Raw genomic sequence first — 51,145 nt, forward strand, 5'->3', positions numbered from 1 at the left:
GTGCTGCCGTTTTAGAAAATGAAGCAATGAAGTCTGCTAGGAATGCGGAATTAGGTCAATATACTATTGATATAGCTTCAAGTATATCCGAACGTGACGCTTCACTTCAAAAAATGCAAGGAGAGGCTCTAGCGGGATGGGCTAAACGGAGTGCAGAAATAAAGGACATGCAAGCAGCTGCTCGTTTAGATGAAGGAACTTCCCCGTCACTTGGAACATTTGACTTTGTTGCTCCACAACTAAAGGATTTACAGGCTAGTGGAGCTGATACGGCTGGTAACACGAAAAAAATTGCTGATAGCGTAAATATGACACAGGAAGACATCAGTTATCTAAAAGACATCGCAGAGCGTGAAGCAATCAACCGTTATACTACTGCAGAAATCAAAGTAGATATGAAAAACGAGAATCACATTAATAACGATATGGACATTGACGGTGTTATTGACCGCTTTGGTGAACGTGTGGAAGAAGTAGCTGAGGTATTAGCAGAAGGGGGTTATGAAGATATATAACTTCTTTATTGATGGACTGCAATTACCAGTAGCGCCATCACAGATGTCAACCCAAATAAACAACAGCAATGAAACTATTACTCTCATGAATGAAGGAGAAGTAAATATATTAAAAAAGCCAGGACTAACGGATATTGAATTTGAGGTGTTATTACCTAATGTTCGATATCCGTTTGCTGTATATCCAAATGGATTTAAACCTGCAGCACACTATTTAAATAAACTTGAGCAATTAAAGGTCAATCAAAAGAGTTTTCAATTTATCGTGAATCGAATGATGCCAAATGGAAAGCTGTTATTTGATACAAATATGACTGTTTCCTTAGAGGATTATGAAATTGAAGAAGATGCAGAGGAAGGCTTTGATATTCGTGTAACCATAAACCTAAAGCAATTCAAATCATTTGGTACAAAAAAAGTTAAGGTTAAGCCAAATACGAAAAAGGCAACTGTGAAGAAAACTCGGAGTACTTCTGGAAAGAAAAAATATAGAACCCACAAAGTTGTACGGGGCGATACTCTATGGGCGATTGCTAAACGGTACTTGGGAAGTGGGACAAGATATCCAGAAATCGCCAAACTCAATAAAATAAAAAACCCTAATCTTATCTATCCTGGGCAAGTTTTCAAGATTCCATAGGTAGAGGTGATAAAGTGTGGCTAAGTCAAAATTATATATCATAACCCGTGGATTTATTTATGAGTGCGCTGTGGAAGAATCAATAGTGTGGGAAACTCACCGTAAAGGAAGCCCGGGCAAGCTTACATTTAATGTTATAAAAGACAATGTAATAAGCTTTCACGAGGGCGATGCTGTTCGATTCGAATATGATGGAAAAAAAGTATTTTATGGCTTTGTTTTTACTAAAAAGCGTAAGGATAAAAGAATTATCAGCGTGACAGCTTATGATCAACTTCGTTATTTTAAAAATAAAGATACGTACACGTATGCTAATAAAACTGCCTCTCAACTGCTTAAAATGATTGCTCGGGACTTTAACCTTAAAACCGGTACTGTTGAAGATACAAAACATGTTATTAGATCGCGTGTCGAGGACAATCAAGAACTATTTGCGATAATGGACTATCCTTTGTCAGAAACAATCCTGAATACTGGTAATATGTATATACTTTATGATGATTACGGGTCGCTCAATCTTCGAAATGTATCGCGTTTAAAAACAGATATTCTAATCGATGAAGATACAGGTGAGACTTTCGAGTATACATCTTCGATTGATGATAAGACTTATAACAAAATTAAGTTAATCCGAGAAAACAAAGAAACCGGCAAGCGAGAGATTTTTATTACGCAAGATGGTATTAACATCAACAATTGGGGTGTTCTTCAGTACACAGACAAACTGGACCAAGGTGTTAACGGGAAGGCTAAGGCAGATGCTCTATTAAAACTGTACAATAGGAAAACCCGTAAGCTTCACATGAATAAAATATTTGGGGATGTTCGTGTAAGAGGAGGATCATCTGTTGGAGTGCAAATGAATCTAGGTGATTTGAATGTTGCTAACTTTATGATGGTTGAAACTGTAAAACACACATTCAAAGAATCGGATCATCGGATGGATTTAAAGTTAATTGGAGGTGATTTCATTGCGTGATATGACGGACATTCTAAATAATATTAGAAGAATCGCAGTAAATGCAGTGAATGCCCAAAAACTCGCAGATGTTGCACATGGCCGTGTTATTCAAACAGGTCCTTTAAAGATTCAAATTGACCAAAAGTTAATATTGAATGAAGAGCATCTTATTTTAACAAAAGCTGTTACAGATTATGTAACTGAAATGAGTATAGACGGCGGACCTAAACAAACTTATACAGTTTATAACGGTCTTAGACCAGGTGATCTAGTCACTATGATACGTTCTCATGGTGGCCAACAATACATCATCATCGATAAGGAGTGATGATATGATTCCTCAACAATTAGAAAATGATGGTTTAACACTGGATTTTGAGGAAGAAATGGAACCATCCAAAACATTTAAATTAGATTTAGATTTAAATCGCTGTGTAGGCTTCGTTGATGATTTAGAAGCTGTTAGACAAGCGATTTTTTTAATGACCTCTATTGAACGATATGAGCACATCATTTATAGCTGGGATGTTGGTATAGAACTGCAAGATTTATACGGGATGCCTACTGCTTATGTAGCATCTGAAATACCAAGGCGTTTACAAGAGTGCTTATTACAAGATGACAGAATAACAGCAGTAGACTCTTTTGAGGTTACGGCCGTTAAAAAGAAAGTCCATGTTAAATACGTTGCCCACACCATTTATGGAGATATTGAGATAGAAAGCGAGGTGGACTACTGATGGTGGAACCAATCGACTTAAATACAACATATGAAGATCTAATGGAGCGGAAACTTGCAGGAGTTGATGACTCACTCGATAAGCGAGAAACAGGTATTATCTATACTGCTACTGCTGCCAATAGCGCTGAAACGGCACAAATGCTTATTACGATAAAACATAACAATGATATGGTATTCGCCGATACTGCTCCAAGAGAAAATCTAATTCGAATAGCTTCAGAAAGAGGTTTAAAACCTTACACTGCATCAAAAGCCAAGCTGAAGGGTGTATTTAATATAGATGTCCCTATTGGCTCTCGTTTTAGCCTAGATGATTTGAATTATGTTGTTACTGAACGAATTGCTATTGGAGAGTTTATCCTGGAGTGCGAAACGGAAGGTAATATAGGTAACTTATACTTAGGTACCTTAATACCAATCGAGTATATTGATGGTTTAACCAGTGCAGAACTAACGGAGGTCCTTATTCCCGGTGAGGATGAGGAAGATACAGAGGACTTTCGTAGGCGCTATTTTAATAGTTTTAATTCAGTTGCCTTTGGTGGTAATCGTGCAGATTATAAAGCAAAAGTTGTTGCATTAGAAGGTGTTGGCGGTGTCCGTGTGTATCGTGCTAAGTACGGAGCAGGTACTGTTGGTTTAACAATCATAAACTCGCAATACGAAAAACCTACTCAAACCCTAATCGATTCTGTTCAACAAGCAGTAGATCCACTAACTGCTCAGGGTGAGGGAGTTGGAACAGCACCTCTTGATCATATCGTGACTGTTTCAGAGGTTAATGAAACAAATATAGATATCACATTAAATATCACCTATCAGAGCGGATGGACTTGGCCTGATATCGAAACTAATGTGTTAAGTACAATTGATAACTATTTTAAAGAGCTATCCGAATTATGGGCAGAGGCTCAAACATATGAGGAAGATCATGCAGGGTTAATTGTAAGAATATCTCAGATTGAAACTAGACTTTTAGGTGTTCCTGGTGTCATTGATATCGCTAACACCCTACTGAATGGTGGGACTTCAAATATTGAACTAGATAAAGAAGCTATTCCGAAACGTGGTGTTGTAGTTGGCTAGAGACGTTGATATATTAAGCTATTTACCTCCAGTACTTCATCAAGTAAAAGAAGTAGTTGAAATTGCTAACGTGGAGAAAAATCCGCTGGAAGCAACTTGGGAAGCTATTGAACAGAGTTTAAATAATCGATTTATCCTTACAGCTGATGAAGAAGGACTTGCAAGACAAGAAAAAATGTTGAAAATTAACGTACCGGCAACTGATACGATTGAAACTCGTAGATTTAGACTTCTTACTCGTTATCAAGAGCAGGCTCCTTATTCCAATTCTGTGCTTAAGCAGCTACTAGATAGTTTGTTGGGGGAGAATGGTTATGTGATGACTCGTGACATAGCTGGTAAAAAACTAAAAGTAAAAATAGAACTTACCGTTAAAGGCCAGTTTGATGCAGTAGTCATAATGCTAGAGCGTATTACACCGCAGAATATGATTTTAACCGTTGAATTACGCTATAACCAACATAGTTTATTAAGTCAGTTTACTCATGCTCAATTAGCCGCCTTTACACATAAGCAATTACGAGAGGATGTGTTAACTTAATGCCTAACCAGACAACTAATTACGGTTTAACGAAGCCTATACCGGATGAATTTTATGATGTTGAAGCACAAAACGATAACATGGACAAAATTGATCTTGAGTTAAATCGTACTCAAGATGAAATATGGAATAAGGTTGTTGAAGCAGTTACCCTTCAGCGCGGGACGAATGTTGTTAATACTGAAAGAGACACGCTGGTTTCTAGTTTGGCATTTGATGGAGATGAAGCTATTAACCTAGTTCCATTGTTTGATAGTGGACTGTGGAAGTTACATGCTAATGCAGCAGTTAGTACACCGAATAAGATTATACACAATAACACTTCAGGTGCAGATGAGTTTTCTGAAATATGGATTAAGGTAAAACCTAATTTTACCTATACTTTTAGATTAAATCACACTGGATTAATAAAAGTTCATTACTACAATTCTAGTAGAGTTATTTTAGAAACAGTTGTGAATTCTAGTGTTCAGGAAGTAACCTTTACAACTTCTCCTGAAACTGCTGAAATCAAGATTAACCTTCATAATTTAACAATGGGTGAAGCCATCTTTGAAGACATTATGATAAACGAAGGAACAGTCGCGCAACCATTCGTAGCCAATATTCAACCAATCCGTTTTCCAACCATTCAAGTGAAAGATGAAACAGATAAAGTATTATCTCAGCTATCTATTCAAGACCACTTCTTTGAAGGTGATAAATTAGAAGTACGTGATAGCGAATTAGTTAAAATTGCCAGTAAAAAAGAAGTCATTTTAGATAGCTCACAAACGGTCTCTTGGACAAACAATAAAAGTGGCTATAAGCACATTAAGATAAACAGCGTATTACATGGTGTTATGCTAGGTGAATCTGATGATTTTGCAAGGGTTGTAAAATATGATGGTAAAATAATCAATATTGTAGACCCTCTTAGTGACAAAGACCAACTAACAACGGATAGAAACAACGGAGACATATGGATTTCAGTTTCTAACGCTGATTCTGGTTGGGGAGACGGTTACACACCAACAGTAGAAGAAATTAAAGCGTATTTCTTAGGATATAAAATGCGCGACAGTCTAAATGCTAACAATCAATATAACGGTACTGGAGAAAAGGGCTGGATAGCCATTTATGATTATGTAAATGGAGTTAGACCTAATATGATAACAACACTTCCAACAACATTAGATGCAAGATTTACTCCCTACCGACTTATATACCAATTAGCAAAACCTGAAATACAACAAGTTCAATCATTCGGAGAATTGAAGTTAAATAAAGGCGTAAATCACCTTGAAGTATTAGAAGGCATGGTGGCTAGGGAAACTATAAAGGTCTACCTATCTAGTGATTTCACATATTACATTACAAATCAAAAAGGCCGAGATGAACAATTCCATTATCCTGTAAGCAAAATACTACGGATATACAAAAACGGTAATGACGATACGCATAATTGGTTGTTTAATTCATTACTAGCTTACGGAAATGAAAAAGCTTTTATTACACCTGATAAATACGACCCTAACGCGCATTACACTGTAGATTACCTTTTCATGCCTTATCTATCTAATCCAATACAAAGTATAGTCACAACCTATCCAAATAACCTTGGTTCTGTTGTTGATGAATTAATTGCTAAAATAAAAGAACGAAGTCTAGATTTTGATAATCTTTATTTACAGAAGGCTAATCGAAAACAAGAAGATTGGATTAAACCGACGCTACTAAATGGGTTTAGTCACATGTATGACGGTCTTAGATTTATGAAAGACGAATTTGGTTTCGTCCATATTCAGGGAATTGCTACTGGGGGTCCAACAACAGAAGGTGCAGTGATTTTTATCCTTCCAATAGGATATCGTCCAAAAAACTATGCTTATATTTCAGGGCTGCAATCTAGTAGCGGGTGGAAACATTTAGGGATTGACATAGGAAGTGCTGGAGAGGTTCGATTACATGACGGAAGAACTAGTACAAATTTTATTAAGATAAACGGTATATTCAGGGCGGAGGGGTAAAACTATGAAAATTGTAGTCTACAAAAAACGTGAAGATGAAACGTTAGATTTTACGGACGGTATTGTTGTTGATCCTAACGCAATTCCTGAAGGTTACACTGAAGTAAAAGAACAAGGAGCATACAATGAAGATGGAAAACGCCTTACACAAGTAGAACTGGAAGAAATTCGAAATGCTGAGCCACCTAAATCAGAAGTAGATCTACTCGCAGAACAACTTATTAATGAAAAGTTTAAGAACATGCAGCTGCAAAAAGATATAGATATGTTAGGCAGCGAAATGGCTAAAACAAAATTCGATTTGATGAAAATACAGAAAGTTGGTGTATGAAAGTGGAATTTTGGGATCTGGCTTACAAGCGTAATTGGGTTACAAAGGAAGAACTGAAATTTGCCGTTATTACTGAAGAAAATCCATACGGAGAAATTACTCCTGCAGAATATGAAGTGATTACTGGAGATTCATTTATAGCTTAATTTATTCAGCGCTAGTAATAGCGTATTTTTTTATGCCTTAATTAGGGAGGTCAAAAATGACTATACAAGAACTTGCTAGCTTAATGGCAGTGATTTCGTTTCTTGGCGGAATCGCTATTTTTTTGTTTAAAAGTATTGTTATTAAACCGTTACAAACCTCGATTGATTTACTCAACGATACTTTAAAAAGTTTTAAGATTAGGACCGACAAAGAACTTGAATTGCTTGATTCAAAAGTTAATTCTCTAGAGAAAAAAACAACCAGACATGATGAGCAAATAAAAACACTTTTTTCGAAGGGAGGTGAGCACAAATGAAAATCAACTGGAAAGTAAGATTCAAAAACCCAGTATTCTATACACAATTAATTCTATCAATCCTGGTACCTATTATTGGGTATATGGGAATTAGATTTGAGGATTTAACAACTTGGGTGGTATTAGGTGATGTACTTGTACAAGCCTTATCAAACCCTTACGTAGTAGCGCTTGTCCTAGTCAGTGTTTGGAATGCACTCAATGATCCAACAACTAAAGGATTAAGTGATAGTATTCAAGCACGAAATTATAAAAAACCGAGAGGAGATGTTGAGTAATGGGAGTAACATTTATTTACCCAACAGTAAAAAGAATAACAAGTCATTTTAGTAAGAGTAGACCGCATCCGATAACTGGTGTGGTCTCTTTTCATTCTGGAACAGACTTCGCACAACCTGGACGTCAGGAAATTAAAGCAGCTGCAGCTGGAAGGGTTGTAAAGTCTTATGTAAGCACCTCATATGGTGAATGCATTATCATACGTCATAATATTAAAGGGCAAACTTGGGAAACACTCTATGCACATATGCTTAGTGGCTCTCGTAGAGTACATGTTGGTGATATTGTTAAGCAGGGAGAAGTTATTGGACTTATGGGAAGTACCGGTGATTCTACAGGCCAACATCTACACTTTGAAATTCATAGGGGTACCTGGAACAGTCAAAGAAGCAACGCGGTCAACCCTGTTGATTACTTGAACAAGGATCTGTATCCTGTATCTGCTTCCGGTAATGTATATGTCGTAAAAGCTGGGGACACACTTTCAAAAATTGCTAAGAATCACGGCACAACGGTTGATGTACTTGTTAAACTAAATAAAATTAAGGACAAAAATTTGATTTTTGTTGGCCAAAAAATTAAGTTGCCAGGTAGCAAAGGTGAAACTCTTTATCTACCAAAAACGGAGTCAAGATGGAGAGTTTATCCAACTAATAAAGCACCAGTTAAAGGTAATGAAAAAGGCTTCTTGAATCCTAAGAAGTTTGGTGGACTGCAATATCAAGTGCTTGATAAACCTCAAGCTCATGTAGTAACTATTCAGACTCAAGACTTTGGTAAGGTTAATATCTATGTGCATCCTTCCACAGGTGCTACAATTAAATAAACTAAAATAAGCATAGACAACTTATTCTAGTATAGAATTCATGGGGGTCTGGTGGACCACTTAGAAGGAGTTCGGAAAAGCTCTGGATATAAAATAAGACCAAAAAAAATCCCTCTTGTGGAAGCAGGAGGGATTTTTAAAATAAGGACCTAAAAACTATATACAAAGTATTTTCTACATGCTATCATAGGAACGTACGTTCCAATTGGAAACGTTTTTACAAAAAAGCAGGAAAATAGTCATCTTTTGTAGAATATGTAATTTATCTACAAAAGGGGGATAAATATGGATTTAAATAATATAATTCAAAAACTGCGGGAATTTCAAGAACCAGATGGAAGGTTATCTGTTTTATTTGTATCAAAGAATGGCACAAGATATAGTTCGTTCGAACCAAGTGTTTCTAATGATGTACAGAAGGAAGTCATTAAATTATTTATTGAAAATATAGACCATAAAATACAAGCTAACCTTAACTCGGTTACATTCAATCCAAGTGGGCATGAGAATGATGAATATTCAGTATGTGATACAGATTATGTTGGAAATTATTCTGAAGTTATCAACTTGTTTGATGAAACAGTTACCGAAGAAATGGATCCGAACAAAGTTAGTTTCTTAGTATTTAAACTAAGAATAAATAATAATGGTGAAGATCCGAAGTTTATTTATTTCTTTAGAAAAAACCACAAGTTAAAAAGTATTCGCAAAGGTTTCTGGATTAGAAAAGTTGCTGATACATTTAATATACTAGAAGATAATAAATTGATAGCAATAGACGGGGGAATCGATGCTATCTCCTTAGATAATCAACTTATATTTTTTAGTCATATTGCGGCTGAACGTATATTCAACCTAAGAGAGAAGTTTAAAGAAAACGCTCAATTAGTACTAAGAGAAGTACAAGGTGGTACGAAGATCGAAAACTTCGATCAATTTAAGGAGGATTGTTTAGGTGATGCAAGAATCATTAGAAGACTCACTAAAATACAATCTAATCCAGAAATTATAAGGTTGTTTCACGAGCATTTCGACAACGCACCTGAGGTTGTGGAATTGTTTGATTTAAATATTAAATTCAATGATGAAAAATCAAAAATTATTTATGACGACAAAGAACAATTAACTGATATAACAATGTTAATGAGAGATGCATATTATAGAACAGTCCTGGCAAATAGAAAAGGGATAGATGATTTTAATATCTAATTTAAGGTAAAGGAGGTAAAACTAGAAAATGATAACAAAAACTTACAAGGTGCTATTATTTGTCTCATCATTTTTACCTCTATATGTAATATTAATTGTGAAATTTTATGACTTTGAACAAAGCATTAAAGAGAATTTATTAGAACACTATGTAACATTTGGATTCTTTATGGTGTTAATTTTGATTTCACTATTAACATTTTTGTACTTTTGCTTCTGTGAATTGAACTCTGAAGAAACTTTCCACGGATTGGAGAATAAAAATAGTGAAATTTTAAGTTACTTTATTACCTACGTAGTACCACTTACTACCTTAGAAGAAGGAAATTTAAATTCAATTATAATAAATGCCTTATTATTTTTAGTTATTGGTATTTTCTATGTTAATAGTAATTTGTTTTATCTAAATGTTTTGTTTACTATATTCGGTTTTAATGTCTATCAAGATAGCGAAAACAAAATTATAATCTCAAGAAAGAGTGCAGATAAAATAACTAACAACACATATATTAATGTAAAAAAGGTAGGAAAGAAAATTTATATAGTTAATAAAAAGTAGCCCCATAACTATGGGGCTTACTCATTCCAAGGACGATCTTTAACTTCAAATCTTGCAGCCTTTTTCCCGTGTGAATAATCAGTCATTAACTGCTTTGTCATTTCCTTCAATTCTTCAGGTTTAAATTCCACCATTTCTTTATTAATTTCATACTTTCCCTTTTTGATACGTTTAATTTCAATATGATGCTTGGTTAATAATTCAGTTTTAATTTTAAAATAGTCCTGGTGCATTCGTTCGATTATCGAATCAATCATATCTTCGTAAAGATTCCTCAATTGAAATTCACTGAACTTCTCTTTATCCTGTTTAAAAACTGCTATAGCCATAGGTATGGCGATGTACTTTTTGATTAGTTCTTCCATCCGTTACACTTCCATTTTCAAAATATCGCTTTAACATAGGATCTTTTCTGTCGAGGTATTCAAACGCATCTTGTTCAGAAGGTGTGGCCCCGGGGTAAACAATTCTTCTTCCATCAAAATATGGCTGAAATTCTTCTTTTTCTTTTTCCATTTTAATTCACTCCTTAATTATCTTAGTATAATAATTCGATAATTTGAAGCTGTAACCCTGCATAGAAAAGGAGTTTTCAACTTATTTTGAAATTAGTGATTTTGTTGGTGTTCTATAGTTGTTTTCAGGAAAAGTTTCCTTATAAGAAGGTTTTTCTGTTATTATGTTCCCTCTCAACCAAATCATCTAAACTACATCCGATTATATCTGCTATTTCTGCAGCCTTTAAAAGGGTAATTTTTCTACGCCCATGAATGTACCTGGAAATATTATTTTCATCTTCCCCTAGAGCTTTTGCTACTTGCCTATTAGTAAAGCCGTTCTCTTTAATGGCTTCCCCGATTCTTAATTTCATTATGATCACCTTTTTATTATTTCGATATTTACCTGGTAAAATCCTTTATTCAAAAAAAGTTATACCATTTTGGCATAGTATAAGATGTGGCACCATACAATCTAATATGCAAACCAAAATACAACGACTGCAGCAAAGATTGTACTTTTAGAATGGGCGCAAATCTTTAAAATTAAGCTATTCTAGCCGTTTTACCAAGTTGCAATAGCCAAGGGACTATCTTTACAAGATACCAAGAATGGAGGTGCGTGAATGCTATTCGAGTTATTGTCTACAGCAAGCATGGCAGGAATTGCTGGAACAAGTTTTTATTTTAAAAACAAAAACGCTGCTAACGATCATGAAAAAATTATTAAGATTGCTGACTATGCAGGTCTTAAAACAAAGGAAGGGAGTATCCGAATTTATCGGAAAACAAAGCATAAGAACCACACGGAATACGTTTATAAAGTTCCTCTAGGGTTATCTTTTCAACAGTTTAAGGATGTAGAACAAAAATTTATTGATGGCCTAAATAATAAAAGTCGACCGGATCTTAATCTAGCAAACTTAAAAAATATTGACTGGAAGGGAGATGTCGTAAAGCAATTAAAAGATATTATTCAGAATCGAGTAAAGCTTGATAAAAAGATAGAAATGGAGTTTGATGGGATGCTAAAAATACGAGTCTATGAAAAAGGTTTAGAAAAGCTTTATTTATTTGATGAAAAAATGTTAGGAAAAGTAAGAGGATGGAAGGTACCAATAGGCTTCACTTATAAAGACTTTATTTTGCATGATTTTGAAGAGAGACCTCACATGATTGTAGCCGGAGCTACTGGCTTCGGAAAATCTGAATTTGTGAAACTATTAATCTCAGTTTTGGTAAGCAATAAACCAGATCAAGTACGCTTCCATTTAATCGATTTAAAAGGCGGGGCAGAATTAGGGCCTTTCCGGGACATGAAGCAGGCTATTAATTTTGGTAGAAATGTGAAGGAAGCAAAAGTAGTTCTAGAAGCCATTCAAGAAGATATGAATAACAAGCTCGAATACCTATTTGAAAAAGGATTCAAAGATATTAAAAGAGCAGGTCAAAAAGAAAGAGATTTTATTGTGATTGATGAAGCTGCAGATCTGGATGACGAATGTAAAGAATTAGTTACGGATATCTCGAGAAGAGGAAGGGCGGCTGGCTACAGACTCATATACACGACCCAGTACCCAACGAACGAGACGCTCCCGTCTCAAGTACGTGCCAACATTGGAGCTAGAGTATGTTTTCGACTAGAAACAGGTGCTCAGAGCAGAGCTGTATTAGATGAAAACGGAGCGGAAGATATTCCAGAGATTGAAGGTAGAGCCATCTTTAGAAGGGTGAGAAATTATATAGTCCAAACTCCATATATGGAAGAAGAAATGATAAATAAAATTATTAAACCTCACATCATCAAGAAGGAGGGTTTAGGTGCGACCAAAGACACTAGAACGCCAAGAGCAAATCCTTTTGAGTTTAAAGAATCTTGATTACCTCACTGTTAAGCAAATTCAAATCTTGCATGGGTTGGGCTTTAGGAATACCTATCGAATTCTAGATCAAATGGAGCCCTATCTAAACCACTTTTATGACGGACAGAAAATCTATTACCTTAGCAAAGAAGGTCGCGAAAAAATAAACTGCAGCACTATCCGAACTAAAATTATCACAGCAAAACATTACCTAATGCGCAATGATCTCTATATACAACTCAACCAACCAAAAGACTGGAAGAATGAAGTTAAGCTAATCAGTGGAGAAGGAACAAAGGCAGAAATTGTTGTTATTCCAGATGCCAGGTTCATCCGCAATGGGAAGTACCACATTATTGAAATAGACAATCAGCAAAAAATGAAAAAGAACAAAGTAAAAATTGATAAGTATAGGAGATTCATAGAAAGAAATTCATTCAAAGGTATGCCTAAGATCATATGGGTAACAACTACACCATACAGAAGAGACAGTTTACTAGAATTGTGCGAGGGGTTGGATGTTGATGTTTTCTTGGATACTGATATCAACTAATGAGCCTAAAGAGCACTTTGATGGAGAATTTATTGTTATTGATTGGAATTACTTCTTTAGTGGGGAATATGAGAAACCGGATGAATGCGAATAATTAGGAGGGGTTTATTTGAAACTGACTAACCTGAAAATGACAGATAGCGAAAAGGAATCAATGATTAGGATAACTGCAGAGAAAATTAAAGACCTAAAGTCTTATGGATCCATGGAAGAATTTGCCCATCTCGCTAACCTGTTGTATGTATATCAAAAGCTAACAGGAAAGAATTATGAGGAGGTAGAACATGCGGACAAAAACTTATGATTTTAAGGAGTTTATGCGAGGTGAACATGAAGTAGTCAAACCACCTACTTTATCGTTAATGCCTTTAGCAGCTGCTCCGTTTATTCCTGGAACTGTTTATGCAGCTGATGAATCGGTTAAAGCCAAAATGATGGATGCTTTTAATCCACTAATAGAATTAATACAAGGTCTAGCCTACCCAGTAGCCATGGTTGTTGTTTTAGGCGGTGCCATATTCGTTATGATAGGAAACAGTGATAAAGGCTTTAGTATGATGCAGAAGGCCGGAATGGGCTATTTACTAGTAATGATTGCTCCAATGGTTCTAGATGTGTTAGTCGATTCAATGGACGGTGTGGTTTAATGGAAATCAAAGCACCTATGGAATATGTAGGAGACTGGATTGGAGTAAAAATGAAAGAGGGGATGACTGATATAGCTCTAGAATATATTTCAGCCATCCCGATACTTGTCGGAGTATCAATAGGAGTATATGCACTCTGTAGTATGATTAGTAAAACTTTTGCGAAGCTAGGAGTTGCTGGAGTATTCGGCTATGGTTTTTTAATCGTACTATTTTGAATAAAAAGTAAATAAAAGCGCATCCTATTGAAAAAAGGAGGCACTCTTATGCTACTGATCGGAATCGTCTTAGGAATTTACATTGGTTATAAATTAAACGATTTAATTAGAAAGTTGAATATCGGAATTGAATTTAAGATACTAGGGTTGAAAGTTACAATCGGAAAACCTAAGAAAGCTCCTGTAGTTGATATTGCAAAGAAAAAGAAAAAAGTTACTTCAGTAAAATCAAAATGCGTTACTTGCAATGATGAGGATATGTTTATTGCTGGAACTAATAATTTAATTCCTTGTCCGAAATGTAAAAGGAATAGCGATAAATTTAAAAAGAATCTTGTTTAATTATATTTAAGTCCTCATTATTGGTTGCTTGTGGTGCTGGGAAAACAGAGATGCTATTCCCAGGAATTGAAGCTGCTCTAAAGCTTGGGAAACGAATTTGTATTGCTACTCCACGGGCGGATGTGGTCCGGGAACTTAAGCCTCGTATCCAAGCAGCGTTTCAGAAGGTCCCTGTTCAAGCATTATATGGTGGAAGTGACGATAAAACAGGCTCATCCCAGTTAATTATAGCAACGACCCACCAACTCCTACGATTCTACCAAACATTTGATATTGTAATTATCGATGAAATAGATGCCTTTCCCTTCCATAATGATGAGTCCCTGCCTTTTGCAGTAAATAGAGCTAAAAAAGAAAAAAGCACTACCATTTATCTAACTGCAACCCCAAGACAAAATCTTCGTCTACGAATAGCCTTGAAGAAACTCCCTCATACATTTGTACCTGTTCGCTATCATGGCAACCCATTACCTGTTCCCACACTGAAGATCTGTTACGCACTAAAGAAAAGTTTACGACAACAAAAAATTCCCAAAACCCTACTCGAATGGATTACCAATAGAAAGAACAGGCAGAGGCAGCTACTGATATTCGTACCATCCATTCATTTAGCTAAAGAAGTTCAATTAAATTTACAAAAGAGTCATCGAAACCAATTAGGTGACATTGTTTCGGTTCATTCCGAGGATGAACAGAGAGTGGAGAAGATAGAACAGTTCAGAAACAAGAAAATTGATGTCTTAGTAACTACCACCATTTTAGAGCGTGGCGTGACATTCCCATCTGTTGACGTAGTCGTATTAGATTCGGGGCACGATGTATTTGATGAAGCAGCACTAGTTCAGATTGCTGGCCGAGCAGGAAGGAGTGCAGATGACCCAACAGGAGAAGTGATTTTTCTTCATGATGGAAAAACCGATGCAATGGTTCAGGCGGTACATTCCATAAAAACAATGAATAAAAGGGGAGGTTTTTCATTATGAATTGTCTTTGGTGTCACGATGAATTGTTGTTGGAGGTGAATTGGAGCAATGTAATATTCCCTACAAAAGCACAGCTAATCTGCGGAACATGTGAGAAAGAGTTGGTTCCACTATCCGGAAAACGTTGTAAGAGGTGTAGTCGCGAATCACATTTAGATGTTTGTCAGGATTGTTTGTGGTGGGAGAACTATCATCACGGGGAGGACATAATGGAATATAATTACTCTGTTTTCCCATATACAACCCATATACAGGACATGATAGCCAAGTGGAAATATCGTGGGGATTATGAACTTGGACATGTATTTGAGCAATCGTTTAAGCAACACTTTCAGCAGAATTTTAAAAAGTTAAGAGCAGCTGTAGCAATCCCAATTCCTCTTAGTAGTGAGAGACTTCAAGAAAGATGCTTTAATCAAGCTAGCATGCTTGCCTCTTTTTTACCAATTCAAACCTTGGATATATTAACTCGTGTACACGGAGAAAAGCAGTCCAAAAAAACACGAATGGAAAGAATCTCCACTAAGAACCCTTTTATTCTTCACCAAACACTAAACAATCCAGTAATTCTTGTCGATGATATATATACAACGGGTACTACTTTACGTCATGCAGCTAGTCTATTAAAAAAAGCTGGCTGTCCTAATGTATACACGTACACATTAGTTCGTGGTTAGTTGATGTGATATGATAATGTAGTAAGGAGAAAATCAGATGGCAGAATTAGCAAATTGCTCCCAATGTGGAAAAGTATATGTGAAACAATTGAAAGATATTTGTCGTGATTGTTATAGAGAGGAAGAAGCAGCTTTTAAGAAAGTATATGAATTTCTAAAGCAACAAAAGAATAGAGAAGCTACCCTTACTGAAGTAGTGGAAGCAACAGGGGTTGAAGAAACCTTAATTACTAAATTTATTAAGGAAAAAAGACTGCGTACATCCATGTTCCCAAAACTAGGATTTCCTTGCGAAAGATGTGGGACTTTAATTGTTTCAGGGAAGTTATGTATGAATTGTTCTGAAGAACTGAAAAGTGACTTACAACAACATGAAGCACTGGAAAAGGTAGTGGAACGGAATAAAGACGTAAAAACAACTCAAGGTGTATATTATACACTTGATAAACATCGTAGATAATACTTTAAATTTGATAAAACTAACCGATAATAAATATAGAGATAAGTTCGGGCGTATGGTTGTTCGAAAAATGATGGGGTGATGTAATGAAGGTTAATGGACCGAATCAAACGAATTTTAATCCATATAAAAATCAAATACAAAAACAGATGGAAATGAAAAAAGTTGGTAAGCAACAAGACCAATTAGAAATTTCTTCCGAAGCAATGAAACTGCAAGAAAATACAAAAGTAAATGCAAAACGTGAAGCATATGTCCAAGAAATTAAGAATCGAGTAGAATCTGGACAATATGAAATTAATTATGAAAAAACTGCGCAAAAAATGATCGATTTTTGGTCGAAGCAATAAGAGGGGGACGGCATCAGTGTCCGTACAATCAATTATTGAAAAACTAGATAACCTAACAAAGATCCATCACCAACTAATCGTGCTTTCAGAAGAGAAAACAGCGGTAGTTAAAAAGGGTAATGTGGAACAATTACAAACTATTTTGGTGAAGGAACGAAAAATGGTTCAGCAATTAGAGCAAGCGGAAGAGAATCGTCAAAAAGAAGTAAATGCATGGTTTGCAAATCATGGGAATACTTCTGAAGATGCAACAGTTACCAACTTGTTGAATCAGCTAAATGATGACTCAGAAAAGAAGAAAATAGAGGAAAGTGCTGTCAAATTAACCGAATCGATTGTGAAATTAAAACAGCAAGAACAGTTAAATATGGCATTGATTCAGCAATCGATGCAATTTGTTCAACTTTCGATTGATCTAATGAGTCCATCATTAAAAAATATGAACTATGGTAAAGACAATCAACCACCAGCCGTGAATCGATCCGTATTCGATTCGAAAGCTTAAATGAAACTTTTAATGAAGGAGAAAGTCAATGAGTACATTCCATGGATTGGAAATGGCGAAACGTGCGCTATTTACACAACAATCAGCTTTATATACAACTGGTCATAATATTTCTAATGCAAATACAGAGGGGTATAGCAGACAACGTGTGAACTTTGAGACATTACCAGCCTACCCAAACGGTGCACGTAATCGTCCACAAATCCCAGGACAACTTGGACAAGGGGTCCAAGCTGGTTCTGTGGAACGTATTCGTGATAGTTTCCTAGATTTACAGTATCGAGCGGAGAATAGTAAATCAGGATATTGGGAAACCATGTCCAATTCCCTATATCGAATGGAAAGTTTATTAAATGAGCCATCTGAAAGTGGTTTATCTAATACAATGGACAAATTCTGGCAATCGCTACAGGATTTATCTGTTAACCCTGAAAATACTGGGGCAAGATCTGTCGTGGTACAGCGTGGACAAGCGGTAGCAGATACATTTAATTATTTAACTAGTAATCTAGAAAATATGCAGTCTGATCTTCGTAAACAAGTAGATGTTACCATCAAAGATGCTAACTCTATTATTCGTCAGATTGACCAAATCAATAATCAAATAAAAGAAACAGAGCCTCATGGCTACTTAGCAAATGATCTATATGATGATCGAGATCGTTTAATTGATGAATTATCTGGTATTGTAAATATAAAAGTTCATCGTAAAGAAAGTGCTGAAAGCTCTCCAGATAATGCTGCTGGTTTAACACAAATTGAACTTGTAGATGATAGTGGAAAGTCACTACCTAATGGGCCAGTCTACTTGGTAGATCCAACCTCTGATACAGGATCTACCTTCCAGCAGTTCTCTCTTGCTGAGGCAGATGAAGTCAATGAAATTAAATTAGGTAATGACCTTGTACAAGGGTTACCAACCGGTTCACTTAAATCATTAATTGATGCTCACGGTTACGATGGCTCTGATCCTAATGCCGTAAGTTATAAGAATGTACTAGAAGACATTCAGACACTTGCAACGGAGTTTACCACTGCATTTAATGATGTCCAAAAAGGTGGATTTGATTTAAATGGAGTTGCTGGTACAGACTTCTTTGTTAAAGATGCCGACGGGAATATAATTGTAGCGCAAGAGATAATGGATGATCCTGCTTTAGTAGCTGCTAGTGCTGTTGCGAATGAAACAGGAAATGGCCAAAATGCTTCAAAACTAGCGAATGTATTTAATGATAAAATTGGTGGTCCTTTAGGAGTAGATGCCTCTGTAAAGAGCTTCTATGAAGGTGTAATTGGGAGCCTAGGTGTTGCTGCACAAGAAGCTAATCGTATGTCAGCCAATACAGGTGCACTTAAATCACAGGTACAAGAACAGCGTATGTCTGTGAGCTCTGTGTCATTAGATGAAGAAATGACCAATATGGTTAAATTCCAGCATGCCTATAATGCTGCGGCAAGAAGTATGACGGCAATGGATGAAATATTAGACCGAATCATTAATAACTTAGGAATCGTAGGAAGGTAGGGGAAATAGATGCGCGTAACACAATCGATGTTATCGAATAATATGCTACGTAATTTGTCCAACAGTTACACGAATATGGGCACATATATGGATCAGCTTACAACAGGTAAGAAGATTAACCGACCTTCTGATGACCCGGTTATTGCTGTTAAAGGAATGGATTATCGTAGTCAGCTAAAAGAAGTAGAGCAATATCAACGAAACACAAATGAAGTTCATAACTGGATGGATAATTCAGATGATGCACTAGACCAAGCAACGAAAGCTCTACAACGCTTACGTGAACTAGCCGTACAAGCTAGTAACGACACGTATGATACTGGGGAACGCCACAATATCATGGAAGAAGTAGAACAACTTAAAACCCATTTAATAGATATTGGTAACACAAAAGTCAATGGAAAATACATCTTTAACGGAACGAAAACAGATGTAAAACCAATTGACGGAGGTTATCCTACCGACACTACAGATGTCCATATTGAAGTTTCTAATGGGATTAAAATCAAGGTAAACGTTAATGCTGATGAAGTATTTGGTGCAGAAGCATTCGGAAATGTGGATAGTTTTATCACCGCATTAGAAAGTGGCGATCAAGGTGAAATCGAAAAAAGTATCGCACTCTTAGATGAAAATATTAATAATGTATTAAATGCTCGTGCAGACCTTGGAGCAAGAATGAACCGTCTAGAACTAATTGAGCATCGTTTAGGTTCACAAGAAATCTCTGCAACGGAAATGATGTCAAATAACGAAGATATTGATTACGAAGAAGTAATCACACAATTAATCACACAGGAAAGTGTACACCGCGCAGCACTCTCTGCAGGCTCTAGAATCATACAACCAACATTACTAGATTTTCTACGGTAAACAAAACCCTAGCCCGAATAAGGGGTTAGGGTTTTACTGTTTTTAGCAGATAGGAAAGTATAACAATCTTTCCCGCCGGCATAAGAAAAAACTAACACAAAGAGTGTTCGTCGTACTTAAGATAATTCGAGGAAGTAATTCTCCTCGCAAAGCTGCATGAAGTCTATTCGAGAAGTCTCTCATGGAGTATCACAAGTAGTTGCTTCGCTAAAGGACGAGCGAATGCGAGTTTTTCTAAGAAGGAGGAATTAGCATGGAATTACCACAAATACGAATGCAATCACAGATGGCGAGGATAAGCATCACGACACAACCTGCAAGACAAGAAATACAACAACCTAAAGCGGATTTGTCCATTCAACAGCCACATGCGGAAGTATCAATGCGAACCACTCCTTCTAAACTAACCATTGATCAAACACAGGCATGGGAAGATATGAATCTTAGAAGTGTATCCAGATTAATAGAGAAATTCGCACAAGACGGAAAACAAGCTGTCGCCGAGGGTACGGGAAGAAGAGCATCCCAAGGAACAGAACTCATGAAAATTGAAAACAAAGGGAATCCTTTAGTTAGTCAAGCATTTCAAAATGCTCATGAACCACCACGTGCTCTAGGAATAAAATTTATTCCTTCTCTGAACGCCGTTAAGATAAACTATGAACCATCTAAATTAGATATAAACATCCAACCTAATAAACCGGTTATAGAATCTCGAGTAAATAAGCCTGAAATAAACTATATACCAGGTTCGGTTGATATAACGCTTGCTCAACGTGAAAGCTTAGAGATTGATTTTGTAAATATATTTCCAGAATAAGAAAGGGTGACAAGCATGAATATACAAACAAAATATTTAGGAGAAGTTGAGATTTCAACTCAACAAATTATCCAATTTTCATTTGGTTTACCTGGCTTTCTAGATGAAAAAGAATTTGTCTTATTAGATATCCCAGGTAACCCTGTATTTCAGTTTCTTCAATCTGTACAATCTAAGGACTTAGCTTTTGTGGTAACAAATCCGTATCATTTTTATAAAGACTACCGATTTGAATTAGATGAACCAACAATCGAAGCATTACAAATTGAAAGTGAAAAGGATGTAATTGTGTTAACCATCGTAACAGCAAAAGAACCATTCGATTCCAGTACAATCAATTTAAAAGCTCCCTTGATTATTAATCAGCATAAGTTGTTTGGGAAGCAATACATACTTAATTCAGATGAGTATGATAGTAAAGCGTTCATTCAACCTGCCTCTGTGGAAAAGGGAGTGTAGCAATGTTAGTGCTGACAAGAAAACTAAATGAGTCGATCCAGATTGGTGATGAGATAGAGATTAAAGTGTTGGCAATAGAAGGAGACCAAATCAAGCTAGGAATTGCTGCTCCGAAGTCAGTTGAGATTTATCGAAAAGAAATTTATTTGGATATTCAAAACCAGAATAATGAAGCAGCGAACTTGTCTGTCGATTTATTAAAGCTACTTCACCAAAAAAATGATTAGCAGGAAGAAATAAAGACTTAACTTTATGTTTCTTTTATCCGATATAAAAGAAAAAGCTTGTGAGGAGTTGCATGGGGATGCGAGTAGAATCTAGCTCAGTAATATCACAATCCTTGCAGAACAGTGACACTAGTACGATTACATCAGAGAATAAATCTGTGTTGCAAGAAACTCAGAATAATAAACAAGATCAAGAACCAACTGGTTATCAAATTAAAAGTGCTGTTGAACATTTAAATAATTTTATCGAACCACTTAAAACAAACCTTAAATTCGAATTGCATGAAGAGCTTAATGAATATTATGTAACTGTAGTCGATCCGAATACAAATGAGGTTGTAAAGGAAATTCCCTCTAAAAAGATACTAGATATGTATGCGGCAATGGGTGAATATATGGGGTTCTTAATTGATAAGAAGATATAAAAGAGGTGTAACAAAATGGTAATGCGTATTGGCGGTTTAGCTTCTGGTATAAATACGGATGAAATCATACAAAAATTAATGACTGCGGAAAGAATGCCATTAGACCGCATGGAGCAAGACCGAACACTATTAGAATGGCAACGTGATGGATACCGTGAAATCTATCAAAAGCTCTATGAGATGGACACCAATTTAATTTTAGATATGAAGATGAGTAGTACTTATAATTCGAAGACGGTGAGTTCATCGAATGAGAGTGCCGTAACGGCTACAGCAAGTGCAGGTACTCCTGAAGGGTCTTATTCTATAAAGGTTAATCAACTGGCATCTACTGCGATGAATATGAGTGGTCCAATAAGCTTTGATCCAACCGAAGCTTTAGATCCGAGTGCAAACATTTCTTATTATGTTTACCAAGAGGCTTCGGATGGGCAAGAAGCTGGAATGCGGGAATTTACGGTTGATGTTGAAGATGGCGATTCATTAAAAGATGTATTAAAAAAGATAACCGATCAAGGACATGTACGAGCATTTTACGATGAAACATCTAAAAGAGTAATCTTAGAAACAACCAAAACTGGTAATCATAACACTACAAATAGTTTTGAAGGCCGTGAAATAGGGTTTACTAGTGATTCATTCTTTGTTACCGAACTTAAGATGAAACATAGTAATGAAACTGGTGGAACGAATGCTAAGTTTAATTATAATGGCTCGACAGTTGAATTTGAATCAAAAGAAAATTCTTACACAATGAATGGCGTAAGTTTTGAATTCAAAAATACCACCCAAGAAAGTGTTAAACTAACCGTAGATACCAACGTAGACGCAGCGTTCGACAACATCATGAAATTCGTCGATAAGTATAATGAGATTGTTGATTTAGTTAACAAATCTCAGACCGAAGAAAGATATCGTGATTATAAGCCCTTAACTGAAAAGCAAAAAGAGGAAATGGAAGATAAACAAGTAGAACTTTGGGAAGAAAAAGCGAAGAGTGGTATCCTTCGAGGAGATTCTATCTTAACCAGTGGGCTATTTGATCTAAGACAAACTTGGTATTCTTCTGTTGATACAGGTGGAGAGGTCACCACGTTAACTCAAATAGGTATCTCGACAACTGCAGATTATATGAATGGCGGAAAGCTTAAAATAGACGAGGACAAACTGAAGGAAGCATTACGTGATAATCCTGATGAAGTTTATAAGCTCTTCTCTAATAATACAGAAGACAAAAGCGATCCGAGTCGTGGATTAATTAATAAACTAGAAGACTCTGTTGAGTCGATGATGAAACGTATTGAAGAACGCGCTGGTAAAACAACAAGTACACTAGATAACTATACATTAGGAAAACGAATTAAGGATTTAGATACGAGAATGTCAGACTTTGAGGATCGTCTTGTGCGTGTTGAAAGCCGATATTGGAGCCAATTCAATGCAATGGAACAGGCGATATCACGATTAAATGCACAATCAGCACAGCTCTTCTCACAGTTTGGCGGCGGAATGTAATCCAATAATTCTACAAAGGAGTTTTACCTTATGGCTTTAAATAAACCATATCAAGCATATCAAAATAATGCTGTTAATACTGCCTCTGGCGGTGAATTAACGCTAATGCTTTATAATGGATGTAATAAGTTTATTAAACAAGCAATTAGAGATATTGAAGAAAATAATATCGAAGGAAAAAATACGAATATCCAAAAGGCTCAAGCTATTATTCAAGAACTGATGCTTACATTGGATCAAGAAGTTGAAATCTCGAAGCAAATCATGCCTTTATATGATTTTATGTATCGACGTTTGATGGAAGCTAACTTGAAAAATGATATAGAGATTTTAACTGAAGTACAAGGTTTTGTGGTTGATTTTAGAGATACTTGGAAGCAAGTTATTCTAAAAACAAGACAAAAGCAATATGCACAAGGTGAACACGTATAATGAATCGTGTTCAACCGATACTAGAGATTACGGAAGAAATGGAAAAAATTCTTGAAGGTGACATAAGTAACAGTGATCGCCAAAGAGTAATAGACGAACTCAATACTTTACTCGTAAAAAGAGATAGCTTTATGAATCATTTATCAGAGCCATATTCAGATGAAGAATTGGCCCTAGGAAATAAGCTTCTTCCTATCAATCAAAAAATCCAACAAAAAATGAATCTACTTTTTTCTGAATTAAAATTAGAAATGAAGCAGATGAAAAAACAAAAGAATTCTAACCGAAAATATACTAATCCATATGAAAATGTCCAGACTGTTGATGGCATGTTCATGGATAAACGAAAATGATAAAAAAGGGATGTCCTAAAACGTTGGACATCCCTTTTGTTAAAATAATGTGAACGTAGTGTAAAGCTTATCATAGCAGGCAAACTCAGTGTTTTCTCTCCTTTTAGAGATATAAAATTAATATTTATCTGTGTTTAAGCAGGATTTTTAAGGGAAAAGATAGTATACTATATATAAAGATAGATAAAGGAGGACACTTTAATGAAATTCAACATTCGTGGTGTAAATCTAAAAGTTACGGAAGCGATCAGAGAGTACGTAGAAAAGAAGATTGGTAAACTCGAAAAATATTTTGAGAGTCCTATAACCTCAGATGTACATGTGAATTTAAGTGTCTATAATGATAAGCAGCGAATTGAAGTAACAATTCCAATGTCAGGTCTTTTATTACGAGGCGAAGTAGAACATACTGATTTATATGCAGCAATTGACCTAGTTGTAGATAAATTAGAAAGACAGATTAGAAAATATAAAACCAAGGTTAATCGTAAACCTCGTCAAAATAATGTCCCTAAATTTGTATCAACTAATTTAGCGGAACAATTAGACGAAGAAGTAGACGATATCGAGATTGTAAGAACTAAGCAATTTGATTTAAAGCCAATGGATTCAGAAGAAGCAGTATTACAAATGGATATGTTAGGCCATGCATTTTATGTGTTCCAAAATGCAGCTTCTGGTGATACTAACGTTGTTTACCGTCGTAAAGATGGAAAATATGGTTTAATCGAACCAAAATAGTAACTTGTGACGAACTAACAGGCGATCTCATAATTGGGATCGCCTTTGATTTTTCTGTATACTTATTGATGGTTTAGCATAACAATGTAGTTGGCATATAGATTTAAGTAGTGTTATTATTTAATATATAATAAGTGAAATATGTATAAGAAAAATGGATAGTGAACCTATTATCATGAGACTTTAGTAATAGCGAGTAGGAAATACGGGATTAATGATAATCCGCATTGTTTCACTATTGGAACAGAGGAGCGTAACGATGGCAGGTTTTCTAAAAAAATTATTTGATGGTAATAAGAAAGAATTAAATCGGATTCAAAGCATGGTGGACCAAATTGAATCATTGGAACCAGATATTGAAAGATTAACCGATACTCAATTAAAGGATAAAACAGAAGAGTTTAAATCACGCTTTTCTAATGGAGAGAGCTTGGATGATCTATTAGTTGAAGCGTATGCAGTTGTCCGTGAAGCTTCGAAAAGGGTATTGGATATGCGTCCATTCCCTGTGCAGTTAATGGGAGCAATTGTCCTTCATGGCGGTAATATTGCGGAGATGAAGACAGGGGAAGGTAAAACATTAGCCTCTACCATGCCAGCATATTTAAATGCGATTGCCGGTGAGGGAGTACATATTATCACGGTAAACGAATACTTAGCAGATCGTGACTCGAAGCAGATGGGTCAATTATTTGAATTCTTAGGTCTAACTGTTGGATTAAATACCAATGGAATGTCCAAAGAACAAAAACGTGAAGCATATCAAGCAGATATTACCTATGGAACTAATAACGAATTTGGTTTTGATTACTTACGTGACAACATGGTCCTGTACAAAGAACAAATGGTTCAGCGACCGTTGAACTTTGCAATCATTGATGAGGTCGATTCTATTCTAATTGATGAAGCTAGAACACCATTGATAATCTCTGGTTCTGCACAAAAATCAGCTTCATTATATACACAAGCCAATTCATTTGTAACAACCTTGAAGCGAGAAACAGATTACACGTACGACGAAAAAACAAAAGGTGTACAACTAACGGAAGAGGGAATCAATAAAGCCGAGAAGCACTTCAACATTGAGAACCTATTTGACCTAAATCATGTAACCTTAACACATCATATTGGGCAAGCGTTGCGTGCACATGTATCGATGCATCGTGATACAGACTATGTAGTAGAAGAAGGTGAAGTGGTTATTGTTGACCAATTTACTGGTCGTCTGATGAAAGGTCGTCGTTATAGTGATGGATTACACCAGGCAATTGAGGCTAAAGAAGGCCTAAAGATTCAAAATGAAAGCATGACACTTGCTTCGATTACATTCCAGAACTTATTCCGTATGTATAATAAACTTGCTGGGATGACGGGTACAGCGAAGACTGAGGAAGAAGAATTCCGCAGTATTTATAATATGGGCGTGGTTGTTATTCCAACCAATAAACCAATTGCTCGTGAAGACCATCCTGATAAAATTTACAGCACCATAAATGGTAAGTTTAAAGCTGTTGTAGAAGATATTAAGGAACGTAATAAAGTAGGCCAGCCTGTACTAGTCGGTACAGTGGCAGTAGAAACATCTGAATTAATCTCTCAGTATTTGAAAAAAGCTGGGGTTAAACATGATGTATTAAACGCTAAAAACCACTATCGTGAAGCAGAAATCATCGAACATGCTGGTCAAAAGGGTGCAGTAACCATTGCAACTAACATGGCTGGTCGTGGAACAGACATTAAGCTTGGAGAAGGTGTATTAGAGCTTGGTGGCTTAGCGGTAATTGGTACGGAACGCCATGAATCAAGACGTATTGATAATCAGTTACGTGGGCGTTCTGGTCGTCAGGGTGACCCAGGTATTTCCCAATTCTATCTATCCATGGAAGATGAGTTAATGCGACGCTTCGGCTCTGATAACTTAAAAGCCATGATGGATAAAATGGGAATGGATGATTCTCAGCCGATCGTAAACAAATTTGTCTCACGTGCTGTAGAATCTGCCCAAAAACGCGTAGAAGGAAATAACTACGATGCACGTAAGAATGTTCTAGCATATGATGATGTATTACGTGAACAACGTGAAATTATCTATAAACAACGCTTTGAAGTAATTGATGCGGAAGGTAATGAACTTCGCGCAATTATTGAGAACATGATTAACTCTTCCCTTCAACGTGTTATTAGCACTCATACACAAGATGATGATGAAACAAACTGGGATTTACAAGCTATTGTGGAGTATGTAAATGGTAACTTGTTAGAACAAGATTCATTGTCTGTGGATGACTTAGCTGGAAAAGAAACAGAAGAAATACAAGAGCTTGTCATGGACAAAGTTCGAGTGAAATACAATGAAAAAGAAGAAGAACTCTCAGAAGAACAAATGCGTGAATTTGAAAAAGTTATCTTACTGAGAACAGTGGATACAAAATGGATGGATCATATTGATCAGATGGACCAACTTCGTCAAGGTATCCATTTACGTGCGTATGGACAAAATGATCCATTACGTGAATATCAATTTGAAGGCTTTGCGATGTTTGAAGGCATGGTAGAAAATATCGAGGATGAAGTTGCTCGCTATATTATGAAAGCTCAAATTCGCGAAAATCTACAACGTCAAGAAGTAGTGAAGAATACACAGGCTGTTTCTGGCGGAGGCGAAGAGAAGAAAAAAGTTCGTAAGCCTTATGTGAAGAAGGAAACGGTTGGTAGAAACGACCCTTGTCCATGTGGAAGTGGCAAAAAGTATAAGAATTGTCACGGTAAGTAACATCAACTATACACTCCCAGCATGCTGGGAGTGTTTTCATGCCGGTGGCTTTATCATAGCATGTATACTTTATCGAAAACATCATGCATGATAATGTCGTACGCGTATAAAAGGCAGTACATGGATAGATAAGTCCATAATCATTATAATAACTTAGAGGTGACAAGATGGAATTTAGTGAAATTAGACATGAATTAGACAATATGAATACCCGCATTGCGGAATTTAGGGGGTCTCTTTGACTTAGATGCAAAGAAAGCTCGTATTCAGGAATTAGAGCATGATATGACAGCCCCAGGATTTTGGGATGATCAAAATGCTGCACAAACTGTTATTAATGAAGCGAATGGCTTAAAAGGGTTTGTAAATTCCTTTGAAGACATTTTTAGTCGACATGAAGATCTAGAAGTGACGTATGAGCTAGCTAAAGAGGAGAATGATGCAGAATTACTTGCTGATTTAGAAGAAGAGCTTGGCTCATTAAAGAAAGACATTAATGACTTTGAACTACAAATGTTATTAAGTGAACCATATGATGCAAATAATGCAATCTTAGAATTGCATCCGGGTGCAGGTGGTACAGAGTCACAAGACTGGGCTAGTATGTTATTACGTATGTATCAACGTTGGGCTGACCATCGTAATTTTTCTGTGGAAACACTAGATTATTTACCTGGAGAAGAAGCAGGGATAAAGAGTGTTACATTATTAATTAAAGGGCATAATGCCTATGGTTATCTAAAAGCTGAAAAAGGTGTACATCGTTTGGTTCGGATCTCTCCATTTGATTCCTCTGGCCGAAGACATACTTCCTTTGTCTCTTGTGATGTAACGCCAGAAATGTCAGATGATGTGGATATTGAGATTAGAACGGAAGATATTAAGGTTGATACGTATCGTGCGAGTGGTGCAGGTGGACAGCATGTCAATACAACAGACTCTGCAGTTAGAATCACACACACTCCGACGAATATTGTGGTTACATGCCAAAATGAACGTTCTCAGATTAAAAACAGAGAAGCAGCCATGAAGATGCTAAAATCAAAACTATATCAATTAGAAATTGAAAAACAACAACAAGAACTAGCAGCCCTCCGTGGAGAACAAAAAGAGATTGGTTGGGGTAGTCAAATTCGTTCGTATGTGTTCCACCCTTATTCAATGGTAAAAGACCATCGAACAAACGTAGAAGTAGGAAACACCCAAGCCGTTATGGATGGAGAAATTGATCCATTTATAGATGCATATTTACGATCACAGATTTAGTGAATGAACCCCCCAGTCAGTTGCGGCTGGGGGGTTTTTGGTTTTGGTCGCAGGGTTCATATATGGTAACAAGCCATTTGGTAATGGGAGCAAGGGATTCATACATGGTATCAAGCCATTTGGTAATGGGCGCAAGGGATTCATACATGGCTACAAGCCATTTGGTAATGGGCGCAAGAGATTCATACATGGTAACAAGCCATTTGGTAATGGGCTCAAGGGATTCATATATGGTCACAAGCTAATTGAATTTGGGCACAAGGAACTCAATCATGGTCACAAGATAACCGAAAATAGTCGCAAGGGCTACATACACGGTCACAAGTATCCCCGAAATGGGTGCAACCTTTTCGTAATTGGTCACATTGGTACATAAAGGTAAACACTTTAACTCACTATTTAAAGTGTCACCCTCAACTTGTTTAATTCTATCCAATATTGGGAAGAGCTATAGTATAATTACTAATTTTGTCAAAAAGTGCCATCAGGCTTGATAATACTTCATGTCTAGCCAAATTATGGCAATTCTGTGACTAGTATATTTTTATATAAGGGATATACTAAAGTTGACTAGTAATTCTAAATAAGGATTGGGGGATTTCTCAATGAAAAAATGGTTATTTGCTATTCTTTTTGGATCAGCATTAGTACTAGGTGCTTGTGGTGGTGACGATAATGGTGACGACAACGGAGCAACTGGTGATTCTGGTAAAGAAAGTGGCGAAACAACTACTGCTTCAGCAGAGGAGATCTACGAATCAAACTGTGCATCATGTCATGGTGCTGATTTATCTGGTGGTGCAGGTTCAAATCTTACTGCAGTTGGAGCAGAATATTCTGTTGATGAATTGAAAGACATCATTGCAAATGGTAAAGACGGTGGAATGCCAGCATTTAGTGGAAGATTATCTGATGATGAAATTCAAACTTTAGCAGAGTGGTTAGGCGAGAAAAAGTAATTTATTATTATGCAAAGACTTAAACTGTACGAAGCAGTTTAAGTCTTTTTATTTTGCACAAAAATAAGACTTTCTTCCTAAAATCCCTTTTTAAGCCCGTTTTTCTACAAACTTCGACATTATTTTCACCTTTGAAACATAAATGTAATATTTTTTTGTCAAAAAAAGTTGTTGAAAGATGTTATAATGAATTAGAAACTCGAACAAAATAAGTCTTTTTGACTAATTTATGTAAAGGTGATTAAACATGATTTTAATGAAGGACATATATAAAACATATGGAAATGGTGTCACAGCCTTAAATGGTATTAACGTAGAAATAGAACAAGGTGAATTTGTATATATTGTTGGACCAAGTGGTGCAGGGAAATCATCATTTATTAAGTTAATGTACCGTGAAATTAAACCAACACGTGGTTTATTGCGAATCAATAATAGAGATATTAGTGAAATCAAGGAAAAAGAAGTTCCTTTACTTCGTAGAAATATAGGGGTTATCTTCCAAGATTTCCGCCTATTGCCGAAGCTATCAGTCTATGAAAACGTGGCATTTGCTTTAGAAGTAATCGAGGAGTCACCTCGTAATATACGTAAACGTGTTATGGACGTACTTGATTTAGTAGGTCTTAAAAATAAATCACGATTCTTTCCAAATGAGCTATCTGGTGGTGAGCAGCAACGTGTTTCTATTGCACGGGCTATCGTCAATAGACCTAAGATTGTTATTGCGGATGAGCCAACTGGTAACTTAGATCCAGATACATCATGGGAGATTATGAAAGTATTTGAGGAAATCAATAACAGTGGGACAACCATTATTATGGCTACACACAGTAAAGAAATCGTAAACACAATCAAGAAGCGTGTAATTGCAATTGAGGATGGCTTAATTGTAAGGGACGAACAGCGAGGTGACTACGGTTATGAAAGCTAGAACAATTAAAAGACATTTTCGAGAAGGTTTTAAAAATATAGCACGGAATGGTTGGATGACCGTAGCTTCTGTCGGTGCAGTAACGATGACATTACTTTTAGTTGGTGCATTTCTTGGTCTGATTTTGAATTTAAATCATATGGCAGAGAAAATCGAAGACGATGTAGTGGTTAAAGTTCTCATTGACCTTGCAGCAAACGATGAAGATGTTATTGCACTAGGCAAGGATTTAGAAAAAGTTTCCGGTGTAGAAAATGTTATCTTCTCATCTAAGGACGAAGAGTTAAATAGTTTAATTGATAGCATGGGTGAAGGTGGAGAAGTTTGGGAGTTATATGAGCAAGAAAACCCATTAAACCACGCCTATATTATTAAAGCTACAGATCCACATGACACAGATCGAATTGCAACAGAAGTAGCTAAATTAAATGCCGTTGATTCCGTATCATATGGTCAAGAAGTTGCTCAAAACCTATTTAAATTTACAGATTACGCACGAACAGTTGGTATTATTTTGATTGCTGGTCTTGTATTGACAGCTATCTTCCTAATTTCCAACACAATTAAATTAACGATTATGGCCAGAAGTACTGAAATTGGGATTATGAAATTAGTTGGAGCAACAAATAGCTTTATACGTGGGCCATTCTTTATTGAAGGACTACTACTAGGCGTATTAGGTTCAATTATTCCAATGACAGTTGTGTTATCAGCTTATAAATTAATTGAATCTAGTATTGGTAGTATGAGTTCTATCGGATTTGTAGAAATTCTACCATTTAACCCATTTGCATGGCAGTTATCTGCAATCATTTTAGTTGTTGGTGCTGGTATTGGAATCTGGGGAAGTCTGATGAGTGTCCGTAAGTTCTTAAAAGTATAATACCCAAACAACTAGAAAACTAAACCAATTAATTATTGGTACTAAGAGCCCTACTTACTATTCTCATGATTTATGTTGAATTGGTGGGGTTTTAGTACTTATTACATAGTTGATAATGCTAGATTACGAGATTACTTGAAGGGCAGGGGAAAAAATGAAAAGAAAGTTTGGAATATCTTTATTAATAGCCCTCACGGCTTTTAGTACTGTTTCATTTGATTGGAACTTTGTTTCTGCTCAAACAGAGGAAGAAATTAAGCAAGAAATCGAGGAACTAGAGAAAGAGCAACTAGAACTAGGTGACCAAAAGAAAGAAATTCAAAGCAATAAAAGTGAAACAGAAGAAAAGATTGAAGAGAATTTGAATGAACAGGCCTCTGTTCAAAGTCAGATTGATTCCATCAATCAACAATTAAATGATACAAAAGCATCGATTACAGCTAAACAGGGCGAAATTGATACAACGAATAAAGAAATCAATGAATTAACTGCTAAGATTGAAGAGTTAACGAATCAAATTGAACAGTTAAAAGAAGAAATCGAAGTGTTAATGGAACGAATCACAGATCGTGAAGAATTACTTACAGAACGTCTTCGCACCATTCAGAAAAGCGGCGGTGCCTTGAGATATTTAGAGGTAATACTTGGTTCTAAAAGTTTTTCTGATTTTATCTCAAGAACAGCTGCAGTAAATATAATGATGGAACAGGATAAGGCAATCCTTGAATCATTAGCAAAAGATAAAAAAGAAGTAGAAAATAAGAAATTAGCGGTAGAGAGTAATAAAAAGGATATAGAAGCAAAACGAAAAGATGTTGAGGATAAAAAGGTAGCCTTAGAAGGACAGAAAAGTGAGCTTGTTGCACTGGAAAGTCAATTAGATGAACAGATGGCTAAAAGACAAAGTTTACTAGCTCAGCTTGAGGAAGAACAGCATCATTTAGAGCAATATGTAATTACTTTAGAAGATGAGCAACGATTCCTGGCTCAACAAGAAGAAGCTGCAAAAAAAGCTCAACAGATAGCAGAGCAACAATTGGCAGCATTAGCAAAAAAGAAAGAAGACACAAGTTCTAATACAAATGCAAGTAGTCCTAATGCTGGAACCGGTAATTTTATCTGGCCAGCTTCCGGTTCGAGAACATCAAATTTTGGTTGGAGAGTGCATCCAATATACTTTACCAAGAATTATCACGGTGGAGTTGACATTGGTGCCCCGCAAGGTACTCCAATCTACTCATCTGGTGCAGGTGTTGGTGTAGTTAGTACAGCAGAGTATCACAATTCTTACGGAAACCATGTAATGATTGTGAATATTATCGATGGTCAAACATATGTGACAAACTATGCACATATGTCAAGTATAGCTGTTAGTCCTGGTCAACAAGTTGAACAAGGACAAGTTATTGGCTATGTTGGATCTACAGGTGATTCTACAGGTCCACACCTTCACTTTGAGATTCATTTAAATCGTTATCGAGGAGTAAATCCTGCCACTACAAGCGCGGTAAACCCAATCAATTACTTGCCGTAAAAAATGAAGACATTACACAAAAGTTGTGTAGTGTCTTTTTTGTTGGTTGGAAGATGATTGTCTCCTCCTTGTTGATAAATTTTGTAACTTTAACCGAACAAAAACAAAAAAGTTTGGCGTGTTTTCCCATTTTCCTATATGATTATAGAATAAGTAGTAGTTAGGCTCTTAACGAGAAAGTTTATATGAATTTTAGGTTTTGAGTGTTTTAGATAGCTACCTTACATATAACTATTACTGGGGTGATAAAATGAAACTGAATAAAATACATATTGCACTTATCTTGGTAGGTGCCTTAATTCTAGGATTTATTGGTGCTTATGCTGGCGTATCAATCGCAACACCTGATCAAGCAGTGCAGAACATTTCTGGAAATGATAAGGAAGAGAAAGACCCAAATAACGAACAGAATAAGGACAAAGACACTCAGGTACCTGGGGAATGGCAGAAAGTTGCTCAAGCCTACAATATAATTAAGGATAATTACTTAGAAGGCGCCGAGGAACAACAGTTAATTGAAGGTGCTATAGAAGGAATGCTTGCAACACTAGGTGACCCATATAGTACGTATATGGACCTTGAAACAATGGAAAGCTTTAATGAACAAATTGAAGCTTCGTTTGAAGGTATAGGTGCCGAGGTTAGCATGGTTAATGGATTAGTTACCATTGTCGCCCCAATTAAAGACTCACCTGCAGAGAAAGCAGGACTTAGACCAAATGACCAAGTTCTTGAGGTTGACGGAGAGTCTCTAGAAGGATTCAATTTAAACGAAGCAGTAGCGTTAATTCGTGGTGAAAAGGGTTCTGAAGTACTGTTAACCATCCTTCGTGCAGGAACTACTGAACCTTTTGAAGTGTCAATTACACGTGACACTATTCCTATTGAAACAGTGTATTCAGAAATGAAAACACTGGGTGGGAAGAAGACAGGAGTAATTGAAATTACTAACTTCGCTGAAACAACTTCCAAAGATTTTAATACACAATTAAAGGCTTTAGAAGATGAGGGTATGCAGGGCTTAGTTATAGATGTTCGTGGTAACCCAGGCGGTTTATTAAATTCAGTAGAAGAGATATTAATGAATTTTATTCCAAAGGATACCCCATATATCCAAATAGAAGATCAACAAGGTAACAAACAACCGTATTATACGAAATTAAAAGATAAAAAAGATTATCCAATTACCGTCTTAGTCGATGAAGGTAGTGCTTCTGCATCAGAGATTCTGGCAGTTGCTATGAAAGAGATTGGTTATGATGTGGTCGGACACACTTCCTTCGGTAAAGGAACTGTACAACAAGCAGTTCCACTAGGTGATGGTAGTACTATTAAATTAACCTTCTTTAAATGGCTATCGCCAGAGGGGAATTGGATACATGATGTTGGAGTTGAACCGACAGTAGAGGTCGATCAACCAGAATATTTCTATACTAACCCTGTACAAATTGAGGAACCATTAGTATACGATAACACAGGAACAAATGTAGAAAATATTCAACTAATGTTGAAAGGTTTAGATTATACCATTGAACGAACAGATGGATACTTTGATAAAGTTACTGAGGATGCGGTTAAAGAGTTCCAAGAAGACAATGATTTAGAAGTATCAGGTAAAGTAGATCAAGAAACCGCTGGTATGATGGAAGCAAAAATAATTGAGAAAATCCGCAGCGGAGAAGATGATGTACAATTGGATAAAGCTTTAGAAGTACTTTATCAATAAGTATAGAAGAGGCTGGGACATAACAAAAAGTATAAGTTGAGAACCTGAACGAAACACCACATCAGCTCCGGAAATATACGGAGACTCCTACGGGAGGATAGGCATCGGTGAGACCCCGGAAGAGCTTTAGCTCTGAGGAGGCTCACCAGCCGTAGCTCTGAGGAGGCTCACCAGCCGCCCGTGGCAAGGTAGACACTGTGAGGTACTCTCGAACAGATGTCGCCCCTGTGCTGACAGTAAAAGCGTAGTATATTTCCGGAGCGGGTCTATGCGCTTTTCTTGTTCGTTCGGATTTTAATCAACTAAAACTCTTTTGTCCCAGCCTCTTTTCTTTTTTCGGAGTTAAGAAAGTATAGCTGGCATAAAAAACTAACAGATTTGCAATAGATTGATTGAATCCCTTAGTTTTTCTAAACAGAACAATTACTTTCAGATAAATGTTTTCCGAAAATAAGCAGGAAAAAGTTCGACAAATGGCGAATATATAAGGTTATAATTAGATTTATTGGGACTGCAGTTGGAAGGTGATAATGGATGGTACAAGATTGGTTATTAGAGATTGCAAAAGGGGTTGGAAAGTTATTTCTAAACCCGCTATTATACTGGTCAATTATTTTTATTATTTTAGTCGGCATTAAAAGAATAAAACAGGAAAGAAGATATTTTGGAACAAAGGTATTTGATGTATTAACGGAGTGGAAAGATACTTGGGGATTTTCGGCAATTATAGGTATCTTTTATTCACTTATTATAATCGGTGTCGGTATGGTTATTTCGTACGAAGCTATTATTATTTTAAGTATTGTTACTATTATACTAACCCTAACATTCCGTTTTACATTGCTTTCACCTAGTTATACGATTGGGATCACAATTTTAATTCTTATGTTATCCCCTTTATTATCAGAATTTCTCCCAATTGATGGGGAGATTAACTTATCGTCACTTGCAATATTATTAGCGTTACTGTTATTTGTTGAAGCACATTTTCTCAGTAGGATTAGGCAGAATGAAACTTTTCCTGGCTTGGTACGTGGGGAAAGAGGGAGCTGGGTTGGAAGACATTGGATCAAGAAATATTCTATCATTCCTTTATTTACACTAGTTCCACCTGGTTTAATTGAACCATTTGCGGATTATTGGCCGTTTCTCTCTATTGGGGGAGAGGATTATGCATTAGTTCTTATTCCTTTTGTATTAGGATTTGAGTTTCCTGTAAGGGGAAGCATGCCATATGAAGTTGCTAATCGATTAGCAATGAAACTACTAGGCTTAGCAGTAATTATCCTGGCCATTGCAATTGGAAGTATATCTATTTCCTGGCTAACGATTATTGCAGTTGTTGTTGCTATTCTAGGTAGAGAGTTTATTCATTATCGATTCCGGATTGAAGATCACACTAGAAGTCCTTTTTTTAATCATACGAATGATGGATTGAAGGTATTAAGTGTTATTCCAGGATCCCCGGCAGACAGATTGAATATCTTAATCGGTGAAACTATAACAAAGGTAAATGGCCATAAAATCCAAAGTGAAGACGAGCTGTATGAGGCGCTTCAAGAAACAGGTTCATTCTTTAAAGTAGAATTGCTAAATAATAATGGAGAGATTCGCTTTATACAAAGCGCCATGTATGAGGGCGATCACCACGAACTAGGCTTAATTTTTGCCGGTGAACCTTATCGGAAAATTAAATAAGTAACAAGAAATCCGTATCACGTAACTCGTGGTACGGACTTTTTAGTTTGGCTGATTTTTAAGATTGTTTTTATTACGGATGGATAATCTAGTGAATAGTAGATAGAAAGTGCACTGCTAATAATCTAATTTGGGTGCAACACACCCGCTACGGAAATACACTCCGCTTTTACTGCCAGCACAGGGGTGACTTCTGTTCGAAAGTACCTCACAGTGTCTACCTTGCCGCGGGCGGCTGGTGAGCCTACTCGTGCTATCTTCTTTAGGGGTCTCACCGATGCCTATCCTCCTGCAGGAGTCTCCGTGTATTTCCTTCGCTGGTAAGAAGTAAATGAATAAAATAAATAGCATTTAATTATTAAAATACGTTATTTAACCTCTAACATTAATTAGAAAACTAAACGAGAGCAGGCAGAATACGGAGACTCCTGCGGGAATAGCACGTGTCCGAAGACCCCGCAGAGGTGAACTTTCCTCGAGGAGGCTGAGGCCGGGCCCGCGGAAAGCGGAGTATTATGCCGGAGCGGCATATTACCACTACCCAAATAAATTAACGGACGTAACAGCGCAGTTTCTTTTCAATAGCAACAAACCGTGCTTAAACTGCCTTAATAATTATAAAAAGTATCATTCAAAAACTAGAGTCGATAAGTTACCTAATAAAATTCCTTTTTTCATGCAAACTAATAATGCATTTATCACAGGAAGGAAGATTATATGGATGAAAAGCTATTTACTAGGGGTTTGGAATACATTAGATCCACTGTATTATTCATTTTCTAGATTAAAATATGTAAAAGATCTGGAGAAAAATCGAACATTATTCCGGGTTCGACTAACAAGATATAAAGGGAGGAGTACGGTATTAAAAGACGGTACTGTTATTCATAAGAATGACTTACTTCTAAAAATTCATCTACATAATGTAAAAATTATGAATGAATTATATGCTGTGACAAGTGACACCAGACGTGCTGTCTATATCTATCACATGGTAAAAAGAGCAATGCCAATGTTAGCAAAATATGTAAAGAATCATTATCGCTACAATGATATAAAGGGAATAATTGGAATAACGAGCCTACATAATGGTTCTAAACGACTTGGATTTGATAATATTACAATCCCAAATCCAGTGTACCGGACTTATAAGCAGATGACTTTTACCCCGATAAATTATATAGCTAGCTCATCCAGACATGAAGAACCCATGTACTTATTTATGTCGAAGGATGAGCTAGTTAATCGGTATGGTTTAGAGGATTAGATTGCTATATCGTGAAAAGTGATTTCGGGACGGCTTCCGACTCTTATATTAACACCAGTTTGGCCCAGTCCCTCACTAATATAAAATGGTGAATTATTATGGGAGTGAAGTCCCTTAATCATATTTAAACGAGGTAGTTTTCCCATTTTAACAAGGTGATAGGCTTTTGGATAGCGAATCTGTCCACCATGAAAATGCCCAGCTAATAAATAATCAAATGGATAATCTTCCAGATGAAGTACAATATTCGGATCATGTGTTAACACAATATTTATTCCGGACTCTACTTGTTGATACGATTTAATAAGGTCACTTCGTTTTGTACTATAATCATCGATTCCAATTAGATTAATTGTTTGTTGATCAACTTGAATGGTATGACTTGTATTTTGCATAACCATACAGTCGTATTGGGATAGAAGTTCTATCAGTTTATTTAAATTTGTATCATTTAAAACATAATCATGATTACCAAGAACAGCATAGATTCCATGTTTAGGGTTTATATCTTTTAAAACTTTTAGATAGGGTTCTAACTTTGGAATAGTACGCTTTCGATCAAGAAAGTCACCAGTGAGTGCAATGATATCCGGATTTTCATTTTGAAGCTTGTTAGCTAGTTCTTCTGGTGTAATCGATATATTTTCAAGGTGCAGATCTGATAAGTGTAGGATGGATAGGTTAGATTGTTTGGTAGGTTGTTTGGAAGAAATTTGAATTTTATTGATTTTAACGTCTTTTGTATTTTGATTTGCTTTATATATGAAAAAACTAATTAATATCAGTACAATAGCAGAAATAATATATGTCATTTAAATACCTCCCCGAAAAGGATTATAACATGCTTGAAGCTAGGGACGCATTGGTAAATGAAGGGATTAAACCAATTTGATAGGGTGAGAGAAATGGATATGAAACAAAAAGACGAAGCGCTTTTTTTACCATTTATGCAAATACCAACTGGCCATCATCATGTTGCTGATGCGTTAATAGAGGAACTGCAACGAACTGTGAAAGAAATGACTTGTGATAAAGTTGATATTCTCTCTTATAGTTATGGAAAGGTAGAGAAATTAGTTTCGATGACTTACTTACATTGGATCAAAGTGATGCCAGGAGTATATGATTTACTTTACAAAAGCTTAGCTGTTAAAAACCAAACAAAGCGTTCTCGCCAATTATTGTATGAAGCAATGTTTACATCTTTTTTTATGAGATTAGTGAGAGAGAATCAGCCTCGTATTGTTTTTTGTACACATTGCCTACCTTCCAACATCGCAAGTATTTTAAAAGAAAAAGGAAAGTTACACGCGATAACAGTCAATGTCTATACTGATTATTTCGTGAATCGAGTTTGGGGAATTAGGGGTATTGATTATCATTTTGTACCTTCTATAAGAGTGAAGGAGTTTCTAGAGGGATTAGGAGTTGATAAAGAAAGAATATTTCTGACTGGTATTCCCGTTCATCCTGTTTTTAAAGACCAACGGAACAAAACACTTAATAAACGCCATCAAGTTCTAGTTACTGGGGGCAGTTTGGGTGTAGGCGCTATGGAGAAAATAATCCCAACTAATCCCGAATTATCATATAAGGTACTTTGTGGGCAGAATAAAAAACTTTATAACAGGCTAAGATCCCTTAATCATCCACTGATAGAACCCATACCGTATATAACGAAAAAAGATGAGATGAACAAGCTGTACGATCAAGTTGATGCAGTCATAACAAAGCCTGGGGGTGTCACCGTCAGTGAATGCCTCCAAAAAAAGTTACCAATCTTCACTATAAACGCTCTCCCAGGACAAGAAAAAGTAAATGAGCTAGAATTACAAGAACTAGGAGTAACCAACAAACTAAACCCATTTCAACATACCGAACAACAAATAGTTCAATTCTTCCAAAATAAAGAAAGCCAAACAACGTACAACCAAAACCTAAACACCTATCATCACCATCTAGAGAAAAAACCATTATCCGATATTTTGTTTGAAATATGTAATGCTAAATGAGAAATCAACGGCTAAGTTAAGCGGTTGATTTTCTATTTAATATACGTTATATCTAAAATTCCTAAAATCTTGAATACTAATTGAAAAATAGGTACTATGTAACTATATAAAACAATCGAATGTTAGTTCGTATTTATGTTAATATAGTGGTATATTATGATACACTATTAAAGTAGGTTTTAGGATGGAGGGAAGGCATTGGAAAATAATAAATTTGAACTGGTTTCAAAATATGAACCAAAGGGAGACCAGCCAAAAGCAATTGAAGAACTTGTTGAAAGAGTTCTAGCTGGACAACGGCACCAAACATTATTAGGAGCAACAGGTACAGGTAAGACGTTTACCGTCTCTAATGTTGTAAAAGAAATTAACCGACCTACCTTGGTCATTGCCCATAACAAAACATTAGCAGGGCAATTATATAGTGAGTTTAAAGAATTTTTCCCCAATAATGCAGTTGAATACTTTGTCAGTTACTATGATTATTACCAACCAGAGGCATATGTCCCTTCCACCGACACTTTTATTGAAAAAGATGCAAGTATCAATGATGAAATAGATAAATTACGTCACTCCGCAACTTCTGCCTTGTTTGAACGAAATGATGTACTCATTGTTGCGAGTGTTTCTTGTATATATGGGTTAGGTAATCCAGAAGAATATGGAGCACAAGTGTTATCACTAAGGATGGGAATGGAAAAAGACCGTGATCAGTTATTACGAGATTTAGTGGATATTCAGTACGCTCGTAATGATATTGATTTCCAACGTGGAACCTTTCGTGTTCGAGGTGATTCGGTAGAAATCATCCCTGCCTCTCGTGAAGAACACTGTATTCGTATTGAGTTTTTTGGAGATGAAATAGATAGAATTCGAGAAGTAGATGCTTTAACTGGAGAGATTATTGGTGATCGTGAGCATGTAGCCATCTTCCCAGCTTCCCACTTCGTAACTCGTGAAGAAAAAATGAAACTAGCAATTGCTAATATCGAAAAAGAACTAGAAGAACGACTAGAAGAACTTCGCAGTAATAATAAATTACTAGAAGCACAACGATTGGAACAAAGAACGAATTATGATCTAGAAATGATGAAAGAAATGGGATTTTGCTCTGGAATTGAAAACTATTCTAGACATTTAACACTTAGAGAAGCTGGAGCAACTCCATATACACTAATAGACTATTTTCCAAAAGATTTTCTTGTCGTAATCGATGAATCCCATGTTACATTACCACAAATTCGTGGAATGTATAACGGAGACCAAGCAAGAAAACAAGTTCTAGTAGACCATGGTTTTCGCTTACCATCTGCACTGGATAATAGACCACTAAAATTTGAAGAGTTTGATGAGAAAGTGAATCAAGTCATCTTCGTATCTGCTACTCCAGGACCGTATGAGTTAGAACATACACCAGATATGACAGAGCAAATAATTCGCCCAACTGGCTTACTTGATCCTGTTGTGGAGGTTCGTCCTATCGAAGGACAAATCGATGATCTAATTGGTGAAATTAATGAACGAACGAAGAAGAATGAACGTGTGCTTGTAACCACGTTAACGAAGAAGATGTCAGAAGATCTAACGGATTATCTGAAAGAGATCGGGATTAAGGTTGCCTATCTACACAGTGAGATTAAGACATTAGAGCGAATTGAGATTATTCGCGACTTACGGGTAGGAAAATATGATGTCCTGATTGGAATCAACTTACTGCGTGAGGGATTGGATATACCAGAGGTTTCCCTTGTTACTATTCTCGATGCTGACAAGGAAGGTTTTCTACGCTCTGAACGCTCTCTTATTCAAACAATGGGACGTGCAGCCCGAAATGCGAATGGTCAGGTTATTATGTATGCAGACAAGATAACAGACTCTATGCAAAAGGCAATTGAGGAAACGGAACGGCGTCGTGAGAAACAAATGGCATATAATAAGGAACATAATATAACACCACAAACAATCCAGAAAGATGTCCGAGACGTAATCCGTGCCACTTTAGAAGCAGATGACCAAAGTGAAAACAAACAAAAGGCGAAGAGCCTATCCAAGTTAACGAAGAAAGAAAGAGAAAAAGTTCTTCAAAATATCGAACACGAAATGAAAGAAGCTGCCAAAGCACTTGATTTCGAAAAAGCAGCCGAACTTCGTGATGTATTATTTGAACTTAAAGCGGAAGGATGACCTGAATGCCAAGTAAAGTCATTAATGTCAAAGGTGCGAGGGCACATAATTTAAAAAATATTGATATATCTATACCTAAAAATAAGCTAGTAGTTGTAACTGGTCTATCTGGCTCAGGAAAATCATCGTTAGCATTTGATACGATTTATGCAGAAGGACAACGACGCTATGTGGAGTCATTATCTGCTTATGCACGACAATTCTTAGGGAATATGGATAAGCCTGATGTTGATACAATTGATGGCCTATCCCCAGCAATTGCAATTGATCAGAAGACAACAAGCAGAAACCCACGATCAACAGTGGGGACTGTTACAGAGATTTATGATTATTTACGATTATTATTTGCTAGAGTGGGTCACCCTGTTTGCCCTACCCATGGAATCGAGATATCATCCCAAACGATTCAGCAAATGGTTGACCGTATAATGGAGTATCCAGAACGAACTAAAATGCAATTACTTGCTCCAGTGATTTCTGGACGTAAGGGTGAGCATGTAAAGGTACTAGAGGAGCTTAAAAAAGAGGGCTTTGTTCGTATTCGTGTGGACAAAGAAATGCGAGAGGTCACGGAGGATATTAAATTAGAGAAAAACAAAAAACATACTATAGAAGTTGTGGTAGACCGTGTAATAGTCAAGCATGGAGTAGAGGCAAGATTAAGTGATTCTCTCGAAACAGCATTAAGACTCGGTGAAGGAAAAGCTATTGTCGATGTTATGGGGGAAGAAGAGTTAGTATTTAGTGAGAACCATGCTTGTCCTATTTGTGGATTCTCTATTGGCGAACTGGAGCCAAGATTATTCTCGTTCAATAGCCCATTTGGTGCTTGTCCAACTTGTGATGGTCTAGGGACTAACTTAGAAGTTGATGTTAACTTAGTCATTCCAGACTGGGAGAAAACGTTAAATGAGCATGCAATTGCAGCATGGGAGCCTGTTAGCTCACAATATTATCCACAGCTTTTAAAGGCAGTTTGTGATCATTATCAGATTGATATGGATACGCCGGTAAAAGATATTCCGAAAGAACAAATGGATAAGATTCTATACGGAAGTGGTAAGGAAAAGATTCGCTTCTATTATAAGAGTGAATTTGGCCATACCCGTGATAATATGATCAACTTTGAAGGGGTACTAAATAATGTAGCCCGCCGTTACAAAGAGTCCTCGTCTGATTTCATTCGTGAGAGTCTTGAAAAGTACATGCGAAATAAGAACTGTCCAACATGTAAGGGACATCGTCTGAAGGAAGAAGCATTAGCAGTAAAAGTAAATAATATCCATATTAGTAATGTAACAGACTTTTCTATTACAGAAGCAATGAACTTTTTCCAAGAGTTAGACCTTAGTGAAAAAGAAAAACAGATTGCGAAGATGCTAATTAAAGAAATTAATAACCGACTAGAATTCTTAAATAATGTTGGATTAGATTACCTAACACTTTCTCGTACTGCCGGAACCCTTTCCGGTGGAGAAGCGCAACGAATCCGTTTAGCCACTCAAATTGGTTCTGCCTTAACTGGGGTTCTGTATGTACTTGATGAACCATCCATAGGCTTACACCAACGTGATAATGACAAGTTAATAGGAACGCTTAAGGAAATGCGTGATTTAGATAATTCCTTGATTGTGGTGGAGCATGATGAAGATACAATGCTAGCGGCTGATTGGTTAGTTGATATTGGTCCTGGTGCTGGTGAACACGGTGGACAGATAATTGCCAGTGGAACACCAGAGGAAGTCATGGGAAATGAAAAATCATTAACCGGTCAATATTTAGCAGGTAAAAAATATATTCCTATTCCAGCAGAACGTAAAAAGCATGATAAACGATATATAGAAGTGATCGGAGCAAAGGAAAATAATCTAAAGAATGTCTCCGCTAAGATTCCAGTAGGGTTATTTAATGTAGTAACCGGGGTGTCCGGTTCAGGAAAAAGCTCGCTAGTAAATGAGATTATTTATAAAGCTCTTTCTAGAGACTTAAATCGTAGTAAACAAATTCCTGGTCAACATAAGGAAATTAGAGGACTTGAGCATCTTGAGAAAGTAATCAATATAGATCAATCTCCAATTGGACGTACGCCAAGGTCCAATCCAGCAACATATACAGGTGTGTTTGATGATATTCGTGATGTATATGCTTCCACGAATGAAGCTAAAGTTCGAGGCTATAAAAAGGGACGTTTTAGCTTTAATGTAAAAGGTGGCCGTTGTGAAGCTTGTAAGGGTGACGGAATTATTAAGATTGAAATGCATTTCTTACCAGATGTGTATGTCCCATGTGAAGTGTGTCATGGGCAGCGGTACAACCGAGAAACGTTAGAAGTGAAGTACAAAGGGAAGAGCATTGCAGAAGTCCTAGATATGACGATTGAAGAAGCGGCTGAGTTCTTTGCAAATATCCCAAAAATTAAACGGAAAATTCAAACTATCGTGGATGTTGGATTGGGTTATGTAAGGCTTGGACAGCCAGCCACTACTTTATCTGGTGGAGAAGCGCAACGTGTGAAACTAGCCAGTGAATTACATCGTCGTACTAATGGTAAGAGCCTATATATTTTAGACGAACCAACAACAGGGTTACATGTGGACGATATTAGTAGATTACTGAAAGTATTACAGCGTTTAGTCGATAATGGTGATACCGTGTTAATTATAGAACATAATCTTGACGTGATTAAAACTGCTGACCATATTATAGATATTGGACCAGAAGGTGGAGCACGTGGCGGCAAAATTATTGCCACTGGAACACCGGAACAAATTGCAGAAAAGGAAATTTCGTATACTGGAAGATACTTAAAACCAGTCTTAGAGCGAGATTCTAAAAGACAAGCAGAAGCCCTAAAGAAAAAAGAAGAAATTAGCTCAAAATAGTATGGGAGGATGTCTAAAGGTGTTGGCCTTTAGGCATCCTTCTTATCTTACATAGCGATAAGAATTACTGTTCTAAGTTTAAACTTTTGACGAATATTTGTTGTTTCGGTAATGTTTTAAATAGATAGGTAAGGAGGAAGCCTAATGAAACCAATTGAGCTTGATAAAGTCCAAGAAAAACTGGAAAGCTTTATAGATAAAGACGTATATGTGCACTTAGAAACAACGAATGGTGCTTATGCAAGTCATGTAAATGCCAAAGCATATAATGTAGGAGTTTATATACGTAATGCCAAGGTTCGTTTTAACCAAGCTAAAATAGTAGGTGAGGGCAAATCTTATCGTGCAGGATTGAAAATGGAAATTGGCTGGATTTATGCAGAGGGATTAACAGACTGGGAAATTTTCGAAGGTGAGAAGCTTCTAATGGCTGGCCATGACCGTGAAGGACGTTTAATGGTTGCCTTGCAAATTAGTGAAACGCCATTTAATTACTGATAAAGAAATGGAAGAGGTGAACAGAATGGAAAAGCATGTTGTTGTTATATATCCGCATCCTGATGATGAATCATTTGGAGCAGCAGGTACAATAGCTAAGTTTCGTGAGCAAGGGGTACCGGTTACCTATCTTTGTGGGTCATTAGGAGAAATGGGCCGAAACATGGGTAATCCAACATTTGCAAATCGTGAAACATTACCAGAAATTAGAAAGAAAGAACTAATCGAAGCATGTAAAATCCTTGATATGGAATTAGTAATGCTTGGATATCGAGATAAAACACTAGAATATGAAGACCGAAACGAAGTAGCTGTTCATTTGAAAGGTATCATCGAAGAAATTGAACCTAGCCTAGTTATTACACATTATCCGGAACATGGGGTCCATCCTGACCATAATGCACTAGGAGCTGCGGCAGTTGAAGCAGTACGGTTAATGGAACCAGAAAAACGCCCAACTGTTTGGGCACAAGCAATTACCAACACACATATAGAGGAACTCGGAAATCCTGAAGTCATTAATGATGTTCGAGATAATTTTGATAAGAAGATGGATGCCATACTCTGTCATCAATCCCAAGCAAATGGTGTTATCCGTAGCTGGAACCAAAGTGAAGGCTTGGATAATGATTTGAAAGAAGAAGCGAAGAAGAGATTGGGTTATGAATCATTTTATATTTGGAAGTATTAAGATATGCCCCTACACATTTCTGTGTGGGGGGTTTGTGCTTCTCGGGTTAGTGGTTGAGAAGTGCTTAGTTGTTCTTGAGCATGCTCCCGATTTAGTAAATCTTGTGACCTATATTATCATTCATGTGACCGCAAATGGCTTGGATGGTCCTTTACCTGATAACTATCGTCCGTTATTCACAATCATGTGACCAATCATTAAAAGTATGAACCCGGGACTTGATACCTTGTGCCGCCCGACACCCCCGCTCTTCACCCCTGTTGCCGCTCAACCCCCATCCCCACAACACACACCATCACTCCCCCAATTAAACCAAAACATCCAATCCTAAACGAATCTTTCCAACATGAAGTTAATAAACTAAAAATAAGACAAACCCAAGAAGGAAAATTTTACATTAATGTCGAATACACTAACATGAAACAGTATGAAGGGTGGTGGATACTTTGCTTTTAAGAGGTATATTATCAATAGTCCTTAACGCAATTGCACTAATTGTTGTAGCACAACTTTTTGATAATTTTCATTTAGAAGGTTTTACTACTGCATTGTTAGCTGCACTAATTTTAGGTGTTCTTAATATTATTGTAAAACCAATTTTAATCCTATTAACGTTACCCTTTACAATACTTTCATTAGGTCTATTCTTATTTGTCATTAATGCAGTAACCTTAATGATTACCCAAGGTGTAATTGGAGATGATTTTGTCATTCATGGCTTTGGTACAGCATTACTCGCTGCAGTGATACTCTCCATTTTAAATTTATTACTGAATAGATTAGTTAAAGATACACTGACTTCTAAATAAGAGCATGGGCTAAAGCCTATGCTCTTTCCTTTTCTCCCTATTCCTTTAAATTCATCTTTTTTCCTTCCAACTGTTAAAATATGCTACAATGAGAAACAGTTAGCACTGGTAATGGAGGAAGATTAAATGATAACAACTGTACGTACTAAAGATCTACTAGAGAACTTTAATTTGAAATTAGTTGCTGGTGAAGAAGGTATACATAGAGAAATTACAACAAGTGATATTTCACGCCCAGGAATTGAAATGACAGGTTATTTTAAATATTATCCGAAAGAAAGACTTCAGTTAATTGGAAGAACAGAGATGACCTATTTTCTTGATTTAAGTCCCGAGGAACAATCAGACAGAATGAGAGAACTTTGCACAGATATTACACCTGGGATAGTAATCTCAAGAGGCATGGCTATTCCAAAGGTCATGATTGATGCGGCAAATAATTCAGGTGTACCAATTCTACATTCGCCGAGAAAAACAACCAGAGTGGTAAGTAGGCTTACAAATTATTTAGAAGCAAAATTTGCTCCGTTTACAGCCATTCATGGAGTTCTAGTAGATATTTATGGTGTTGGTGTGTTAATTACTGGCCAGAGTGGTGTTGGTAAAAGTGAAACAGCTCTAGAACTAGTAAAAAGAGGTCATCGTCTTGTAGCCGATGATAGTGTAGAAATTAGACAAGAAGACTATGATACATTAGTTGGAAATTCACCACCATTAATTGAACATTTATTGGAAATTCGTGGGTTAGGAATCATCAATGTGATGACCTTATTTGGTGCAGGAGCAGTTCGAAGTCATAAGAAGATCTCGATGATTATTAATCTTGAAATATGGGATCCGAAAAAGCAATATGATCGCTTAGGATTAGATGAAGAGAAAATGAAAATTATGGATGTTGATCTTCCGAAAGCTACCATACCAGTACGTCCGGGTAGAAACTTAGCTGTTATCATCGAAGTTGCAGCGATGAATTTCCGTTTAAAACGAATGGGTGTCAATGCTGCAGAAGAGTTCTCAGAACGATTAACCAATATGATTGTACAAGAAAAAGAACAGGAATAGGAATAGGAGAGTGGAATTATGAGTTGTACTGCACCATCGCTTGATCGTGTGTTCTTGCAAATTGGAACCTTACCAATTTATTGGTACGGGGTTATTATTGCTGCAGGAGCATTTATAGGACTCTATATTGGAATGAAAGAGTCTGAACGGTTAGGAGTAAATAAAGATTTAATTGTTGATTTAGTAGTATTTGCAATTCCAATTTCAATTCTTTTTGCCAGAATTTATTATGTAACGTTTGAATGGGAGCGTTATGCAGATGGTCCATGGTGGAAAGTGTTTGCAATATGGGAAGGTGGAATTGCGATACACGGGGCTTTAATCGGTGCGGTTCTAACTGCTGTAGTATTTACTAGAGTAAAGAAAATTCCGTTCTGGCAGTTGGCTGATATTCTTGCACCAAGTTTAATCCTTGGGCAAGCAATTGGTCGTTGGGGTAACTTCATGAACCAAGAGGCTCATGGTGGACCTATTACCAATCAAGCAGTCATTGATACACATTATAATTTGCTGCCTGATTTTATTATGAATCAAATGTGTATACAGGGTACGTATTATTACCCTACATTCCTTTATGAGTCATTATGGAATATACTAGTTCTTATTTTATTATTGTGGTTACGACGTAAAAATCCAATCCGTGGTACTATATTCTTAACTTATTTGGCCGCTTATTCAGTTGGACGTTTCTTTATTGAAGGAATGCGTACGGATAGCTTATATATTATTGGAAATCTACGTACGGCACAATTCATCTCTGTATTACTTTTTGTTGGGGCTATTTTCTTTATTATTTACCGCTACAAAACAGTTAAATTGCGATATGAGGATGTAGATTTGAAGAAAAATAACAAGAAAAATACTGGAAAGAAAAAGAATACAAAAAAGAAAAAATAGCATCGTTGAAAAGAGGGAAACGAAACATGTCTGGTATTTTTACTCGCGGTCTGAAGCAGGGACTTCAAACCACCTGGACATTAGGTAAAGTTATTTTTCCCATTACATTAATCGTGACAATTCTTCAATATACGCCCGTCTTACCTTGGGTTATTGAGAAACTCAGTCCGTTAATGGGGTTAATCGGATTGTCTGGGGAAGCAGCGGTACCGATAGTATTAGGTAATGTATTGAATTTATATGCCGGAATCGGAGCCATTATTTCGTTTGATTTTACAGTTAAAGAAGTCTTCATTATGGTGATCATGCTTTCTTTCTCTCATAATTTGTTTATAGAGTCTGCAGTTGCATCGAAGGTTGGCGTTAAATGGTGGATTATAGTAGGTGTTCGTATTGGGCTTGCTCTAATAGCTGCTAGTGTTATCAACCTAGTTTGGAATGGTGGAGCAGAAATGGCTCAATACGGTTTCATAACGCAAGAACAGGCTACCTTAACGACTTGGGGAGAGATTACCCTAAATGGTATACAAACTGCTATCATTGCCGTCATTCAGCTTGCAACTATTGTTATTCCATTAATGATCGTCATGCAAATGTTACGTGAAAAAGGATGGCTGTCCAAACTTTCTAATGGATTTGCACCAGTGACAAAAGCACTCGGTATGGAGAAGAACACTTCCATGACATTAGTTGCGGGACTTACAATTGGTCTTGCCTACGGGGCAGGATTAATGATTCAAGCAATTAAAGAAGATGGCGTTTCAAAACGAGATATGACATTAGCGTTAATCTTTCTTGTCTCCTGCCATGCAGTTGTAGAAGATACACTTATTTTTATTCCATTAGGAATTCCAGTTTGGCCACTATTAATTATTCGATTAATTACAGCTATTCTACTGACCATGGTTATTTCATTCCTATGGAAAAAAGAGAAACAACGTAAAAGAAAGGGAATCACCAATGAACATTCATACAATACTATTTGATCTTGATGGAACATTAATTGATACGAATAAATTAATTACAGAGTCTTTTTATCATACCTTTAATCATTTCGGCCTTGAATTTACCCATGATGAAATTCTAGCTTTCAATGGTCCGCCATTAAAGGAAACCTTTGAAAAGATTGATTTAGATAAAGCAGAGGCAATGATTACCACTTATCGTGAGCATAACCTCGAGCATCATGATGCATATGTAAAGATCTTCCCAAATGTAAAAGAGACCTTGGAGAAGTTAAAAAAGCAAGGTATTCAATTAGGAATCGTAACAACAAAAATGCGTGGGACTGCCATAAGAGGAATGAAAATAACCGGTATTTATGATTACTTTGATACGATTATTGCACTTGATGATATAACAAATGCGAAACCACACCCAGAACCAGTATTAAGTGCCATGAAGAATATTCAGGCAGATCCAGAAACGACGTTAATGGTGGGGGATAATCATCATGATATTGAGTCAGGACATAATGCAGGTGTTAAAACTGCAGGAGTAGCCTGGTCCCTAAAGGGAGAAGAAGTGTTAAGGAAATACCATCCAACTTATATGTTACATGATATGAAGGATTTACTTGAAATCACTGGGGTGTAGATGATGAGGCACACAGAGCGCCATCCAGTCAAAGATGCGAATTCACTTTGGCAAATATATAAAACGGTATCCTTTTGGAAGGTTGTTAAGAATTTTATTATCATCCAAATTGCTAGATATACGCCATTCTTAGGAATGAAAAACTGGCTATATCGTGTATTTTTGCGCATGAAAGTGGGAGAAAAGACCGCATTTGCGTTAATGGTCATGCCAGATACCATGTTTCCTGAGAAGATTACCGTTGGAAACAACTCAGTTATTGGATATAATACGACAATACTTGCTCATGAATACTTAATTAATGAATACCGACTTGGAGAGGTAATTATTGGTGATGAAGTATTGATTGGAGCAAATAGTACCATTTTACCTGGTGTTACGATTGGGGATGGGGCAATTGTTTCAGCCGGAACTTTGGTACATAAAGATGTTCCGGCAGGGTCCTTTGTCGGTGGAAATCCTATGCAATTAATCTACACAAAAGAAGAAATGAAAAATAGAGAACAACAAAATATCTTAGATGAATAACTAGAAACCACAGATATACTAGAGTCTATTCTTTAGTGTGCTTGTGGTTTTTATTTTTCAAAAGAATTTAGTTGTTTCGATGAAAAACAGAATTTTTTTCTGTTTACATTCTAAAAATTAAGGACATACAAATAGTATTAATAAGGATGATTTTTTTATTGATTGTTGTTAATCTCAGAATTTAAAGAAACTGAGCGGTAACCACTGCTAATCTCAAAAAATAAATGGGTATAGTGGTATGATTCCGCTCCGGCAGAATACTCCGCTTTCCACGGGCACGGCCTCAGCCTCCTCGCGGAAAGTTCACCGCTGCGGGGTCTT

General features: G+C 36.5%; 63 protein-coding genes (1 of these 63 cut by a window edge). 59 read left to right on the plus strand and 4 right to left on the minus strand.

All coding sequences use genetic code 11. From position 1 onward, the window contains the following. The 15 genes from BN999_RS00345 to BN999_RS00415 form a co-directional block, all read left to right on the plus strand. Positions 1-515 carry the 3' portion of a tape measure protein gene (locus tag BN999_RS00345; RefSeq protein WP_176481822.1) on the plus strand. 1,450 nt of this gene lie to the left of the window's left edge, so only the last 515 of its 1,965 coding nucleotides appear in the window; the start codon falls outside the window, past its left edge; it ends in the stop codon at positions 513-515. Continuing rightward, the gene (locus BN999_RS00350) at positions 502-1,155 is read left to right on the plus strand and encodes a LysM peptidoglycan-binding domain-containing protein (protein ID WP_096269406.1); all 654 of its coding nucleotides are present in this window, start codon (positions 502-504) and stop codon (positions 1,153-1,155) included. The genes BN999_RS00345 and BN999_RS00350 overlap by 14 nt, the downstream gene beginning before the upstream one ends. A 16-nt stretch (positions 1,156-1,171) precedes the next feature. After that, positions 1,172-2,134 (plus strand): XkdQ/YqbQ family protein, encoded by a 963-nt coding sequence (locus BN999_RS00355; RefSeq protein ID WP_255247355.1) that lies wholly within the window; start codon positions 1,172-1,174, stop codon positions 2,132-2,134. Between the two features lies 1 nt (position 2,135). Further along, positions 2,136-2,444: a DUF2577 domain-containing protein gene (locus BN999_RS00360; RefSeq protein WP_096269547.1), complete on the plus strand. Its 309-nt coding sequence runs from the start codon at positions 2,136-2,138 to the stop codon at positions 2,442-2,444. A 4-nt stretch (positions 2,445-2,448) separates the two neighbouring features. After that, positions 2,449-2,856 carry a DUF2634 domain-containing protein gene (locus BN999_RS00365; RefSeq protein ID WP_096269407.1) on the plus strand — a complete coding sequence of 136 codons (408 nt, stop codon included), beginning with the start codon at positions 2,449-2,451 and terminating at the stop codon, positions 2,854-2,856. Next, positions 2,856-3,944, plus strand: coding sequence for a baseplate J/gp47 family protein (locus tag BN999_RS00370; protein ID WP_096269408.1), 1,089 nt, complete (start codon positions 2,856-2,858; stop codon positions 3,942-3,944). The genes BN999_RS00365 and BN999_RS00370 overlap by 1 nt, the downstream gene beginning before the upstream one ends. After that, positions 3,937-4,485, plus strand: coding sequence for a putative phage tail protein (locus BN999_RS00375; protein WP_096269409.1), 549 nt, complete (start codon positions 3,937-3,939; stop codon positions 4,483-4,485). The genes BN999_RS00370 and BN999_RS00375 overlap by 8 nt, the downstream gene beginning before the upstream one ends. Further along, positions 4,485-6,494, plus strand: a complete 2,010-nt coding sequence (locus BN999_RS00380; protein WP_096269410.1) for a hypothetical protein — start codon at positions 4,485-4,487, stop codon at positions 6,492-6,494. The genes BN999_RS00375 and BN999_RS00380 overlap by 1 nt, the downstream gene beginning before the upstream one ends. A gap of 4 nt (positions 6,495-6,498) precedes the next feature. Next, the gene (locus BN999_RS00385) at positions 6,499-6,825 is read left to right on the plus strand and encodes an XkdW family protein (RefSeq protein WP_096269411.1); all 327 of its coding nucleotides are present in this window, start codon (positions 6,499-6,501) and stop codon (positions 6,823-6,825) included. 2 nt (positions 6,826-6,827) lie between these two features. Further along, the gene (locus BN999_RS00390; RefSeq protein ID WP_096269548.1) at positions 6,828-6,971 is read left to right on the plus strand and encodes an XkdX family protein; all 144 of its coding nucleotides are present in this window, start codon (positions 6,828-6,830) and stop codon (positions 6,969-6,971) included. Between the two features lie 56 nt (positions 6,972-7,027). After that, positions 7,028-7,288, plus strand: coding sequence for a hypothetical protein (locus BN999_RS00395; protein WP_096269412.1), 261 nt, complete (start codon positions 7,028-7,030; stop codon positions 7,286-7,288). Beyond that, complete coding sequence (locus BN999_RS00400) at positions 7,285-7,566, plus strand: phage holin (protein ID WP_096269413.1); 282 nt, start codon at positions 7,285-7,287, stop codon at positions 7,564-7,566. The genes BN999_RS00395 and BN999_RS00400 overlap by 4 nt, the downstream gene beginning before the upstream one ends. Then, positions 7,566-8,393, plus strand: coding sequence for a peptidoglycan DD-metalloendopeptidase family protein (locus BN999_RS20925; RefSeq protein WP_255247356.1), 828 nt, complete (start codon positions 7,566-7,568; stop codon positions 8,391-8,393). Before BN999_RS00400 ends, BN999_RS20925 begins: the two co-directional genes overlap by 1 nt. A gap of 285 nt (positions 8,394-8,678) precedes the next feature. Further along, the gene (locus BN999_RS00410) at positions 8,679-9,602 is read left to right on the plus strand and encodes a Kiwa anti-phage protein KwaB-like domain-containing protein (protein ID WP_096269414.1); all 924 of its coding nucleotides are present in this window, start codon (positions 8,679-8,681) and stop codon (positions 9,600-9,602) included. Between the two features lie 28 nt (positions 9,603-9,630). Next, positions 9,631-10,161: a hypothetical protein gene (locus BN999_RS00415; RefSeq protein ID WP_096269415.1), complete on the plus strand. Its 531-nt coding sequence runs from the start codon at positions 9,631-9,633 to the stop codon at positions 10,159-10,161. A gap of 17 nt (positions 10,162-10,178) precedes the next feature. Here the strand turns inward: BN999_RS00415 and BN999_RS00420 are convergent, their stop codons facing one another. From BN999_RS00420 to BN999_RS00430, 3 genes are all read right to left on the minus strand, one after another. Next, the gene (locus BN999_RS00420; protein ID WP_096269416.1) at positions 10,179-10,490 is read right to left on the minus strand and encodes a hypothetical protein; all 312 of its coding nucleotides are present in this window, start codon (positions 10,488-10,490) and stop codon (positions 10,179-10,181) included. Continuing rightward, complete coding sequence (locus BN999_RS00425; protein ID WP_096269417.1) at positions 10,471-10,677, minus strand: hypothetical protein; 207 nt, start codon at positions 10,675-10,677, stop codon at positions 10,471-10,473. Before BN999_RS00425 ends, BN999_RS00420 begins: the two co-directional genes overlap by 20 nt. Before the next feature lie 139 nt (positions 10,678-10,816). Next, a complete protein-coding gene (locus BN999_RS00430) occupies positions 10,817-11,032 on the minus strand; it encodes a helix-turn-helix domain-containing protein (RefSeq protein WP_096269418.1) in 216 nt (71 codons plus the stop codon). Between the two features lie 252 nt (positions 11,033-11,284). Here BN999_RS00430 and BN999_RS00435 point away from each other — a divergent pair, with 252 nt between their 5' ends. From BN999_RS00435 to BN999_RS00585, 32 genes are all read left to right on the plus strand, one after another. Next, positions 11,285-12,538: an FtsK/SpoIIIE domain-containing protein gene (locus BN999_RS00435; protein ID WP_096269419.1), complete on the plus strand. Its 1,254-nt coding sequence runs from the start codon at positions 11,285-11,287 to the stop codon at positions 12,536-12,538. After that, positions 12,480-13,073 (plus strand): replication-relaxation family protein, encoded by a 594-nt coding sequence (locus BN999_RS00440; RefSeq protein ID WP_255247357.1) that lies wholly within the window; start codon positions 12,480-12,482, stop codon positions 13,071-13,073. Before BN999_RS00435 ends, BN999_RS00440 begins: the two co-directional genes overlap by 59 nt. Further along, entirely contained in the window at positions 13,045-13,167 is a 123-nt protein-coding gene (locus BN999_RS20930) for a hypothetical protein (RefSeq protein WP_255247358.1), read from the plus strand. Before BN999_RS00440 ends, BN999_RS20930 begins: the two co-directional genes overlap by 29 nt. A gap of 15 nt (positions 13,168-13,182) precedes the next feature. Then, positions 13,183-13,377: a hypothetical protein gene (locus BN999_RS00445; RefSeq protein WP_096269420.1), complete on the plus strand. Its 195-nt coding sequence runs from the start codon at positions 13,183-13,185 to the stop codon at positions 13,375-13,377. After that, positions 13,358-13,720, plus strand: coding sequence for a hypothetical protein (locus BN999_RS00450; protein WP_096269421.1), 363 nt, complete (start codon positions 13,358-13,360; stop codon positions 13,718-13,720). Before BN999_RS00445 ends, BN999_RS00450 begins: the two co-directional genes overlap by 20 nt. After that, positions 13,720-13,938 (plus strand): hypothetical protein, encoded by a 219-nt coding sequence (locus BN999_RS00455; RefSeq protein ID WP_096269422.1) that lies wholly within the window; start codon positions 13,720-13,722, stop codon positions 13,936-13,938. Before BN999_RS00450 ends, BN999_RS00455 begins: the two co-directional genes overlap by 1 nt. Positions 13,939-13,986: 48 nt before the next feature. Continuing rightward, complete coding sequence (locus BN999_RS00460; RefSeq protein WP_096269423.1) at positions 13,987-14,280, plus strand: hypothetical protein; 294 nt, start codon at positions 13,987-13,989, stop codon at positions 14,278-14,280. Positions 14,281-14,300: 20 nt separating this feature from the next. Continuing rightward, positions 14,301-15,263, plus strand: a complete 963-nt coding sequence (locus BN999_RS00465; protein ID WP_255247359.1) for a DEAD/DEAH box helicase — start codon at positions 14,301-14,303, stop codon at positions 15,261-15,263. Further along, positions 15,260-15,940: a ComF family protein gene (locus BN999_RS00470; protein ID WP_096269425.1), complete on the plus strand. Its 681-nt coding sequence runs from the start codon at positions 15,260-15,262 to the stop codon at positions 15,938-15,940. Before BN999_RS00465 ends, BN999_RS00470 begins: the two co-directional genes overlap by 4 nt. A gap of 37 nt (positions 15,941-15,977) precedes the next feature. Then, complete coding sequence (locus BN999_RS00475; RefSeq protein ID WP_096269426.1) at positions 15,978-16,400, plus strand: TIGR03826 family flagellar region protein; 423 nt, start codon at positions 15,978-15,980, stop codon at positions 16,398-16,400. An 86-nt stretch (positions 16,401-16,486) separates the two neighbouring features. Next, complete coding sequence (flgM, locus tag BN999_RS00480) at positions 16,487-16,750, plus strand: flagellar biosynthesis anti-sigma factor FlgM (protein WP_096269427.1); 264 nt, start codon at positions 16,487-16,489, stop codon at positions 16,748-16,750. 16 nt (positions 16,751-16,766) lie between these two features. Then, positions 16,767-17,255, plus strand: a complete 489-nt coding sequence (locus tag BN999_RS00485; RefSeq protein WP_255247360.1) for a flagellar protein FlgN — start codon at positions 16,767-16,769, stop codon at positions 17,253-17,255. 28 nt (positions 17,256-17,283) lie between these two features. Further along, complete coding sequence (gene flgK, locus BN999_RS00490) at positions 17,284-18,780, plus strand: flagellar hook-associated protein FlgK (protein ID WP_096269428.1); 1,497 nt, start codon at positions 17,284-17,286, stop codon at positions 18,778-18,780. 9 nt (positions 18,781-18,789) lie between these two features. Beyond that, the gene (gene flgL, locus BN999_RS00495) at positions 18,790-19,653 is read left to right on the plus strand and encodes a flagellar hook-associated protein FlgL (RefSeq protein ID WP_096269429.1); all 864 of its coding nucleotides are present in this window, start codon (positions 18,790-18,792) and stop codon (positions 19,651-19,653) included. Positions 19,654-19,906: 253 nt separating this feature from the next. Continuing rightward, positions 19,907-20,473: a DUF6470 family protein gene (locus BN999_RS00500; protein ID WP_096269430.1), complete on the plus strand. Its 567-nt coding sequence runs from the start codon at positions 19,907-19,909 to the stop codon at positions 20,471-20,473. A gap of 15 nt (positions 20,474-20,488) precedes the next feature. Beyond that, positions 20,489-20,932: a flagellar assembly protein FliW gene (fliW, locus tag BN999_RS00505; RefSeq protein WP_096269431.1), complete on the plus strand. Its 444-nt coding sequence runs from the start codon at positions 20,489-20,491 to the stop codon at positions 20,930-20,932. Positions 20,933-20,934: 2 nt separating this feature from the next. Continuing rightward, the gene (gene csrA, locus BN999_RS00510; RefSeq protein ID WP_096269432.1) at positions 20,935-21,159 is read left to right on the plus strand and encodes a carbon storage regulator CsrA; all 225 of its coding nucleotides are present in this window, start codon (positions 20,935-20,937) and stop codon (positions 21,157-21,159) included. Between the two features lie 77 nt (positions 21,160-21,236). Beyond that, entirely contained in the window at positions 21,237-21,584 is a 348-nt protein-coding gene (flaG, locus tag BN999_RS00515) for a flagellar protein FlaG (protein ID WP_096269433.1), read from the plus strand. Positions 21,585-21,599: 15 nt separating this feature from the next. Beyond that, positions 21,600-23,099: a flagellar hook-associated protein 2 gene (locus BN999_RS00520; RefSeq protein WP_096269434.1), complete on the plus strand. Its 1,500-nt coding sequence runs from the start codon at positions 21,600-21,602 to the stop codon at positions 23,097-23,099. Between the two features lie 30 nt (positions 23,100-23,129). Continuing rightward, complete coding sequence (fliS, locus tag BN999_RS00525) at positions 23,130-23,531, plus strand: flagellar export chaperone FliS (RefSeq protein WP_096269435.1); 402 nt, start codon at positions 23,130-23,132, stop codon at positions 23,529-23,531. Next, positions 23,531-23,884, plus strand: a complete 354-nt coding sequence (locus tag BN999_RS00530) for a flagellar protein FliT (RefSeq protein WP_096269436.1) — start codon at positions 23,531-23,533, stop codon at positions 23,882-23,884. Before fliS ends, BN999_RS00530 begins: the two co-directional genes overlap by 1 nt. A gap of 201 nt (positions 23,885-24,085) precedes the next feature. Continuing rightward, entirely contained in the window at positions 24,086-24,625 is a 540-nt protein-coding gene (gene hpf / locus BN999_RS00535) for a ribosome hibernation-promoting factor, HPF/YfiA family (protein WP_096269437.1), read from the plus strand. A 259-nt stretch (positions 24,626-24,884) separates the two neighbouring features. Next, positions 24,885-27,398 (plus strand): preprotein translocase subunit SecA, encoded by a 2,514-nt coding sequence (gene secA, locus BN999_RS00540; RefSeq protein ID WP_096269438.1) that lies wholly within the window; start codon positions 24,885-24,887, stop codon positions 27,396-27,398. A 167-nt stretch (positions 27,399-27,565) separates the two neighbouring features. Further along, positions 27,566-28,664 (plus strand): peptide chain release factor 2 gene (gene prfB, locus BN999_RS00545; protein WP_255247361.1). Its coding sequence is split into 2 segments (ribosomal slippage): positions 27,566-27,628 and positions 27,630-28,664, totalling 1,098 coding nucleotides; the frame shifts between segments, so codons are not numbered across the junction. Positions 28,665-28,707: 43 nt separating this feature from the next. Further along, the gene (locus BN999_RS00550) at positions 28,708-29,040 is read left to right on the plus strand and encodes a hypothetical protein (RefSeq protein WP_096269440.1); all 333 of its coding nucleotides are present in this window, start codon (positions 28,708-28,710) and stop codon (positions 29,038-29,040) included. A 229-nt stretch (positions 29,041-29,269) separates the two neighbouring features. Next, on the plus strand, positions 29,270-29,623 hold the full coding sequence (cccB, locus tag BN999_RS00555) for a cytochrome c551 (RefSeq protein ID WP_096269441.1): 354 nt from the start codon (positions 29,270-29,272) through the stop codon (positions 29,621-29,623). Positions 29,624-29,870: 247 nt separating this feature from the next. Then, a complete protein-coding gene (gene ftsE, locus BN999_RS00560) occupies positions 29,871-30,557 on the plus strand; it encodes a cell division ATP-binding protein FtsE (protein ID WP_096269442.1) in 687 nt (228 codons plus the stop codon). Next, a complete protein-coding gene (ftsX, locus tag BN999_RS00565; RefSeq protein WP_096269443.1) occupies positions 30,547-31,440 on the plus strand; it encodes a permease-like cell division protein FtsX in 894 nt (297 codons plus the stop codon). Before ftsE ends, ftsX begins: the two co-directional genes overlap by 11 nt. 154 nt (positions 31,441-31,594) lie before the next feature. Further along, positions 31,595-32,974 carry a murein hydrolase activator EnvC family protein gene (locus tag BN999_RS00570; protein ID WP_096269444.1) on the plus strand — a complete coding sequence of 460 codons (1,380 nt, stop codon included), beginning with the start codon at positions 31,595-31,597 and terminating at the stop codon, positions 32,972-32,974. A gap of 250 nt (positions 32,975-33,224) precedes the next feature. Beyond that, on the plus strand, positions 33,225-34,700 hold the full coding sequence (locus BN999_RS00575; protein ID WP_096269445.1) for a S41 family peptidase: 1,476 nt from the start codon (positions 33,225-33,227) through the stop codon (positions 34,698-34,700). 534 nt (positions 34,701-35,234) lie between these two features. Further along, positions 35,235-36,398, plus strand: a complete 1,164-nt coding sequence (locus BN999_RS00580) for a PDZ domain-containing protein (protein WP_096269446.1) — start codon at positions 35,235-35,237, stop codon at positions 36,396-36,398. A 721-nt stretch (positions 36,399-37,119) separates the two neighbouring features. Continuing rightward, positions 37,120-37,665, plus strand: coding sequence for a YkoP family protein (locus BN999_RS00585; RefSeq protein WP_096269447.1), 546 nt, complete (start codon positions 37,120-37,122; stop codon positions 37,663-37,665). On the opposite strand, the gene BN999_RS00590 is transcribed toward BN999_RS00585, so the two are convergent. Further along, entirely contained in the window at positions 37,662-38,477 is an 816-nt protein-coding gene (locus BN999_RS00590) for a metallophosphoesterase (protein WP_096269448.1), read from the minus strand. The genes BN999_RS00585 and BN999_RS00590 overlap by 4 nt on opposite strands. 99 nt (positions 38,478-38,576) lie before the next feature. Between BN999_RS00590 and BN999_RS00595 the strand changes: the two genes are divergently transcribed. The 12 genes from BN999_RS00595 (at position 38,577) to BN999_RS00650 (ending at position 50,824) form a co-directional block, all read left to right on the plus strand. Beyond that, the gene (locus tag BN999_RS00595; RefSeq protein WP_096269552.1) at positions 38,577-39,677 is read left to right on the plus strand and encodes an MGDG synthase family glycosyltransferase; all 1,101 of its coding nucleotides are present in this window, start codon (positions 38,577-38,579) and stop codon (positions 39,675-39,677) included. Positions 39,678-39,875: 198 nt separating this feature from the next. Beyond that, positions 39,876-41,861 (plus strand): excinuclease ABC subunit UvrB, encoded by a 1,986-nt coding sequence (uvrB, locus tag BN999_RS00600; RefSeq protein ID WP_096269449.1) that lies wholly within the window; start codon positions 39,876-39,878, stop codon positions 41,859-41,861. A 5-nt stretch (positions 41,862-41,866) separates the two neighbouring features. Beyond that, the gene (uvrA, locus tag BN999_RS00605; protein WP_096269450.1) at positions 41,867-44,743 is read left to right on the plus strand and encodes an excinuclease ABC subunit UvrA; all 2,877 of its coding nucleotides are present in this window, start codon (positions 41,867-41,869) and stop codon (positions 44,741-44,743) included. A 144-nt stretch (positions 44,744-44,887) separates the two neighbouring features. Then, on the plus strand, positions 44,888-45,241 hold the full coding sequence (locus BN999_RS00610; protein ID WP_096269451.1) for a YojF family protein: 354 nt from the start codon (positions 44,888-44,890) through the stop codon (positions 45,239-45,241). 25 nt (positions 45,242-45,266) lie between these two features. Then, positions 45,267-45,932, plus strand: coding sequence for a bacillithiol biosynthesis deacetylase BshB2 (bshB2, locus tag BN999_RS00615; protein ID WP_096269452.1), 666 nt, complete (start codon positions 45,267-45,269; stop codon positions 45,930-45,932). A gap of 49 nt (positions 45,933-45,981) precedes the next feature. Further along, positions 45,982-46,122 carry a hypothetical protein gene (locus tag BN999_RS20420; RefSeq protein WP_217988451.1) on the plus strand — a complete coding sequence of 47 codons (141 nt, stop codon included), beginning with the start codon at positions 45,982-45,984 and terminating at the stop codon, positions 46,120-46,122. A 256-nt stretch (positions 46,123-46,378) separates the two neighbouring features. Beyond that, entirely contained in the window at positions 46,379-46,741 is a 363-nt protein-coding gene (locus BN999_RS00625) for a phage holin family protein (protein ID WP_096269454.1), read from the plus strand. A gap of 126 nt (positions 46,742-46,867) precedes the next feature. Continuing rightward, positions 46,868-47,803, plus strand: coding sequence for an HPr(Ser) kinase/phosphatase (hprK, locus tag BN999_RS00630; protein ID WP_096269455.1), 936 nt, complete (start codon positions 46,868-46,870; stop codon positions 47,801-47,803). A gap of 18 nt (positions 47,804-47,821) precedes the next feature. Then, positions 47,822-48,700, plus strand: coding sequence for a prolipoprotein diacylglyceryl transferase (gene lgt / locus BN999_RS00635; protein ID WP_096269456.1), 879 nt, complete (start codon positions 47,822-47,824; stop codon positions 48,698-48,700). Positions 48,701-48,726: 26 nt separating this feature from the next. Then, on the plus strand, positions 48,727-49,686 hold the full coding sequence (locus BN999_RS00640) for a nucleoside recognition domain-containing protein (RefSeq protein ID WP_096269457.1): 960 nt from the start codon (positions 48,727-48,729) through the stop codon (positions 49,684-49,686). Further along, a complete protein-coding gene (gene ppaX, locus BN999_RS00645; protein ID WP_096269458.1) occupies positions 49,661-50,296 on the plus strand; it encodes a pyrophosphatase PpaX in 636 nt (211 codons plus the stop codon). Before BN999_RS00640 ends, ppaX begins: the two co-directional genes overlap by 26 nt. A 3-nt stretch (positions 50,297-50,299) precedes the next feature. After that, positions 50,300-50,824: an acyltransferase gene (locus BN999_RS00650; RefSeq protein WP_096269459.1), complete on the plus strand. Its 525-nt coding sequence runs from the start codon at positions 50,300-50,302 to the stop codon at positions 50,822-50,824. Positions 50,825-51,145 lie beyond the last annotated feature (321 nt).

The sequence above is a fragment of the Paucisalibacillus globulus genome, from assembly GCF_900184735.1.
In the GTDB taxonomy this organism is placed as follows: domain Bacteria; phylum Bacillota; class Bacilli; order Bacillales; family Amphibacillaceae; genus Ornithinibacillus; species Ornithinibacillus globulus_B.

What these genes read in the sequence shown, in the direction of transcription:
- BN999_RS00350 (WP_096269406.1), top strand. Translation starts at nt 502, where the DNA reads ATGAAGATATATAACTTCTTTATTGATGGACTGCAATTACCAGTAGCG.
- BN999_RS00360 (WP_096269547.1), top strand. Translation starts at nt 2,136, where the DNA reads ATGACGGACATTCTAAATAATATTAGAAGAATCGCAGTAAATGCAGTG.
- BN999_RS00365 (WP_096269407.1), top strand. Translation starts at nt 2,449, where the DNA reads ATGATTCCTCAACAATTAGAAAATGATGGTTTAACACTGGATTTTGAG.
- BN999_RS00370 (WP_096269408.1), top strand. Translation starts at nt 2,856, where the DNA reads ATGGTGGAACCAATCGACTTAAATACAACATATGAAGATCTAATGGAG.
- BN999_RS00380 (WP_096269410.1), top strand. Translation starts at nt 4,485, where the DNA reads ATGCCTAACCAGACAACTAATTACGGTTTAACGAAGCCTATACCGGAT.
- BN999_RS00385 (WP_096269411.1), top strand. Translation starts at nt 6,499, where the DNA reads ATGAAAATTGTAGTCTACAAAAAACGTGAAGATGAAACGTTAGATTTT.
- BN999_RS00395 (WP_096269412.1), top strand. Translation starts at nt 7,028, where the DNA reads ATGACTATACAAGAACTTGCTAGCTTAATGGCAGTGATTTCGTTTCTT.
- BN999_RS00400 (WP_096269413.1), top strand. Translation starts at nt 7,285, where the DNA reads ATGAAAATCAACTGGAAAGTAAGATTCAAAAACCCAGTATTCTATACA.
- BN999_RS20925 (WP_255247356.1), top strand. Translation starts at nt 7,566, where the DNA reads ATGGGAGTAACATTTATTTACCCAACAGTAAAAAGAATAACAAGTCAT.
- BN999_RS00410 (WP_096269414.1), top strand. Translation starts at nt 8,679, where the DNA reads ATGGATTTAAATAATATAATTCAAAAACTGCGGGAATTTCAAGAACCA.
- BN999_RS00415 (WP_096269415.1), top strand. Translation starts at nt 9,631, where the DNA reads ATGATAACAAAAACTTACAAGGTGCTATTATTTGTCTCATCATTTTTA.
- BN999_RS00420 (WP_096269416.1), bottom strand. Translation starts at nt 10,490, where the DNA reads ATGGCTATAGCAGTTTTTAAACAGGATAAAGAGAAGTTCAGTGAATTT.
- BN999_RS00425 (WP_096269417.1), bottom strand. Translation starts at nt 10,677, where the DNA reads ATGGAAAAAGAAAAAGAAGAATTTCAGCCATATTTTGATGGAAGAAGA.
- BN999_RS00430 (WP_096269418.1), bottom strand. Translation starts at nt 11,032, where the DNA reads ATGAAATTAAGAATCGGGGAAGCCATTAAAGAGAACGGCTTTACTAAT.
- BN999_RS00435 (WP_096269419.1), top strand. Translation starts at nt 11,285, where the DNA reads ATGCTATTCGAGTTATTGTCTACAGCAAGCATGGCAGGAATTGCTGGA.
- BN999_RS20930 (WP_255247358.1), top strand. Translation starts at nt 13,045, where the DNA reads ATGTTTTCTTGGATACTGATATCAACTAATGAGCCTAAAGAGCACTTT.
- BN999_RS00450 (WP_096269421.1), top strand. Translation starts at nt 13,358, where the DNA reads ATGCGGACAAAAACTTATGATTTTAAGGAGTTTATGCGAGGTGAACAT.
- BN999_RS00455 (WP_096269422.1), top strand. Translation starts at nt 13,720, where the DNA reads ATGGAAATCAAAGCACCTATGGAATATGTAGGAGACTGGATTGGAGTA.
- BN999_RS00460 (WP_096269423.1), top strand. Translation starts at nt 13,987, where the DNA reads ATGCTACTGATCGGAATCGTCTTAGGAATTTACATTGGTTATAAATTA.
- BN999_RS00470 (WP_096269425.1), top strand. Translation starts at nt 15,260, where the DNA reads ATGAATTGTCTTTGGTGTCACGATGAATTGTTGTTGGAGGTGAATTGG.
- BN999_RS00475 (WP_096269426.1), top strand. Translation starts at nt 15,978, where the DNA reads ATGGCAGAATTAGCAAATTGCTCCCAATGTGGAAAAGTATATGTGAAA.
- flgM (WP_096269427.1), top strand. Translation starts at nt 16,487, where the DNA reads ATGAAGGTTAATGGACCGAATCAAACGAATTTTAATCCATATAAAAAT.
- flgK (WP_096269428.1), top strand. Translation starts at nt 17,284, where the DNA reads ATGAGTACATTCCATGGATTGGAAATGGCGAAACGTGCGCTATTTACA.
- flgL (WP_096269429.1), top strand. Translation starts at nt 18,790, where the DNA reads ATGCGCGTAACACAATCGATGTTATCGAATAATATGCTACGTAATTTG.
- BN999_RS00500 (WP_096269430.1), top strand. Translation starts at nt 19,907, where the DNA reads ATGGAATTACCACAAATACGAATGCAATCACAGATGGCGAGGATAAGC.
- fliW (WP_096269431.1), top strand. Translation starts at nt 20,489, where the DNA reads ATGAATATACAAACAAAATATTTAGGAGAAGTTGAGATTTCAACTCAA.
- csrA (WP_096269432.1), top strand. Translation starts at nt 20,935, where the DNA reads ATGTTAGTGCTGACAAGAAAACTAAATGAGTCGATCCAGATTGGTGAT.
- flaG (WP_096269433.1), top strand. Translation starts at nt 21,237, where the DNA reads ATGCGAGTAGAATCTAGCTCAGTAATATCACAATCCTTGCAGAACAGT.
- BN999_RS00520 (WP_096269434.1), top strand. Translation starts at nt 21,600, where the DNA reads ATGGTAATGCGTATTGGCGGTTTAGCTTCTGGTATAAATACGGATGAA.
- fliS (WP_096269435.1), top strand. Translation starts at nt 23,130, where the DNA reads ATGGCTTTAAATAAACCATATCAAGCATATCAAAATAATGCTGTTAAT.
- BN999_RS00530 (WP_096269436.1), top strand. Translation starts at nt 23,531, where the DNA reads ATGAATCGTGTTCAACCGATACTAGAGATTACGGAAGAAATGGAAAAA.
- hpf (WP_096269437.1), top strand. Translation starts at nt 24,086, where the DNA reads ATGAAATTCAACATTCGTGGTGTAAATCTAAAAGTTACGGAAGCGATC.
- secA (WP_096269438.1), top strand. Translation starts at nt 24,885, where the DNA reads ATGGCAGGTTTTCTAAAAAAATTATTTGATGGTAATAAGAAAGAATTA.
- cccB (WP_096269441.1), top strand. Translation starts at nt 29,270, where the DNA reads ATGAAAAAATGGTTATTTGCTATTCTTTTTGGATCAGCATTAGTACTA.
- ftsE (WP_096269442.1), top strand. Translation starts at nt 29,871, where the DNA reads ATGATTTTAATGAAGGACATATATAAAACATATGGAAATGGTGTCACA.
- ftsX (WP_096269443.1), top strand. Translation starts at nt 30,547, where the DNA reads ATGAAAGCTAGAACAATTAAAAGACATTTTCGAGAAGGTTTTAAAAAT.
- BN999_RS00570 (WP_096269444.1), top strand. Translation starts at nt 31,595, where the DNA reads ATGAAAAGAAAGTTTGGAATATCTTTATTAATAGCCCTCACGGCTTTT.
- BN999_RS00575 (WP_096269445.1), top strand. Translation starts at nt 33,225, where the DNA reads ATGAAACTGAATAAAATACATATTGCACTTATCTTGGTAGGTGCCTTA.
- BN999_RS00580 (WP_096269446.1), top strand. Translation starts at nt 35,235, where the DNA reads ATGGTACAAGATTGGTTATTAGAGATTGCAAAAGGGGTTGGAAAGTTA.
- BN999_RS00585 (WP_096269447.1), top strand. Translation starts at nt 37,120, where the DNA reads ATGAAAAGCTATTTACTAGGGGTTTGGAATACATTAGATCCACTGTAT.
- BN999_RS00590 (WP_096269448.1), bottom strand. Translation starts at nt 38,477, where the DNA reads ATGACATATATTATTTCTGCTATTGTACTGATATTAATTAGTTTTTTC.
- BN999_RS00595 (WP_096269552.1), top strand. Translation starts at nt 38,577, where the DNA reads ATGAAACAAAAAGACGAAGCGCTTTTTTTACCATTTATGCAAATACCA.
- uvrA (WP_096269450.1), top strand. Translation starts at nt 41,867, where the DNA reads ATGCCAAGTAAAGTCATTAATGTCAAAGGTGCGAGGGCACATAATTTA.
- BN999_RS00610 (WP_096269451.1), top strand. Translation starts at nt 44,888, where the DNA reads ATGAAACCAATTGAGCTTGATAAAGTCCAAGAAAAACTGGAAAGCTTT.
- bshB2 (WP_096269452.1), top strand. Translation starts at nt 45,267, where the DNA reads ATGGAAAAGCATGTTGTTGTTATATATCCGCATCCTGATGATGAATCA.
- hprK (WP_096269455.1), top strand. Translation starts at nt 46,868, where the DNA reads ATGATAACAACTGTACGTACTAAAGATCTACTAGAGAACTTTAATTTG.
- lgt (WP_096269456.1), top strand. Translation starts at nt 47,822, where the DNA reads ATGAGTTGTACTGCACCATCGCTTGATCGTGTGTTCTTGCAAATTGGA.
- BN999_RS00640 (WP_096269457.1), top strand. Translation starts at nt 48,727, where the DNA reads ATGTCTGGTATTTTTACTCGCGGTCTGAAGCAGGGACTTCAAACCACC.
- ppaX (WP_096269458.1), top strand. Translation starts at nt 49,661, where the DNA reads ATGAACATTCATACAATACTATTTGATCTTGATGGAACATTAATTGAT.
- BN999_RS00650 (WP_096269459.1), top strand. Translation starts at nt 50,300, where the DNA reads ATGAGGCACACAGAGCGCCATCCAGTCAAAGATGCGAATTCACTTTGG.